Genomic DNA, 57671 nt, shown 5'->3' with positions numbered 1-57671 from the left:
GATGTTCGGACTGACCCCGGGTGACCTGCCGGCGGATTGGCAATCCTTTCTCGCCTACACTGAAGCCATGACCCACTCGGAGGTTTTGACCGTTGGCACCGCGGCGCGCGAGGTGGCCGGACAAATTCTCGGGGGCGTCGGACGACAGTGGTTGCGGCCGCCCAAATGGTACCAGGCGCTGACGGCCCGGATGCTGCCCGAGCGACTGGGCGCGGGTTTTGGGTTGGCTTGTGACGAAGCCGACGACAGGGCGGCGGACCGCGCGCTCAAGTGGATACGACGCATCTACCCCCGGCTGCCCGCCCGCCTGCGCTATGTCGGTCCGTATCAGGAAGCGCGAGCACGACTGCGCGGCATGCCTCAGCCCGGCTGGATGACGCGATGTCTCAACAGGGCCTGGATCGGACGATCTTCGATCGGATGACCCGTCGTGACAGGCGAAGCCGCCTCACGCCGACGCGATCTTGCGATACAGCGCGCTGTAACAGGCGGCGGAAATATTCCAGCTGAACGACCGCGACATGGCGGTGCGGCGCATGGAGTCGAGGCGCTCCTGGGCCATGAAGGTCGTGAAGGCCCGGCGAACGCCGCCGAGGAAGGATTCATAGGATGGCTGCGCGAACAGGAAGCCAGTCTCGCCGTCGGTGATGGTTTCCGCAAGGCCGCCGGTCTGGTGGCCGATCGGCAGCGAGCCGAAGCGCTGGGCATACATCTGGCTGAGCCCGCAGGGCTCGAAGCGCGACGGCATCAGGGTGAAATCGCTGCCGGCAAAGATGCGCCGCGCCTGCGCGTCGTTGAAGCCGATGGCGACGCCGATCGCATCTGGCCGCCTGCGATGGGCGTTGATCAGCGCCTGCTCGAGCGCCGGCTCGCCGGAGCCGGTGACGACGATCTGCCCGCCGGCATCGATGATCTCGTCGGCCGCCGACAGCACGAGGTCGATGCCCTTTTGATGCACCAGCCGGGCGACGATGCCGAACATCGGTCCGCGCGACACCGCGAGCCCGAACTGCTTGCGCACATAGTCCGCGTTGGCCCGCTTGCCAGCCCAGTCGCCGGCGCCGAATTGCTGGGCGAGCTGCGCGCAATAGCGGGGGTCCCAGCTCTCGTCGATCCCGTTCAGGATGCCGGTGAGCTCGGCTGCCTCGGCGCGGGCGCGCAACAGGCCCTCGAGGCCGCAGCCGAATTCCGGCGTCGTGATCTCGCGCGCATAGGTCGCGCTGACGGTGGTCAGGTGCGAGGCGTAGACGAGGCCGGCCTTCAGGAAGGACAATTGATCGTAGAACTCGACACCGTCGATGTGGAAGGAGCTCTCGGGTGCGCCGATCCGCCGCAGCGCGTCTTTGGGGAAGAGGCCCTGATAGGCGAGGTTGTGGATGGTCAGGATCGACGGTAGCTTCGAGCCGCGCCAGGCGAGGTAGGCCGGCACGAGCGAGGCCTGCCAATCATTGGCATGGATCAGGTCTGCTGCCCAATTCTTGTCCAGGTTGCCCGTCGCGAGCTCAGCGGCTGCCGACGCCAAGCGCGCGAAGCGGATGTCGTTGTCAGGCCAGTCGCGCCCACTTTCGTCGCCATAGGGATTGCCGGGGCGGTCGTAGAGCTGCGAGCAGAGCAGCACATAGACCGGCAGGCCGTCGCGCGTCGCGGCCCTGCCGAGTGTGCAGGCCGGCATCTCCGCGAGCGCCGGACAGCGGCCAACGATCTGAATATGCGTGAGTTGTTCGATGATGTCGCGATAACCGGGCAGCATGATCCGAATATCGGCGAAGGGGCGGAGCGCTCGCGGGAGGGCAGCAGAAACGGCGCCGAGTCCGCCGACGCGGACAAAATCGTCCATCTCTGTCGTGACGAATAAGACCCTCAAGAACAGCCGCCCTCTTCCGAGCCCGTTTGCTGCTATGCAAGATCGGGTCCAGTTGCCCTCGGGAATTCCAAGCCCGCCCCTGGAAGCTGCCGTTCGGGTAAAGACTTTCCTATCGGCCGCCGCCATCTAGGGTCGGCGCTTCAACAAGCAAGAACGCGCGGGGTTCCTCAGAGCACTCCGGGGATGCAAGTAGCAGACAAGCGTGAGGGGACGACGACAAAGGCTTTTTGCCGGCCTGCGGGGTGCTGGATTTTTCGACCACCAATGCCGGTCCCCGTTGCGCGCGGATGCTCGCCGACATGGGCGCCGAGGTCATCAAGATCGAGACCGAGGGCGGGGAGACGATGCGGACGCGCCCGCCGGTACGAGGGCGTGCCAGCGTCGGCGTATCGCACGGTCGCCGAGGTGCTGTGCGATCCGCAGCGCATCGCAAGGCGCTGTTGGATGTGGAAGACGAGGGCGGCTCCTTCCAGGTGCTCAATCTGCCGCACCGCATGTCGGAGGCCGACGCGACGCCTGGCATGACGATGGCTGCGCTGGGCGAGCACACGGACGCTTGGCTCGAGGGGGTCTCTCGCGCGAAGAGTTAATTCCGTCAGGCAAAACCTGAGCGAAGGCCGCGCTCGTGCGCTTCGGTCAAGTGAGATCTGCGTCGTGGCATCCTGCGCGCGTTCCTCTTGCCGAGCGCAGCGATTCTCGCCAATCTCGCCTGACGTCACGAGCGATCCGAAACATCGGGCGCAGTCCTCGGGAGGGAACAATGACGAACGCTGTTGCCGCGGTGCGCAGGCTCGCGCCGATTTTTCTTGTCACGGCATTCGCCATTGTTCCGCTGCTGCGGCCAGCGCACGCGCAAAAATCCGGCGGCAGCATCACGGTCGGCCAGGAGCTCGACATTCCCGGCTTCGACCCGCTCAAGGTCGGTGTCTACGACAGCTCGACCTTCACGGCTGCGGCGGCGATCTTCGACACGCTGACCACGCTCGACGACAAGGGCGAGGCCGCGCCCAAGCTGGCAGTGTCCTGGACCCATTCCGACGACTACAAGAGCTGGACCTTCAAACTGCGCCAGGGCGTGAAATTCCACGACGGCACGCCGTTCAATGCGCAGGCCTTCAAGGAAAACTTCGACCGGCAGAAGGATCCCGCCAACAAGTGCCGCTGCGCCTTCTACATCACCAACGTCAAGGAGGTGCTGGCGCCCGACGAATACACCATCGTCTACAATCTGACCGATCCTTCGGTGAATCTGCCGGCGACGATCACCATCCAGAGCCAGAACAACGTCGTGCATTCGCCGACCGCCTGGAAGACCAAGGGCGACGACTACAACCGCAATCCTGTCGGCACCGGTCCCTACATCCTGAAATCATGGACCGCGGGCGACCGCATGGTGCTGGAGAAGAACCCCGACTATTGGAACAAGGGCCATCCCTATCTCGATCGCATCATCCTGAAGCCGCTGCCGGATGCGCAGTCGCGGTTCGCCTCGCTGCAATCGGGCGAAGCCGACATCATCTGGGATGACGAGAACGACGCCGACAACATCATGAAGGCGCAGAAGGACCCCAAGTTGACCGTGCACACCTACAAGGGCTCGGGCGCGCAGGTCTACGCCTTCAACACCAAGGTCGCTCCCTTCGACGATGTCCGCGTGCGGCAGGCGCTGGTGATGGCGATCGACCGACCGAAGATGTCGCAGGCGATCAGCAATGGCCTGAGCCGGCCCGCGACCAACCCCTATGGCGACGGCTCCTGGGTCAAGTGCAAGGACGACGGTGCGCTGCCGTTCGACGTCGAGAAGGCCAAGGCGCTGCTCGAGGACTACGGCAAGCCCGTCGACTTCAAGGTGCTGGTCACGGCGACGCCGCGCGGCCGCGTGATCGGCCAGGTGCTCCAGCAGTTCTGGAAGCGGATCGGCGCCAACATGGAGATCGAGCAGGTCGACCAGGCCACGATCCCGCCGCGCGCCTTCATGCGTCAGTTCCAGGTGACACCCTGGCGCATCGTCGATCTCGCCGATCCCGATCCGCAGATGTACGCGAACTTCCGCAGCGGCAGCCCGCTCGCGCTCGCCAGCTTTGCCGATCCGGAGCTCGACCGGCTGCTCGACCATGCGCGTGTCACCGCCGATACCGACAAGCGCATCGAGGACTATTGCGCGATCAGCCGCCTGATCAACAAGGAGGCGATCTGGTTCTGGACCTTCCAGAACACCTACTACGCGCTCTCGAGCGCAAAGCTGAAAGGCTTTCCGAAAATCTATAATGGCGTGGTCGACGTTTCCGACACCTGGCTGGACTGAGCGCAGATGCTCGCCTTCGTCATTCGGCGGCTCATTCATATCCTGCCGGTGCTGGCTGCCGTCTCGCTGCTCACCTTCCTGATCGCGTCGCTTCTGCCCGGCGATCTCGCCTACGTCATCCTTGGTGACCAGGCGACGCCGGAGAAGGTCGCAGCACTTCGCCACGACATGGGGCTCGATCAGCCGCTATGGTGGCGATACCTGAGCTGGCTCGGCCACGTGCTCCAGGGCGATCTTGGCCGCTCCTTCCGCACCGGGCAGACGGTGCTCCAGGCGGTCGCCGAACGGGTGCCGGTCTCGATCGAGTTGATGCTGCTCGCCGAATTTCTGGGACTGTTGATCGGTGTACCGCTTGCCATTGTCTGCGCGGCGCGCGCCGGCGGCCCGTTCGATCGCTTCATGACCGGCGGCGCATTCGCGATGCTGTCGTTGCCGTCGTTCCTGTCGGCGATCCTCCTGATCTACCTATTCGCGGTGGAGCTGCACTGGCTGCCGGCGACCGGTTACGTGCCGTTCACTGAGGATCCGGTCGCCAATCTGCGCTTCTTCGTCCTGCCGGCGCTGACGCTGGCGCTCGCGGAATGGCCGGGCATCATGCGCGTGCTGCGCTCGGACATGATCGCCACCTTGCAGGAGGACTACATCGCGCTCGCCAAGGCCAAGGGCCTGACGCCGTCGCGCATCCTTTTCGTGCATGCGCTAAAGCCCTCGTCGCTGACGCTGGTGACCGTGACCGGCATCAATATCGGGCGGCTGATCGGCGGCACGCTGATCGTGGAATCGATCTTTGCGCTGCCGGGCCTCGGCCGGCTGTTGGTCGGCGCGATCTACACTCGGGACCTCATCATACTCCAGGGTGTGGTGCTGCTCGTCGCATCCGGCTTCGTCATCGTAAACTTCATCGTCGACATGCTCTATGCCGTCCTCGATCCCAGGATCCGCCATGGCCACGCTTGAGCTCTCGCTTCGGGAGGAGGCGGGGTCGGAGCCCAAGCGGCGCCGGCGGCGGCTCGGCCTGTTGTTCTGGCTGGCGATCGCCTGGCTTGCCCTGGTCTTTGCGCTTGCGATCCTGGCCCCGCTGCTGCCGCTGCAGAGCCCGACCGATATGGACATGCTGGAGCGCAGAGCCGCGTTCTCGGCCGAGCACTGGTTCGGCACCGATGGCCTGGGCCGTGATGAGCTTGCGCGTCTGGTCTTCGGCGCGCGCGTCTCGCTGACGGTCGGGTTGTTTGCGCCGATGATCGGCCTGAGCGTCGGCGGCGCGCTCGGCCTGCTTGCCGGTTACTTCCGCGGCCGCGTCGAGACGCTGGTGGTCGGCAGCATGGACGTCCTGCTCGCCTTTCCGCCGCTGGTCTTCGCGCTCGCAGTGACTGCCTATCTCGGCCAGTCGATTCCCAATCTCACCTTCATCCTGGGTGTGCTCGGAATCCCCGCCTTCATGCGGGTGGCGCGTGCGTCCACGCTGACGCTGGCGCGACGCGAATTCGTGATCGCGGCCGAGGCGCTCGGCGCCACGCATGCGCGCATCCTGCTGCGGGAGCTGTTGCCTAACGTCATCCTGCCGCTGCTCGCGTTCTTCCTGCTCGCAGTCGCCGTGACCATCGTGGTCGAGGGTGCGTTGTCGTTCCTGGGATTGGGCGTGCCGCCGCCGATGGCGAGCTGGGGCAGCATGATCGGGGAGGGGCGCGAGAGCCTCGACATCGCGCCACGGCTCGCCTTCCTGCCGGCGACCGCGCTGTTCCTCACCGTGCTGGCCTTCAATCTGGTTGGCGACACCTTGCGGGCACTCACCGACCCGCGTCAGGGGGCGCTGTGAGCGTGCCGCTATTGTCGATCGAGGACGTCGCGGTCGAGCTGCCGACGCCACGCGGCAATCTGCGTGCGGTGGATCATGTGGATCTTGCGCTGGAGGCGGGCCGCACGCTCGGCATCGTCGGCGAGTCCGGCTGCGGCAAGACCATGCTGTCGCGGGCCATCCTTCAGCTCCTGCCGAAGAAGGCGAAGCTCACCGGACGCGTGATGTTCGACGGCCAGGATCTGGTGCGGCTCGATGCGGAAAGCTTGCGGCGGCTGCGCGGGCGCGATCTTGCGGTCGTGTTTCAGGATCCGATGACCTCGCTCAATCCCGTGCTGACTATCGGCACGCAACTGATGGAGACGATCCAGGAGCACCTCGAGCTCGACACGCCGGCTGCGCGAAGGCGCAGCATCGAGCTGCTTGCGGCCGTCGGCATCCCGGCGCCGGAACAGCGGCTCGCGCAATATCCGCATCAATGCTCCGGTGGCATGCGCCAGCGCATCGCGATTGCCATCGCGCTGTCCTGCGAGCCAAAACTCCTGATCGCGGACGAGCCGACAACGGCGCTGGACGTGACCATCCAGGCGCAGATCCTCGATCTCCTGGCGCGCGAGCAGCACCGCCGCCACATGGCGATGATCCTGATCACCCATGATCTGGGCGTGGTCGCCGGCCGTGCTGACGAGGTTGCGGTGATGTATGCCGGCAGGGTGGTCGAACGCGCACCGACGCCTGCGCTCTTCAAGCGGATGCACATGCCCTACACCGAGGCGCTGCTGGCCGCGATCCCGAAGCTCGACACCGCGCCGCACACTCCGCTGCCGGCGATCTCCGGCCGTCCGCCAGATCCGACCCGGCCCTTGCAAGGCTGCTCCTTCGCGCCGCGCTGCCGCTATGCCGCCGGCCGCTGCCATCAGGCGAAGCCGGAACTGACAGGCGCCGAAATGCCCGAACATCTCTACGCCTGCTTCCATCCGCTCCAGATGGCCGAAGGTCTCGACGCATGATGCAGATCGCCGCCCGCGCGCAGTCCGACGAGCCGCTGCTGAGAGTGGACAATCTGGTCGTCGAATATGGCCTCGGCAACAAGATCGTGCACGCTGTCTCCGGCGTCAGCCTCGAGGTCGCGCGCGGCGAGACGCTGGGGCTGGTCGGCGAGTCCGGCTGCGGCAAGTCGACGCTGGGGCGCGCGGTGCTGCAACTGCGCCGCGCCGAGTCCGGTCGCGTGCTGTTCGACGGCGAGGACCTGACCGCCATGCAGGGCGAGCCGCTGCGCAGGATGCGGCGCCGCGTCCAGCTCATCTTCCAGGATCCGATCGCCTCACTCAATCCGCGCCGGCGCATTGGCGACATCGTCGCAGAGCCCCTGATCATCGCCGGCATCAAGGATGCGAAGCGGCGCAGGCAGCTCGTCCACGAGGTCCTGGGCGCGGTCGGCCTCGATCCCGATCTGGTGGTCGGCCGCCTGCCGCATGAATTCTCCGGCGGCCAGTGCCAGCGCATCTCGATTGCGCGCTCGCTGGTGCTCAATCCCGAATTCATCGTCTGCGACGAACCGGTCTCGGCGCTCGACGTCTCGATCCGCGCGCAGATCCTCAATCTGCTGGAGGAGATGAAGGCGCGATTCGGCCTCACGCTGCTGTTCATCGCGCACGATCTGGCGGTGGTCAAAGCCGTCAGCGACCGGGTCGCCGTGATGTATCTCGGACGCCTCTGCGAGGTCGGACCATCAGAGCAATTGTTCGCAAAGCCCGCGCATCCCTACACGGCACTGCTGCTCGAGGCCATTCCGGTCCCCGATCCCGACGTGCGGCCAGCGGAAAGTGTCGCCACGGGTGAGCCGCCATCGCCGATCGCGCCGCCGTCGGGCTGCCGCTTCCGCACCCGCTGTCCGCGCGCGGATCAGCGATGCGCAGCGGAGATGCCTGAGCTGCGCGAGGTCGCGCCGGGCCAGCTCGCGGCTTGCCATCATCCGCTGACGTGACCTAAGACAGCGTCGTTTGTTTTGCTCCGCCGGACGTGGCAAGGTTGCGCTTGAAAACGAGAATTGAGCGGGAGAGACGCCATGAAGAGCTTCAAGGTCGCCGATTTCAAAGCGCCGCTGAAGGAGTTCGACGAGCCGACGCCGCAGCCCTCGGGCACGCAGGTGCTGATCAAGGTGAAGGCGGCCGGCGTCTGCCATAGCGACCTGCACATCTGGGAAGGCGGCTATGATCTCGGCCATGGCCGCAAGCCGCTCTCGTTGAAGGACCGTGGCATCGCGCTGCCCTTGACGATGGGACATGAGACGGTCGGAGAGGTCCTGGCCTTTGGTCCCGACGTGAAACCGTCCGATCAGGGTGGCCTGAACAAGGGCGATGTTGGTCTCGTCTATCCCTGGATCGGCTGCGGAAAATGCGCGACTTGCCATTCCGGCGACGAGAACATGTGCCTGACGCCGCGCTCGCTCGGCGTCTATTGCGACGGCGGTTATGCCGATCACATGCTGGTGCCGCATCCGCGCTACCTTCTCAATCTCAGGGGGCTCGATCCCGCGACCACCGCGCCCTACGCCTGCTCGGGCGTCACCACCTACAGCGCGCTGAAAAAGGTCGAGCAGCATTTCGACACGCCGATCGTGATGTTCGGTGCCGGCGGCCTCGGCCTGATGGCGCTGTCGCTGCTCAAGGCCATGGGCGGCAAGGGCGCGATCATGGTCGATATCGATGCGAAGAAGCGCGAGGCGGCCGAGAAGGCCGGCGCGCTCGCCACCGTCGATCCCAAGGCGCCGGATGCGCTGGAACAGCTTGCCAGGAAGGCGGGCGGTCCGATCCGCGCGGTGATCGATCTCGTCGGCAACGCCGCGACCACGCAGCTCGGCTTCGACTGCCTGACCAAGGGCGGTAAGCTCGTCATCGTCGGCCTGTTCGGTGGCGGCGCCACCTGGGCGCTGCCGCTGATCCCGATCAAGGCAGTGACGATCCAGGGCAGCTATGTCGGCAATTTGCGCGAGACGCAGGAATTGCTCGACCTCGTTCGATCAAAGCAAGTGCCGCCGATCCCCGTGACGCCACTGCCGCTCAACAAGGCCAACGACGCGCTCGTGCAATTGCAGCAGGGTTCGGTGGTTGGACGCACGGTGTTGACACCGTAGCGAATGCTCATCCTTCGTCATTGCGAGCGAAGCGAAGCAATCCAGAAATCCATCCGCGGAGACAGCCTGGATTGCTTCGTCGCTCCGCTCCTCGCAATGACGAGTCTCTCTTCTTTTCGCTGAGGAATCCCATGTCTGCAAATAACGCGTTCCACATTGCCGTGCTCGCCGGTGACGGCATCGGTCCCGAAGTCATGGCGCCGGCGCTGGAGGTGCTGCGCAAGGTCGGCGAGAAGTCGGGCCTGAGCTTCCGCTTCACCGAGGCGCCGGCGGGTGCCAACAACTATCTCGCCACCGGCAAGTCGATGCCTGATACCACGATCAAGCTGTGCGAGGAGGCCGACGCGATCCTGCTCGGCGCGTGTGGGCTGCCGTCGGTGCGCTATCCCGACAATACCGAGATCATGCCTCAGGTCGAGCTGCGCTTTCACTTCGACCTCTATGCCGGCGTACGCCCGGCGCGCCTCATCCCGGGCGTGCCGAGCCCGATCGTCGGTGCCGATGCGCGCGGCATCGATCTCGTCGTGATCCGCGAGTCCACCGAGGGCCTGTTTGCGTCGATGGGAAAGGGCATCGTCACGCATGAGGATGCACGCGAGACGCTGGTCATTACGCGCAAGACGTCAGAGCGTCTGTTCGAATTCTCCTTCCGTCTGGCCGAGCGGCGCAAGTCGCGGGGTAAGCCGGGCGCGCTCACCTGCGTCGACAAGGCGAATGTGTTCAAGGCCTTTGCCTTCTTCCGCGACATGTTCGACGAGGCGGCGAAGCACCACCCCGCAGTGAAGGCGGATCGCCTCTATGTCGATGCCTGCTCGGCGATGCTCGTGAAGCGACCCTGGGATTTCGACGTCATGGTGATGGAGAACATGTTCGGCGACATCCTCTCCGACCTTACCGCTGGCCTGATCGGCGGCATGGGAATGGCGCCGTCGGCCGACATTGGCGATCGCTACGCCGTGTTCCAGCCGTGCCACGGCACAGCGCCTGACATCATGGGGCAGGGCAAGGCCAATCCCACCGGCATGATCCTGTCGGCCGCGATGATGCTCGACTGGCTTGCCGACAAGCACGGTGTGGAAAGCGCAGCGGAGGCCGGCGAGCAAATTGAGCGCGCCGTGGATCAGGTCTATGCCGGTGGTATCAAGCCGATGGAGTTCGGCGGCCGCAACGGCACCGCGGACATCGCGAAAGCGGTGCTCGCGGCACTCTAGAGCATGATCCGGAAAAGTGCGGAGCGGTTTTCCGAAAAGATCATGCTCAAAAAATAACCTAAAGCGCGATGGCGATTTAGCCCAATCTCATCGCGCTCTAGGCAATGTACCCATAAAATGTATAGTTGCGTCCCGTGGCGTCCGCTTGTTCGCCGACTGCGACGCAATGGCTTTGCTTTAAGTCCTTTAGCACTCTCTGGGAAGGAGGCTGACGCATGAAGAAAATGACTGTCGCGTGTGCTCTCGGAACAGCCCTGATGCTGTGTAACCTTGGGACGTCCAGCGCTGACGCCCGGACGCGAAAGACCCAGGTCGTTCGTGAGCCACAGCAGAGGCTTGTTGTCACGGCGCCCGTGCTCAGGCCGACTCCGTGGGATTATAATATTGTTCCACGATATCGTTATCGCCCTGAAGACGATCGGGTCGATCCATACGGCCCGCCCCTGGTGTCGTCGTGGATCCTCTATGAGGGGTGGCGGTGGCCATACTGGTGGTGAATAACGATCACGCCGACGAAGATGGCGTGCCGGGTGATGTGGTGATCGGCGGCTGACAAACGCGGCGCGCGCTTGCAACGCTCAGCATCGCGAAGCGCGGCCTTATCCCAGCGCGTCCAATTCGCTTCGATCAGGCTATGGCTCCGCGCTAATGGGTCCACGTCCTTATCGGAATGCTTCACATGAAAAAGGGGCCCACTAGGCCCCTTCGTCGGTCACCAGCGGCGCCAGTGACGGTGACCCCAGCCCCACGGGCGAGGTCCGAAGCGGCGTGGACCATAAAAGCCGTAGGCGCGGTAATAGTTCGGGCGCCACCAGCAACGGCCCCACGCGTTACACACCATGCGGACCTGATCGACATTGGCGGCCGGGCCGCTGGCGATACGATCGGCCTGCGGAATGCCATTCGGCATTGCCGCCAGAGCCTGCCCCGACGCGAGCGCAACACCGCCCATGGCCGCCAGTCCAAGCACAGCAAACCTGATTTTCATCACAATCTCCCTCGTTGGTGCCGAGAGAACCGTCGCGCGATCAGTTTGGTTGCAATCTGCGAACGGGCCCGCGAGGAATTTAATCTTCCTGAATATCGGTTCACGTCCGATGTGCGAGCGGTTCCAAATCGCGGCTAGACTTGGCGCTACGTCTCATAGGCTCGCGGTCATTCCCCGCGAATGCGAGGAATCCAGTATTCTAGAGGCGTCGAGATTCATCACATCTGCTGCGGCGTACTGGATCGCCCGATCGAGTCGGGCGATGACGCCGTGATTGTGACGCTCACTCGTATCCACGCCGTCATTGCTGTTGCGAGCACAGCGAAGCAATCCAGAATCTTCTCGCGGAGTCAGACCGGATGCTTCGCTGTGCCTGCAACGACGGAGGTCGTAGAGCGAGCGCGAGTCCAACTCGCTCCGGGCTGGCGGCGGCTCAATCCGGCCTGAGAGGCAGTCTCACCGCCCCCGGAACTGTGGCTTGCGCTTTGCCATGAAGGCCTGGCGGCCCTCGCGAAAGTCCTCGCTGTCCATGCAGGCGGTACCGATCGCCTTGATCGCGTCCATGTCGCGCTGGCTTTCGTCCTTCAGCACCTCCGCAATCGTGATCTTGGCGGCCCTGATTGCGAGCGGCGCATTCTCTGAAATCGTCTCGGCGATCGCCATCGTCTCGCCCCAGAGCTGATCGTCGGGGATGACGCGCTCGACGAGCCCGATCCGCAGCGCCTCCGCGGCATCGATCCGCATTCCCGTGTACATCAGCAATCGCGCCCAGGATGGTCCGACCAGCGAGACAAGGTGGCGCAAGCCGTCAAAGCCATAGGCGATGCCGAGCCTTGCCGCGGGGATTCCGAACTGGCTGCTGGCGGCGGCGATGCGGATATCGGCGAGCATTGCGACCTGCATGCCGCCGCCGAGGCAAAAGCCCTGGATGCAGGCGATCGTCGGCTTGGGGTAGCCGGCGAGCAGCGCCCGCTGCGCGGCGCTGCGTTTCGCATAGTCCTCGGAGGCTGCCGCGTCGTGGCGTTGCTTCTCGAACTCGCTGATGTCGGCTCCCGACACGAAAGCCCTGCCGCCGGCGCCGCGCAGGATCACCACGCGCACCGCGTCGTCGTCGCGCAAGCTCGTCAGCGCCTGGCCAAACCCCTCCCACATCTCCAGCGACATCGCATTGTGCTTGTCGGGATTGTTGAAGGTAATCACGCCGACGGCGTCGGTGATCGTCGTGAGGATCTTGCCGTCGGCGAATGAAATCTCGCCTGTCGTGGAAACGTCTGCCATTCGCGCACCCGCTTGTTTCGAGCGTTGCAATGTGCGGCCGCCGCTGCGGCGACGTCAACCAGGGCGGGCCCATTCCTGGGCAGGCCACGGTTGTCCTTTCGTAGATTGCGCGATGATCGACTATTGCCCCTGATTTGCCCGACGTGTCAAGGGTATTTCGTTAAATCCGCAATGCGTCGGCAGCCCTCTCGCTACTTTGCATGGGGTTGTTTTTCAGATTTTGATCGGCCGGCCATGCCGCGGCGCCTACTGCGCCATATGCGCGGTCAACGGATGGTTGGCCGCATTGCTGAAGAATGCGGCTTCCTCGGCGGTCGCCTCGAGCAGTTGCTCGTCCTGGTTATAGACGTCGCTGCGGAACTGGATGGTTTGGTCCTTGGTCATCCACGCCGTCAGGTAGATCCAGGCCACCGGGACCTTCCTGGCCATCGGGACTTCCAGATGCTGTCCGGTGGCAATTTCCGCGTCGATCGCGGCGCGGTTCCACTTCGGCTGGTCCTTGAGCAACCAGGCCGCCAGATCGCGCACATTGTCGACGCGCGAGCAGCCATGGGAATCGAAGCGGTAGTCGTCGCTGAACAGATTGCGCTGGTTGGTGTCGTGCATGTAGACCGAATAGGAGTTCGGCATGTCGATCTTGACCGCGCCAAGCGCATTGAACGTGCCGTTCTGCTGGCGCACGGTGAAGTTCGGCGCGTGGGTGCCCGACCAGTCGACCGAATTCGGATCGATCGGATTGTCGTGCCCGTCGAGCACCTCCATATGCATGCGCGACAGATAGGTCGGATCCTTGCGCATATGCGCGGAGATTTCGGTCTTGGCGATCGAGGACGGCACGGTCCAGGTCGGATTGAGCACGACGCCGGTGATCTCGGCCGTCAGCGTCGGCGACGGCTTTTCGGTCTTGCCGACGATCACGCGATAGCGCCGCACCACGACGTCGTTCTCGACTGCCTCGGCAAAGGCTGCGGGGATGTTGACCACGACATAGCGCTGCCCGAAGCCGAAGTTCGTGTTCTGGAGCCGCTCCAGCGAGGCCTCGAGTTGCCGGATGCGCTTTTGCACTGGGACGTTCATCGCGGCGATCGTGCGCGGCGTCACCGTGCCGGTCGGGGCCAGGCCATGCCGTGCCTGGAAGCGCTTCACGGCTTCGGCCAGCGTCTCGTCGAAGGCGCCGCTTGCCTTGTCGGCGGCGAGGTCGCCGGAGGCGATCAGCCTCTTGCGCAGCAACTCGTCATTGGGCCCCTGTGTGCCGAGGGCGAATTTCGCGTCCGCAGGAAGCGTCGGCCAGCCGCCGCGCACGGCGAGGTCGGAGTAGCTCAGCGCGGCGTCCTTGATCCGCTGGACCGAGCCTTCGTCGAAGGTCGGCTCATGCGACAGCGCAAGCGCGGCGGCCGATCGTGACTCGGGCGTCGAGGCAGGTGTCGTAGCAGCCTTCGGCGCGGCCGTGTGCGCCGGATTTGCCATAGAGGGCGTCGTTCCGGCCGGCGCTGCGGCAGCGGGCTTGGCGACGCCGGCCTGACCGGTGGTTTCGGTTTGCGCAAGAGCCGAGGCGCTCGCGAAGAGGCCAACCGCAACGATCATGGCTTGGCGCTTCAACATGTGTCTGATCTTCCCTTGGAAAGACGAGGCCTGAACGGGCGCTCGCATGATGGTCTTCTTGCAGCAGTGCCGCGGGCGCGGCTTTTGGCAATTCGTGAGGCGGCCGCAGGTTAGGGCATGGGGATTGCGGTCCGATTAAACGCAGGCGTCCCGGCCTATCCGCCCTCGATTTGGTCGCTCGAAGGCTCGGATCGGTTCGTGAAAATCGCGCCGGAAACAGACGAAAAGCTTGGGGATCGTGCGGGGGAGGCCCAAAAAAGCAAAAGCCGCGCGTCCGGCGCGCGGCGAAGTCTTGTCCAATCCAGCCGCGCCCCCGCGACGCGGCGGATTGAACATCAAATCCGATGGACGGCCGACTGCCCAGCCGTCGATCGCTCAGCCCTCGTTCGCAGCAATCGATTCCATCAGCGAAACGAGCTGACGCTGCACCGTCTGGTCCTTGATCTTGCTGTAGGCGCGCAGCAACCGGAGGCTGAAGGCGCTGTCGAGGAACAGAAGGCTCTCGACTTCGCGCGCCTTGTTGTCGCCGTCGTAGAAGAAGGTCACGGGCACATCGAGCGCCGAAGCGATCTGCTGCAGACGGGCCGCGCCGACACGATTGACGCCCTTTTCGTACTTCTGGACCTGCTGGAAGCTCACGCCGAGCTTCTCGCCAAGCTCAGCCTGCGAGATTTTCATCTCGACGCGCCGCAACCTGATCCGCTTGCCAAGCTCAATGTCCGGCTTGCCGGCACTGCGCTGCTTCATTCTCTTCGCCGCTGTTTTCATACTTTTTCTCACCGTTCTTCGGTTGAAAATCCCCCGAAGAGTTGGGTCAGGGGTTCGCCCATGTACACTTCCTTGAATTCGCGCGGATGCACGAATTCATCCTTGAACCACGGGAAGCGAGCCGGATTGAAGGCTTCGATGAGCCAGTCAATCATGTGCCGCACCCTTGGAATCCGGCCGCTACCGGGATGGTAGGACAACCAGATATCCAATGGTCGGTTCAACGCGACCTCCAGTGGTATCAACTTCCCGCCAAGCGCGATGGCATAGCTCGGAAATACGCCGATTCCGGCGCCGTTTGCGACAGCCCAGTAGTTGGCGCTTGAGACGTTGGTCTTCATGACCAGAAGGTCACGCTCAGCAACGCCCGGGAAGAAGCTCTCGAATGTTTCCTTGGCGGCGATCTGGTCGGCGAATTGCAGTACCAGGCGGTGCTTGATCAATTCGTGAGCCGTGCGTGGCGCGCCATGTTTCTGAATGTATCTTTCGGCCGCCCAGAACATCAGATGCATGCGGCCGAGCCGCACCAGCTTGATGTCGAGCGCCGAGGGGCGCGACAGATGGATGGCCACGTCCGCCTCGTGTCGGGAGACATCGGCCGAGCGCATCGCGCAGTGCAGGTCGACAAGGATGTTCGGATAGCTCTGCTGGAATTCGACCAGCCGCGGCGCCAGCCAGAAGGTGCCGAGTCCCTCGGTGACGGCGACCCGCACCTCGCCGGACGTGCCGGCGAGTGTGTCGCTGGCGCGCAGCACGTCGAAGGTCGCAGCCTCCATCCGCTCCACGGCCGAGACCACCAATGCGCCTTCATCGGTCAAATGGGTGCCGTGGACGTCGCGGGTGAACAGGGTGGCGCCGATCTGGCGCTCGAAATCGTCGATCTTCCGACGGACGGCATTAATGGAGAGCGAAAGGCGCTCTGCCGCCGAGCGGAAGCTGCCACAGCGCACGACCTCAAGGAATATCCTGGCCGCGTCCCAATCCGAGAGGCCGCCGAGGAGTGCTTTCTGGCGTTCTTCCAGAGGAACGCCCCTTTCCGCCAAGAGGTGCATACAAGTCCTTTCAGCTGGCTAAACTGGCAGAATCTTGGACAAACCACAACCACGGCGGGTTGCGGGGGTGGCGAGTTTTGAGCGCCATACTTACCGCGTCGTGGGAGGTATTTGAGTGCGCCAGGGACTGGGAATCGGGCGGTCGATCGTCCGGATGAGGGGTGTCGCGTGCGTTTAATTGCGAGCCTTGAGAACACTGTGTGGTTGGGCCCCCGAAATCGGAGGCTATGGGTCGCAAGTCCGGCTTCGCGCCCGCCTCCCTATGGTCTCCTGCGCCGCAAGCACTGCCGGGAAGTCCAATTACGCTGGTGCGCCGTGTTCTGGCGGTCACGCAACGCTTTTCTTGCAGCGGAACTGCGATATTCGAGCCTGGATGCGCTGAAATCGTATTCGAAGGCTTGGATCCGTCGTGCTATCTTCGCCCGCACGTAGGAGGCGCGGGGATCGTTGCCATTCATTCTCACAGGTTGAACTAACGAAAGAACTCCGGTGTCGCATTCAGATGAACAATTGCAGTCGGTGCTCGAAACGCTCGAGGAGTGCCGTCGGGTTCTCAGTGAGAACCACGTGCGCGAGTCGGTCGAGTTGCTCTCGATTGCCATCCTCGATTTGCGGATGAAACTCAAAGGCGTCGACAATGCCGAGCTTCGGGCGTTGTGCGACGAAATGCTGCGGGGCGCTGCCAGCGAATCCGCCTCCCGTTCCAAGCAGACGCAGGACCAGCCCCGGCGTCCGCTGCTCCGCGTGGTGAAATAACCGCGCCGCCATCTCTCGCATCCGCGAGATTTGTGCGTGTCCCGATGCCGCATCTGTGATCACAGGCGGCATCGGGAGGAGCCTTGGTTTCCAGCGCCTCTGTTGCGCATTACCCTGCATCGGTTACACCAGGGGCCGTTGGGCCCAAACTCCGGCGCGCTCCCCTTGCGCGCGGTGCGGGCCTGGAGATGGCCACGACTGCATCATGCAAAACGTTTCGATCACGGCGGCGCTGCTTGCCGGCCTCGTCAGCTTCCTCTCGCCCTGCGTCCTGCCCCTGGTCCCGCCCTATCTGATCTATCTGACCGGCGCCACGATCGAGCACGTCGAAAGTGACGAGCAGCCGTCCGCCTCCAGGCGCGCGGTCATGATGTCGGCGCTGCTGTTCGTGCTTGGCTTCTCGACCATCTTCATTGCGCTGGGCGCCAGCGCCTCGCTGATCGGCAGCGTGATCCGAGCCTGGTCGGCAGAGCTCTCGATCCTCGCTGGTGTCGTCATCATCGTGATGGGCCTGCACTTCCTCGGTTTGACGCGCATCAGCCTGCTGATGCGCGAGGGGCGGCTGCCGATCCCCAAGCCGGTCGGTCTGTGGGGCGCCTATATCATGGGGCTTGCCTTCGCCTTCGGCTGGACGCCGTGCATCGGGCCGATCCTCGCGGCCATCCTCTCGATCGCCGCGGCGGAGGCGACGGTGACCAAGGGGGCCGGCCTGCTCGCGGTCTATTCCGCGGGGCTCGGCATTCCCTTCCTGATTGCAGCGCTCCTGATCGAGCAGTTCTCGGCGCTGTTCGCGCGCATGAAGGGCCATCTCGTCAATGTCGAGCGGGCCATGGGCGTGCTCATGGTGATCACCGGCATTTTCTTTCTCACGGGCGCAATCAGCAACATGAGCATCTGGCTGCTGGAGACTTTTCCGGTGCTCCAGACGATCGGGTAGGGCCGGTCAGGGCCCCAGGCCGGGCAACAAAATATCGAAAACAACCCCATGCAAAGTAGGCTCATTCGCTACCGCGGCTCGTCCAGCGCGCAGCTGATCGTGTAGACGACGCCGCGCGGCAGAAAATCCACCGTCGCTTCGCCGCCGAGCTGATCGCGCGCGCTGCGCTCGATCAGGCGGGAGCCGAAGCCGCGTTGCACAGGCGCGCTCACCGGCGGGCCGCCCCGCTCGGTCCAGATCAGCCGCAGCCGCGGCTTGGCTATCACTCCGGTGACCTCCCAGTCCAGCGTCACCGTGCCTGTCTCGTTGGACAGCGCGCCATATTTGGCCGCATTGGTCGCCATCTCGTGGATGATCATCGACAGCACGACGGCGAGGCGCGGCGACAGCGGCACCGCTGGTCCGTTCATCCGGATGCGGTCCGGATTGTTCAGCAGGAACGGGTCCAGCGCGCGGGCAACGACGTCCTTCAGGCCTGAGCCCTGCCACTTCTCCTGGCTGAGGAGATTGTGCGCTTCCGCGAGCGCGCCGAGGCGCCCCTCGAACTTGGTACGCTCGTCGCGGCTTGCGCTGCGGAACGACTGCACTGCGATCGCCTGCATCAAGGCGAGGGTATTCTTGACGCGATGGTTGAGCTCTTCGATGAGCAGATTGTGCAGCATTTCGCCGCGCGCGATGGTGGCGGCCATCCGCAAGGCGAAGGCAAGCCCGATCAGGAGCAGCGCACCGCCGATCAGGCTCGTAATCGCGATGTTGCGCCAGAGCGGCGCGACCAGCGAGCCCTCGGCGACGCCCGCGGCAACCGTCCAGCCTGTCAGCCGCGATCGCGTATACGCAGCGCTGAGCGGAACGTTGTCGAGCGAGACCGCCGACAAGGACGCCTCGCCCTTGCGGAACATCTCGTCATAGAGCGATGACGTGGCGCGCTTGCCGAACGTGTCGCCCGGGTTGGGCGCGCGTGCGAACACGATGCCCTTGCTGTCCAGCAGCGATACCGTCCAGTGCTCACCGGGCCGTTGCTTCTCGACCAGCGTCTGGAAGATGTCGAGCGGCGGGCTGAAGGTGAGGGCGTACATCACTTCGCCATCGCGCAACACGGGGACCTCGACGGTGACGACCTGGCGCTGCTTGATCGCGCCGAGGAACAGGTCGGAATATTGCGGCGACCTGGTCGCGAAGACCTTCTCCACGATTTCGGTGTTGTTGCGCAATGGAAGGCCCGCGGTGTCCTCTGTCGCCGAGGAGAACAACAGCCGTCCCTTGCGATCCGAGACCAGCACGACGCCATCCTTGCCGTACTGGTCGAGAAAGCCCGAGGCGATGCGGCGAAAGTTCTGGAAGTCGCCGCTGCGCAGCGCGTCGGTGAGCGCGAGGACCTGCAAGCCCCCGGTCATCCGCTGGACCTCGGCATCGAGCACCAGGCGTATGCTGCGCACCGTTTCCAGCACGCGGCGGTTCGCGTCGCCGCGGTCCTGGGTGTAATTGTAGAAGACGATGCCGACGGCGAAGACGATCAAGGGCAGCATCGTCCCCATGACGAGGAGAGCGAGCCGTACGGGCAGTGTGAACTTTGACAACGCGGGCGCCCTGGTTCCGGCGCGACGCCGCCGGATCATGCAGGAGCATACGGGCAGCCTCCGCGTTGCGCCACGGGTTTTCCAGTTTGCCGAGAAATCCGGGTCGAGCGATTTTGCGCTGCATTCCGCGTCCGGATCGGCGGTTGAGTTTCGCGCTGCTGACGTCCACGACGGACGTTCATTGCGAGCAACGACCACCAGCGGAACTTTGAAAGGAACGATCTGCCATTTTTTCCTGTTGTCGAACTGCCGAAGCCAACAGGTTCGGCAATTGGAGGAGAGGAACAATGAGACTGAGAATCGCAACCGCAGCGGTGATGATCGCCGCCTTCGTCGCGCCGGCGTTGGCGGCCGACGAGTTCTACGTCGTCCAGGACGTCAAGACGAAGAAATGCACCGTCGTCGACAAGAGGCCGACGGAATCGTCGATGACCGTCGTCGGCCCGGCCGGCACCATCTACAAATCGCGCACCGAGGCCGAGGCTGGGATGAAGACCGTCAAGGTCTGCACGTCGAATTGAGGGAGGTCACGATGCCACCAGTCTTCATTCTCTGGGCCGTGCCCGCTGTTCTCGTGATCGGTGGCGGCATTTATCTGATTGGTCACATGCACTGAGGCCGACACGTCAGGGCCGCGGCGAGGATTTCGCCGTGGCCCTCTCGTGTGATTGCGCAATTCTACAGATTTGTTCTCGGTGATTGCGGCGCGGCAGACGACGGTGCGTCGGATTTTGCACTGCATTCTGCATCGCTCGCGTGCCCCCGTGCCACTATTCAGCTTGCCAAGGGCGTATTAGCCTCCGCTGGATTCCAGCCGCGCCGATCTCGGCCAGCGCATCAAGCACGGCCAACGGGCCCCGACCGGGCTTGGGGTGATCGCCGATGAAGCATTGGATCCACTGGCTGCCGGGGCTCGACACGCTTCGTCGATATGAGGCTGCGTGGCTACCGCATGATGTCTTCGCCGGGATCGTCCTGGCGACAATGCTGGTCCCGGTCGGAATTGCCTACGCGGCGGCATCAGGCTTGCCTGGCATCTATGGTCTGTACGCAACGATCGTGCCGCTGCTGGTCTACGCGTTGTTCGGCCCAAGCCGTATCCTCGTCCTCGGTCCGGACTCTGCTCTGGCAGGGGTCATCCTCGGCGTTGTCGCTCCGTTGTCCGGCGGTGATCCGCTGCGGGCGGCGACGCTCGCCGGCATGATGGCGATCGTTTCGGGGGTGGTCTGCATTCTGGCGGGTGTCGCGCGCCTGGGCTTCGTGACCGAGCTTCTCTCCAAGCCGATACGCTACGGCTACATGAACGGAATCGCGTTGACCGTATTGATCAGCCAGCTGCCGAAGCTCATGGGCTTCTCGATTGAGAGCGAAGGACCGCTCCGCAGTTTGTTGGCGATCGGCAACGCAATCCATGAGGGACGGACAAACTGGGTCGCGTTCGGAATAGGGCTCGGCACGTTGATCGTGATCCTCCTTCTCAAGAACAACAAGCGTCTTCCAGGCATTCTGATCGCGGTCCTTGGCGCGACGGTTGTCGTCGGCGCGCTGGGTCTCGCAGCGCCTTATGACGTGAAAGTCCTGGGTCCGCTTCCTCAGGGGCTGCCGGGTTTCGTCGTTCCCTGGATCAGCTACGGCGACATCGCCCCTGTGCTGGTCGGCGGCTGCGCAATCGCGCTGATATCATTTGCGGACACCAGTGTGCTTTCACGGGCCTATGCCGCACGATTGGGGACGTGGGTCGATCCCAACCAGGAATTGGTGGGCCTTGGCGTTGCCAATTTGACGACCGGCTTTTTTCAGGGCTTCTCGATCAGCAGCAGCAGTTCGCGTACACCCGTTGCGGAAGCCGCCGGCGCGCGCACCCAACTCACCAGCGTCGTTGGCGCGCTTGCCATCGTCGTGCTCTTGCTGGCGGCGCCAAATCTCCTTCAGCATTTGCCGAGCGCAGCATTGGCCGCCGTAGTCATCACCTCGGCGATCGGCTTGATCGAGATCACTGACCTGAAACGAATCTATCGCATTCAGCGGTGGGAGTTCTGGTTGGCGATCGTTTGCTTTGTCGGTGTTGCCGTGCTCGGGGTGATTCCAGGAATAGGGCTGGCAATCGCAATCGCCATCGCCGAGTTTCTCTGGGACGGTTGGCGCCCGCATTCCGCCGTATTGGGGCGCGCCGACGGGGTCAAAGGTTATCACGACATCAAGAGATATCCGGGCGCACGCCGAATCCCCGGGCTGGTCCTGTTTCGATGGGATGCGCCGCTATTCTTTGCCAACGCCGAATTCTTCAAGGAACGCATTCGGGATGCCGTCGCAACATCGCCGACGCCCGTACGCTGGCTGGTGGTTGCAGCAGAGCCGGTCACGAGCGTCGACGTCACAGCCTGCGACGTGGTCGCTGAACTCGACGAAACGCTGCACGCGCAGGGGATTGAGCTTTGCTTTGCCGAGCTCAAGGACCCCGTAAAGGACAAGCTGAAGCGATTTGGCTTGTTCGCGCAGCTTGGCGAGAAATACTTCTTTCCAACGATCGGAGTCGCAGTGTCTCGTTATCTCGAGATCAATGATGTGGCGTGGGACGACTGGGAGGACCAGGCCGAGGTTGGCACGGACGGGCCTCCGCGTTGAAGCGCCGAGGCCCGCCCCGTGGTGCGCTTATAGATTGCTCTCGGTGATCGCGGCATAGACCATGCTGCGCAGCTCGCGCCGGATCGGATAGGCGCTCGAGGGCAGCACCTGCGTCATGAAGATCGTGATCAGCTCCTCGGCCGGATCGATCCAGAACGAGGTCGTCGCAGCGCCGCCCCAATTATATTCGCCGGGGCTTCCGGCGATCAGCGTCTCTGCCGGCCGCATGGTCACGGCGAAGCCGAGGCCGAAACCGATGCCATTGTAGGTCGCCTCGCTGAACAGCGAGCGGGACACGTCGGGCAGAGTGCGGCCATCGGGAATGTGGTTGGTCGTCATCAACGCCAGCGTCTTCGGCCCGATCAGCCTGACGCCACCGAGTTCGCCGCCATTGATCAGCGCACGGCAGAAGGTGAGATAGTCGGCAGCCGTCGAGCACAGACCGCCGCCGCCGGAGATGAAATCTGGCGGCGACAGGAACGAACTCGTCATCGGGTCGTCCTGGAGCGTCAAACCCTGGCGGCGCTGGCCGGCATGGAAGGTCATGCCGCCCTGCGGATCAGCGGAGTAGCAGGCCGCGAAGCGATGCGCCTTGGAGGCCGGCACGTGGAAATCGGTGTCGGTCATGCCGAGCGGATCGAGGATGCGCTGCTTCAAGAACTGCTCGAAAGGCACGCCCGAGATCTTGCCGATGAGATAGCCGATCACGTCGGTGGAGACGGAGTAGTTCCAGGCGTCTCCGGGCGAGAACTCCAGCGGCATCTTGGTCAGCCCGTCGATCATGGTCTGCAGCGTGCCGGCCTTCTCGACCTCGCCGATCTTCTGCTCGCGATAGGCGGCATCGACATTGGAGCGCTGCTGGAAGCCGTAGGTCAGTCCCGAGGTATGCCGCAGGAGGTCGACAATCTGCATTGGCCGTGACGGCGGCCGCGTCAGAAACGCAGGGTTGGTGCCGGCAACGAAGACGCCGAGGTCCTTCCACTCCGGAATGTATTTGGCGACGGGCTCATCGATCGCGACGAGGCCTTCCTCGACCAGCATCATGAAGGCGACGCTGGTGAGCGGCTTGGTCATGGAATAGATGCGGTAGATGGTGTCGTCCTTGACCGGCACTTCGCGCTCGACGTCGGCAAGTCCAAGCATCGAACGGTGGGCGATCTTGCCGCGGCGGTAGACCAGCAGCTGCGTTCCGGGGAAACGGCCGGCATCGACATACCGGTTCTTCAGATGCGCATCGACGCGGTCGAGCGCGGCCTTGGACATGCCGACGGATTCAGGTGAGGCGGGGGTGGGGGCGAGCATCGGGAACGTTCCTCCGGAGTGTTCTTGTGAGGAGGTGATAGCCGAAATGAGGACCCCATTCCAAGCCGGTCGCGCTTAACGCCGGCTGCCCGGCTGGTGTAGGCTCCGCAGCGAAACGCCGTCAGGCCAAACAACAGAAAATCGGACAGCGGGAAAGAGAAATGACCCAGTTCAACGAGACCGAACTTACCGAGGCCGTCGCCAAGAGCTTCGACAATACGCCCAATCCGCGTGCAAGGTTCCTGCTCCAGGAATTGGTGAAGTCGCTGCACGATTACGTGAGCAAGACCGGCCTCACCTTCGAGGAATGGGACTATGCGATCGATTTCCTGACCCGCACCGGCCAGAAGTGCACCGACACCCGCCAGGAGTTCATCCTGCTTTCCGACGTGCTCGGCGTCTCCATGCTGGTCGATGCGGTGAACCACCGCGACCGCGACGGCGCCACCGAAACGACGGTGCTCGGTCCCTTCTATGTCGGCGAGCACAAGGTGACCGCGCATGGCACCGACATCTCGCCGCGCAATCTGACTGGCGAGAAGATGTTCGTGCAGAGCCGCGTCACGGATCTCGGCGGCAAGCCACTTGCGAACGTTCCCGTCGACGTCTGGCACGCCGATGACGACGGCTTGTACGATTCCCAGAAGCCGAACTACGACGAGATCGGCGCCTCGGCGCGGGCGCGTTTCGTCACCGATTCCGATGGCTGCTTCTTCTTCCGCACCATTCTGCCCTGCAGCTATCCGATCCCGACCGACGGCCCGGTCGGCGAGATGATCGTGCAGACCAACCGCCACCCGATGCGCCCTGCGCACGTGCACTTCCTTGTGAACGCCAAGGGCCATGAGCCCCTGATCACCCACGTCTTCATCGGCGGCGACAAATATCTCGATTCCGACGTGGTGTTCGGGGTCAAGGACGAGCTGATCGCCAAGGTCGAGAAACGCACCGATCCGGCGATGCCAGACGGCGGCAAGGCGGCCGGGCCGTGGCATCTGATGACCTATGAATTTCACCTCAAGCCGGGCAGCGGCTTGGCTCCCAAGCCGCTCGGGGTGAAGGCCGCGGAGCACGCCTGACGTCAAAATTTGGGCACTCGCTCATTTGTTGTGCGTCGCACAAGAAGTGAGCGAATCGTCATTCAAGAAATGGGCGCGCCGCGACTTTTTGATGCAATTATAGGCGCGCCCAATTATTGAGCAGATGAACTAATATATTGTTTTTACTTATATTTCAAAGCGCGAGAGAGCTGGCACAGGCCTTGAATGGTAGGCTCTGACGCCACCGACGCCGTCACTCGACATCAACATCAGCATCACGAACTCGCCGCCAGGGTGAAGCCTCGGAGCGCGCCTCCATGCGTGGGGGGCCGAGCCTGCAACGACGCAGCGGTGAGCCTAGAAGGGATTATCAATGACGACGAATCCGACGTGGATTTCAGACTGGCGCCCCGAAGATGAGGCGTTCTGGAATGCGACTGGCAAGACTATCGCGCGACGCAACCTGATCTGGTCGATCGTGGCCGAGCATATCGGCTTCTCGGTCTGGCTGATCTGGAGCATCGTCACCACCAAGCTGCCGCAGGCGGGCTTTCACTATACGACCGACCAGCTCTTCCAGCTTGTCGCCGTGCCGGGCCTGATCGGCGCCTTGATGCGCTTCCCCTACACCTTCGCCGTCACGACGTTCGGCGGCCGCAACTGGACCATCTTCAGCGCGGCGATCCTGTTCATCCCGACGATGTCGCTTGCCTATTTCGTGAGCCAGCCCGACACGCCGTTCTGGCTGATGCTGCTCGTTGCGTCGACCGCGGGCCTCGGTGGCGGCAATTTCGCCTCCAGTATGACCAACATCTCTTTCTTCTTCCCTGACCGGATGAAGGGATCCGCGCTGGGCCTCAATGCTGCCGGCGGCAATATCGGCGTCTCCAGCGTGCAGCTCCTGACCCCGATCCTGATGACGCTCGGCGTCATCAACCTGTTCCAGGCGACGCCCGTCGACGGCATCTTCCTGCAGAACGCCGGGCTGATGTGGGTGCTGCCGATCGCAATCGCCGTGTTCGGCGCCGTGTTCTTCATGAACAACCTGACCTCGGCCAAGTCGTCGGTGAAGAACCAGCTCGCGATCGTCAAGCGCAAGCACACCTGGATCATGGCCTATCTCTATATCGGGACCTTCGGCTCCTTCATCGGGTACTCGGCGGCGTTTCCGCTGCTGATCAAGACCCAGTTCCCGCAAGTCACGATCGCGATTGCGTTCCTGGGGCCGCTGGTCGGCTCGCTGTCGCGCCCGTTCGGCGGCTGGCTTGCCGACAAGGTCGGCGGCTCCATCATCACCTTCTGGAATTTCATCGCGATGGCGGCGGCGACGATCGGCGTGCTTTATTTCGTCGGCCAGAAAGATTTCCTCGGCTTCCTTTCGATGTTCCTGGTCCTGTTCGTCACGACGGGCATCGGCAACGGGTCGACCTACCGGATGATCCCCTCGATCTTCCGCGAGGAGAACCTGTTCAAGGTGCGCGGCAAGGGTGATGCGGCGCGCGCGCTCGCGCTGAAGACGGCGAGTATCGAGAGCGGTGCGGCAGTCGGTTTCATCGGCGCAGTCGGCGCGGTCGGCGGCTATCTGATCCCGAGCGGGTTCGGCAAGTCGATCGCGATGACCGGCGGACCGCAGCTCGCGCTCGCGATCTATCTCGCTTTCTACGCCTCCTGCCTCGGGCTGACCTGGTGGTTCTATCTGCGTCGCGGTCCGCAAGCCGAAGGCGCGCCGAGCCTCGCCGAAGCAAGAGTCTAGAGCATGATCCGGAAAAGTGTGCAGCGGTTTTCCCTCGCGACAAACGCTGAACGCGTTTGCCGCGGAGATCATGCTCCAACAATAGAGACTTGGTACGAATCTCGCTTCTCTCCGTACGCGGGAAGAAGTTTTGCCGGGCCTGAGGCCGCAGAATAGGAGACCAAAGTGAGTGAGCCGCTCGTCATCGTCGGTAACGGTATGGCCGCCGCGCGTCTGGTCGACGAACTCGCCAAGACTTCGCTCGGCCGTTACGCAGTCGCTGTGATCGGCGAAGAGCCGCGGCTCGCTTACAACCGCGTGCTGCTCTCATCCGTGCTTGCAGGCGAGACCGGCTCGCACGAGATCGAGCTCAGGCCCGCTGACTGGTGGCGCCAGCGCGGCGTCACCGTGCGCTACGGCTATCGCGTCACCGAGATCGACATCGGCCGGCGCGAGCTGAAGATCGCCGGTGAGGAGAGCATGGAATATTCCAAGCTCGTCCTCGCCACCGGCTCGACGCCGCTGCGGCTGAACGTGCCGGGCGCGGATCTCGCGGGCGTCCATACTTTTCGCGACAGCCGCGACGTCGATCTGCTTCTGACGCTCGCAGCAGCCAAGAAGCGCGTCGTCGTGGTCGGCGGCGGCCTGCTGGGGCTGGAGGCCGCCTACGGTCTTGCGAAGGCCGGTGCGCCGGTGACGCTGCTGCATCTGATGGATCGCCTGATGGAGCGCCAGCTCGATCTGCCGGCGGCTGAACTGCTCAAGGCGCTGGTCGAGCGCAAGGGCATCCATGTCGTTCTGAACGCGAGCACCAAGTGCATTCATGGCAACGGCCACGTCGAGGCGGTCGAGCTTGCCGATGGCAGCCGCATCGACGCCGATGCCGTGATCTTTGCGGCTGGCATCCGGCCGAACGTCGCGCTAGCGAAGGAGGCGGGGCTTGCCGTCAACCGCGGCATCGTCGTGAACGATTGCCTCCAGACCAGCGAGTCCGACATCTTCGCGCTCGGCGAATGCGCCGAGCATCGCGGCACCGCTTACGGGCTCGTCGAGCCGGCCTATGAGCAGGCACGCGTGCTGGCGCGGCATCTTGCCGGGAAGAGTGCCGCCTATCAGGGCAGCGTGGTCTCGACCAATCTGAAGGTGTCCGGCGTCAGCGTGTTCTCGGCGGGCGATTTCGTCGGCGGCGAGGGCAGCGAGAGCATCGTGCTCTCCGATCGCAGGCGCGGCACCTACAAGAAGCTGGTGATCGCTGACGGCAGGCTCACTGGCGCTGTGCTGATCGGCGATACCGTGGACGCGCTCTGGTATCTCGAACTGATCCGCAATCGCGAGACGGTCGCTGCGATCCGCACTGACATGATGTTCGGCCGCGCACTCGCGCTTCCGCCCAAAGCCGCCTGATGGATGCCGCCTGAATGACTGCGATCGATCCGACGCTCCGCACTGTCAGAACGACCTGCCCCTATTGCGGCGTCGGTTGCGGCGTGCTGGCTACGCCCGACGGCAACGGCGGAGCGGCGATCGCCGGCGACCCCGAGCATCCCGCTAATTTCGGCCGGCTGTGCTCCAAAGGCTCGGCGCTGGGCGAGACTGTCGGACTCGAAGGCCGTTTGCTCTATCCGATGATCCGCTGCAAAGGTGTGCTGGAACGTGTCGCCTGGAGCGACGCGCTCGACCATGTCGCCCATCGCATGCAGCACATCGTGGCGCGCGACGGCGCGGATGCGGTCGCTTTCTATCTCTCCGGTCAGTTGCTGACGGAGGACTACTATGTCGCCAACAAGCTGATGAAAGGCTTTGTCGGCACGGCGAATGTCGACACCAACTCGCGGCTCTGCATGTCGTCCTCGGTCGCCGGCCACCGCCGCGCCTTCGGTGCCGACACCGTGCCAGGCTGCTACGAGGATCTCGACCAGGCCGACCTGCTCGTGCTGGTTGGCTCCAATGCGGCGTGGTGCCATCCGATCCTGTTCCAGCGCATGCGCAGGAACAGGGAGGAGCGCGGCGCCCGCATCATCGTCATCGATCCGCGCCGCACCGATACGGCTGATGACATCGATCTGTTCCTGGGCGTCAAGCCTGGCACCGACACCGCGCTGTTCTCTGGCCTGTTCGTGCATCTTGCCGACAATGGCGCTCTCGACAAGGACTATATCGCGAACAACACGTCGGGCTTCGACGATGCGCTCGCGCGTGCGCGCAGCATCGCCGGCAGCATCACGGCTACGGCGCTCGCGACCGGCCTGTCCGAGCAGGACGTCGCTGCGTTCTTTGCGATGTTCCGCGCGACGGAGCGCGTCGTCACGTTGTACTCGCAAGGCGTCAATCAGTCGGCGCAGGGCACCGACAAGGTCAACGCTATACTGAACTGCCATCTCGCCACGGGCCGCATCGGCAAGCCAGGGGCCTCACCGTTCTCGCTCACGGGACAACCCAATGCGATGGGGGGCCGCGAGGTCGGCGGGCTCGCCAACCAGCTCGCCGCGCACATGATGTTCACGCCGCCCGAGATCGACCGCGTGCGGCGGTTCTGGAAGGCACCGCGCATCGCGACCCATGAGGGGCTCAAGGCGGTGCAGCTGTTCGAGGCGATCAATCGCGGTGAGGTCAAGGCGCTGTGGGTGATGGGCACCAATCCGGCGGTGTCGCTGCCGGATGCCGATCTGGTGCGCGAGGCACTGAAGAAGCTCGAGCTGTTCGTGGTCTCGGAGAACGTGCTCTCCAACGACACGGTCGGGGCGGGACCGCATGTGCTGTTGCCCGCGCTCGCATGGGGCGAGAAGTCGGGCACGGTGACCAATTCCGAGCGCCGTATCTCGCGGCAGCGTTCGTTCCTGCCGGCGCCGGGCGAGGCGCGGCCGGACTGGTGGATTCTGAGCGAGGTCGCAAAGCGCCTCGGCTTCGGCGAGGGCTTCAACTACAAATCGGCCGCCGCGATTTTCCGCGAGCATGCCGCGCTCTCGGCCTTCGAGAACGACGGCAGCCGGGATTTCGACATCGGTGCGCTGCAATCGGTGTCCGATGAGGCCTATGATGCGCTGGTGCCGCTGCAATGGCCGGCGCGCGAGGGGCAGGAGGGACCAGGCGCGCGCTTCTTTGCGGGCGGCGGCTTCTTCACCAATGACCGCAAGGGCCGTTTCGTTGCGCCGGAGGTGCCGGCGCTGCGCAGCGAGACCAATGCGGCGCGACCGCTGCGGCTCAACACCGGACGCATCCGCGACCAGTGGCACACCATGACCCGTACCGGCCTCAGCCAGCGGCTCGGGGCGCATCTGCCGGAGCCGTTCGTCGAGATTCACCCGGATGATGCCGGTAAATACGGCGTCGCCGACGACAGCTTTGCCCGCGTCACCACCGATTACGGCCAGTGCATCCTGAAAGTAGTGGTCAGCGAGCGCCAGCAGCGCGGCACGCTATTCGCGCCGATCCACTGGAGCGCGATGAACGCCTCGCACGGCCGCATCGGCGCGTTGGTGCAGTCGTTCAACGATCCGTTCTCGGGGCAGCCGGAAACCAAGGCGACCCCGGCTGCGATCGCCCCGTACGAATATGTTTTCCGTGGCTTTGTGCTGTCGCGAAAAGAACTCGCGCTGCCGCCGCATCTGTGGTGGGCGCGCGTCGCGATCAGCGGCGGCTACGGCTATCTCTTCGCCGACAACGCGGATCTGTCGCGCTGGCCGGCCTGGCTGCACGGAATCGCGAGCGAGGACGTTGCCGAGTACCGCGATTTCGGCGGCGGCGTCTATCGCGCGGCGTCCTTCGTCGGCGATCGCATCGAGGCCTGCCTGTTCATCGGCCCTGCCCATGATGCTGGCGACTGGGAGGTGGTGAAGAGCCTGTTCGCAGCAAATAGCGTCAGCGACGAACAGCGCCGCCTGTTGCTCTCCGGCAGGTCGACCGAAGGCGTCGCCTCGACCGGTCCCGTGGTCTGCGCCTGCTTCGGCGTCGGCCGAGCCACCATCTGCGACACCATCACCGCCGGCGCGCGCAGCGCGGCCGAGATCGGCGCAAAACTCAAGGCGGGCACCAATTGCGGCTCCTGCATTCCCGAGCTGAAGCGGCTGATTGCGGAGACGGGTGGGGCTGCGAAGGAAGCAAAGTTCGCGGGTGCTGCGAGCTAGCGCTACATGCTCCGGCGTCATCGCCCGGATCGCCGCATCGCGACATCAGGATGCTGCAACTCAGTGCCATTGCTGCCAGGACAAGCGCAGCAATCGACGGCCCCGACCTTGTGCCCTATGTTGCCACACGCTCCGCAAGCCCCAACAAAATGCCGCAACACGTGGAGAAAAACATGAACAAAAAACCTTTCGGCTACACCGGCGCCAGCGTTTCCGTGATCGGGCAGGGCACTTGGTATCTCGACCATGGCGACCGCAAGCGCGCGATTGCAGCGCTTCAGCGCGGGCTTGATCTCGGGATGACGCATATCGACACAGCCGAGATGTATGGCGATGCCGAACTCGTCATTGCCGATGCGATCGCCGGCCGCCGCGACGAGGTGTTCCTGGTCTCGAAAGTGCTGCCGAGCAATGCTTCGCGCCGCGGCACCATCACTGCCTGCGAGCGCTCGCTCAAGCGGCTGAAGACGGACCGGCTCGATTGCTATCTTTTGCACTGGCGCGGGTCCCATCCGCTCGAAGACACCGTGGCTGCGTTCGACGAACTGGTGAAGGCCGGCAAGATCAAATCCTGGGGCCTGTCCAACTTCGACGCCGACGATCTCGACGACATCCTCGACGTTGCCGGCGCAGGCAAGATCGCCTGCAATCAGGTCCTGTACCATCTCGAGGAGCGCGCGATCGAGCACGCGGTGATCCCATGGTGCGAGCGGCACGGTGTCGCGGTGGTGGCCTATTCGCCGTTCGGCCATGACGATTTTCCCGCAGCGACGAGCAAGGGCGGCGCCGTGCTCGCGCGCATCGCAGAAGCGCATAGCGCGACGCCGCGTCAGGTGGCCCTGAGCTTCCTCACCCGTGCAACTACGGTGTTCGCGATCCCGAAAGCGTCATCCGCCGAGCATGCTGGCGAAAATGCGGCAAGCGGCGATCTCGTGCTGACCAGGGACGACATCGCCGCGCTGGATGCGGCGTTTCCGCGCGGGAGCAAGCCGCGCAGCCTACCGATGCTGTAATGCAAAAAAGCGCTCCCTATTAACGGAGCGTTTACACGCGTGCCCATCAGCGCATATCGGCTTCCTGTTTTCGGGCGTTGTGAACGAGGCACATTGGCGTTTTTATAGGCTCACGAGATTCGCATTTTCCCGAGTTCCAGCCGTGACCCCGCCGCCCGCCGTAGCCGCAAGGCTCGACAGTATTTCCGTGCCTATGCCCGAGAAGAAGCAGGCCGCACGCCGCGCACCCGCGCGCGTCGACCATCCCTTCAAGGGCATTGCGCTGGTCCTGTTGTCGACCGTGTTCCTCGGCTGCTCCGATGTCACAGCGAAGTATCTTTCGACGAGCCTGCCGTCGATCGAGATCACCTGGATCCGCTTCCTGACCTTCGCGCTGATGTTCACGCCGGTGATGCTGCCGGCTTCGCCGCTCTATGCGATGCGTACCGAGCGGCTTGGTCTTCAGTTGATGCGCGGCGCGGCGTTGCTCGGCTCCTCGCTGTTCTTCATCACCGGCCTGCGTTTCCTCCCGATCGCCGAAGCTTCCGCCACAGGCTTCGTCTCGCCACTGTTCGTCACTGCGCTCTCGATCATCTTCCTGAGTGAGAAGGTCGGCCTGCGCCGCTGGCTCGCAACTGCGCTCGGTCTCGTCGGTGTCGCGATCATCCTCCGGCCGGGCTCGAGCGCGTTTCACGTTGCCGCGTTCTTCCCCATCGTCTCCGCGTTCTGCTGGGCCGCCGCGCTGATTCTGACGCGCATGATCAGCGGGCGGGAAGCCGTCCTCACCACGATGGCCTATTCCGCGCTCACGGGCGTCGCCCTCCTTAGTGCGATGGTGCCGTTCGTCTGGGTCACGCCGTCCTGGAGCGCCATCGGTCTTGGTATCTTCATCGGCATTGCTTCGACGGTCGGGCAGTGGATCATCGTGCTCGCCTATCGCTACGGCGATGCTTCGGTGCTGGCGCCGTTCTCCTACACGCAATTGCTGTGGGTCAGCATTCTGGGCTTCTTCATCTTCGGCGAGTTGCCCGACGTCTGGACGATCACGGGCGCCGCCTTCATCGTCGCGAGCGGACTCTATATCGCCCATCGCGAGCGTGTCCGCCGCGCCCAGCTTTTGGTGCGCGAAGAGCGGTCCCCGAACGCCTGACGCAATACCTCAGGCCTGGCTCCATGCTATCAACGGCTCCAACAAGAACGGGAGGAGCCGGATGCGGGCCGCAATTTTCAGGAACGGTGAGATTGTCGTCGACAGGATGGCGGAGCCGAAGCCGGGCCCTGGCCAGGTGCTGGTCAAGACGCTCGCCTGCGGCATCTGTGGTTCCGACTTGCATGCGCGGCAGCACGCCCATCGCATGGTTGAGATGGCCAGGAAGGTCGGGCGCACGCCGATGGACCTGTCGCGCGACGTCGTTTTCGGCCACGAGTTCTGCTGCGAGATCGTCGATTACGGTCCGAGTACCGAACGCAAGCTGAAGCCCGGCGCTCGCGTCTGCTCACTGCCGGCCCTGCTGACGCCGACGGGCATCCAGGGCATCGGCTATTCCAACGACAATATCGGCGGTTATGCCGAGGCGATGCTGCTCAGCGAAGCGCTGCTGCTCGAAGTGCCGAACGGCCTCGCCGCGGAGCACGCCGCGCTGACCGAGCCGCTCGCGGTCGGCGTCCATGCCGTCGCCAAGGCCAACGTGCGCGGCGGCGAGGTGCCGCTGGTCATCGGTTGCGGGCCAGTCGGGCTTGCGGTCATCGCGGCGCTGAAGATCAAGGGGCTGCACCCGATCGTCGCCGCCGATTATTCGCCGGCGCGGCGCGCACTTGCGGCAAAACTCGGCGCCGACATCGTCGTCGACCCCAGAGCGTCGCAGCCCTATGCGGCTTGGGCCGAGCACGCGCAGATGTCGGAGCAGGAGAAAGCCGCGCGGCCGCCGTTCCAGGCAATGCTGCCGGCGCTGAAGCCTGCACTGATCTTCGAATGCGTCGGCGTGCCGGGCCTGCTCCAGCAGGTGTTCGAAGGAGCCCCGCGCGATGCGCGCATCGTCGTGGTCGGCGTCTGCATGGAGAGCGACAAGAGCGAGCCGATGCTCGGCATCATGAAGGAGCTCAATGTCCAGTACGTCCTCGGCTACACGCCGGAGGAGTTCGCCTATTCGCTGCGGCTGATCGCGGAGGGGGAGGTGGACGCGGCGGCAATGGTGACGGCGACCGTCGGCATCGACGGCGTGGCAAAGGCGTTTGCCGACCTCGCCAATCCCGAGGCGCACACCAAGATCATCGTGGAGCCGTGGAGATAGAGGCAAGCTGACGTGCGGGACCATCGGGCTTCGCAGACCCAATGGCCTCGCCGTTGATCACGGCGCGGCGGTCGACGATCGCCTGATGGAATTGTGCCAGCACCAAGCCGAAGGCGGCGAGGTCGCCGTCCTCGATGGCGCCGTCCTCGTGGCAGACCAGCGTCTCGCGCAGGATGTCGTCGGCCGCGCGTTGCATGGCTGCGAGTTCATCGAGCGACGATGCGTCGCGCACGCTCACGATCGCGCCGAGCAGGCGGTCGCGGTGCAGCGTATTCAGCTTGCGCTCGTCCCGTCTCAGATAGTGACGCAGCCAGGCGGCCACCGAGCCGAGGCCGGAGAGGATCAGCACCGCGCCCCAGATGTAGTCGCTGTACTTGTCCATGAAGCTGCGCTCGTTGCTGTCGATATAGGCGGCAGCGCCGGGATGGGCCGGCAGCGCGGCGTCCTTGTCGGTGTCCGGCTTCTGGATGTGGCTGGCAGCCGGTAATTCCTTCGCAAGCGACGGCCGGATCGTGAACAGCTCGCGAGTGAAGGCTGCGACCGTGTCCTCAGACAGCGAGCTCGGCGCGACGATCAGGTGGTTGACGGCAATGGTGTCGATCTTGTCATCAGGTCGCTGCGGCGAGGAGCCGAACGCACCAGCGGGGATCTCCTCGGATTCATAGAGCGGATGCCGCTCGGCGATGGCGTCGGAGACGTCGACGCCAAGGAATTTTGGCTCGCCGCGCGCCCGCGCCGTTGCGGAGATCGTATCCGCGATCACCTTGGCATCGAGCGCACCGACCATCATGAAGGCGTCGAGCGTGGTGTCCTGCGTCATTTCGGAGATGTGGTCGGTGCCGAACTGCACCAACGTCACTTTCTGCGGATTGACGCCGGACTCCGCAAGGATGACGCGCAGCAGGATCACGTTGGCATCGCCGAGGCCGACAACACCGATGCGTCGTCCGCTGAGGCCCGCGATCTCCGTCACCTTGGACTTCGCCGCGCCCTTGCGGCCCGTCGGCGCCCACAACACCACGAAGTTCCGGCGCAGGATCGCCACCGAATTGGTGTCGGGCGGCATGTCGAGGTCGCCGCGCGCCACCGCAAGATCGGTCTTGCCGCCGCCGAGCAGATTGAGGCTTTGCAACGTGCCGTCGGTCTCGATCGGCGTGAGCCGCACCGCGCCGCCCTTCGCATCGAAGGTCCTGGCGAGGGCCTGTATCACCGTCTGGTCGTCGCTGCCGGGCGGGCCGACGGCGATGCGCAAGCTCGCCGGCTGCCAAGCCCAATAGGCAACAGCGAGAACCACCGTCACCGCCGAAAGGATGCTCGCAAGCAGCAGCCACGGGCCGGAGCGACTGCGGCGGCGAAGCAGCGTCTCGCTGGTCACGCTCAAATCGCTCGGCACGGGCATCTCGTGGTCCTCATCCCGAAGGCCGCTTCCCGGTCACCGCGGCCGGCGCCGTCAATATTTCGCGGGCACGTACATCTCCTCCGGAATCGGCCCGCGGTGATAATCGGGGTTGCGGACGCGCGGCGGCAGCGCCACCGGCATGCGCGCGACCTCCTGGTAGGGAATCTGGCTGAGCAGATGCGAGATACAATTGAGCCGTGCGCGTTTCTTGTCCACGGCATCGACGATCCACCACGGCGAATCCGGAAGATGAGTGCGCTCCAGCATCGTCTCCTTGGCCTTGGTGTAATGCTCCCAGCGGCTGCGCGCCTCGACATCCATGGGGCTCAATTTCCACTGCTTGAGCGGATCCTGGATGCGCATTGTGAAGCGGAACTGCTGCTCGTCATCCGTAATGGAGAACCAGTATTTGAGCAGGATGATGCCGGAGCGGATCAGCAGCCGCTCGAATTCGGGCACCGACTCGAAGAACTCCTCGTACTGTTCCTCGGTGCAGAAGCCCATCACGCGCTCCACGCCCGCGCGGTTGTACCAGCTGCGGTCGAACAGCACGATCTCGCCGCCGGCGGGCAGGTGCGTCACATAGCGTTGGAAATACCATTGCGTGCGTTCACGCTCGCTCGGCGCCGGCAGGGCTGCGACCCGGCAGACGCGGGGATTGAGGCGCTGGGTGATGCGCTTGATGACGCCGCCCTTGCCGGCGGAGTCGCGACCCTCGAACAGAATGACGACCTTCTTCTTCTCACTCTGCACCCAGTCCTGCAGCTTGATGAGCTCGCCCTGGAGGCGAAGCAGCTCTCTGAAATAAACCCTGCGGTCCATTGTGGGACCAGGGGTTTCGGTCTCGCTCAGGAGCTCGTCGAGACGGCTGTCGTCAAGCTCGAGCTCAAGCTCCTCGTCGAGGTCGTCGGCCATTTCCTGAATAATGCGGTCGCGCTTGGCGGCTTCAGAGGTGCGGTCGGCTGCGGTCATGGATCCTTCTCTCGGCTAGGGTGCCCGGGGAGGACCATCGGCGGGCTTTGTTGCGCCAATGTGACACTGGAGGCGTGCACGGGAGTTTGCCTCCGGGCGGATTGGGTCAGCGAGCCTGCCGTCACACGGGCAGCGCGATCGAATATTTTACCTGACTGAGCGCGAAGCTCGATTCGATCGAAGCGATGCCGTCGAGGCGGGTGAGCTTGTTCTTCAGGAAGGCCTCGTAGGATGAGAGATCGGCGGCGACGACGCGCAAGAGATAGTCGCGATTACCAGTCATCAGATAGCACTCCAAAACCTCCTCCCATTTCGAGATCGCGCGCGCAAAGCGGTTGAGGTCCTCTTCCTTCTGCCGTGCCAGCTTGATCGAGATGAAGACGCTGACGTGCAGCCCCAGCGCTTTCTGGTCGACGGTCGCGATATAGCGCGTGATGACACCGCGCTCCTCCAGGAGCTTGACCCGGCGATGGCAGGGCGAGACCGACAGCCCGACCTTGTCGGCGAGTTCCTGCATGGTCAGCCGGCTGTCGGTCTGGAGCAAGGAGAGAATCTTTCGGTCAATGGCATCGAGCTCGGGCATTGGGATGAAACCTGTATGGGATGGCTATCTGTTGGTAAAATATCCCAATTTTTGCAGGTATGGCGCGAAAAATTGAGAATTTTGCCTGCGCCCGCAGGCGTATCATGGGCGATTATCTTCCGGAGCATCGCCATGCCCGTCGATTCCGCCCGCCTCGACACGTTGTCCGCGCTCGCTGCCAAGGTGTTGTGGCTGTCGTCCTGGACCATCCATCACGCCAACCACATCCGCACCAACGCGGATGGTCTGAAGGTCGGCGGCCACCAGGCCTCGTCGGCCTCGCTCGCGACCATCATGTCGGCGCTGTATTTCCACGTGCTGCGGCCGGAGGATCGCGTCGCGGTGAAGCCGCATGCGAGCCCGGTGTTCCATGCGATCCAGTATCTGTTCGGCCGGCAGACCCGCGAGAAGCTGGAGAATTTCCGCGGCTTCAAGGGCGCGCAGTCCTATCCCTCGCGCACCAAGGACATCGACGACGTCGATTTCTCGACCGGCTCGGTCGGCCTCGGCGTCGCGCAAACGCTGTTCTCGTCACTGGTGCAAGACTACGTCAAGGCGCATGGCTGGATGAAGGACCGGCGCGAGGGGCGGATGATCGCGCTCGTTGGCGACGCCGAGATGGACGAGGGCAACATCTTCGAGGCGCTGGCCGAGGGATGGAAGCACGGCCTGCGCAACACCTGGTGGGTGGTCGATTACAACAGGCAGTCGCTCGACGCCGTCGTGCGCGAGGGGCTCTGGGAAAAGTTCGAGACCATGTTCCGCAATTTCGGCTGGGACGTGGTCATCGTGAAATACGGCCGGCTGATGCGCGAGGCTTTTGCCGAGCCCGGTGGTGAAGCGCTCAAAGCGTGGATCGACAACTGCCCGAACGCGCTCTATGCGGCGCTGTGCTTCCAGGGCGGCGCGGCATTCCGCAAGCACCTGCATGACGAGATCGGCGATCAGGGGCCGATTACGAAACTGATCGACCGCCGTAGCGATGACGAATTGCTGGCGCTGATGTCGAACCTTGGTGGCCACGACATGGCGAGCATGCTGGAGGCGTTTGAAGCGATCGATCACGATCGCCCGGTCTGCTTCATTGCCTATACCATCAAGGGCGTCGGCCTGCCGTTCCAGGGCCACAAGGACAACCATGCCGGCCTGATGACGGTCGCGCAGATGGAGAAGTTTCGCAGCACCCAGAACATCCGCCCCGGACATGAGTGGGACAGGTTCGAAGGCATGGCGCAGGATGCTGCCGGGCTCGAATCCTTCCTCGCGCGCGTGCCCTTCAACCTGGACGGCCGCCGGCTGACCGCACCCGTCGTCGAGGTACCCCCTCAACTCACCTTCAAGCCGTCGGCGCAGATGTCGACCCAGCAGGGTTTTGGGCTGGTACTGAACGAGATCGCGCGCAGCGACAGTGAGCTTGCAAAGCGCATCGTCACGACGTCGCCCGACGTTACCGTCTCGACTAATCTTGGTCCCTGGGTGAACCGGCGCGGCCTGTTTGCGCGCGCCGAGAAGGCGGATTTATTCCGCAGCGAGAAAATTCCATCGACTTTCAACTGGGACGCTTCCCCCAAGGGGCAGCATCTCGAGCTCGGCATCGCCGAGATGAACCTGTTCATCATGATGTCGGCCCTGGGGCTCTCGCACCAGATCAATGGCGAGCGGCTGCTGCCGGTCGGCACGCTCTACGATCCCTTCATCGAGCGCGGCCTCGATGCGCTGAACTACGCCTGCTATCAGGATGCGCGCTTCATGGTGGCGGCGACGCCTTCCGGCATCACGCTCGCGCCCGAAGGCGGTGCGCACCAGTCGATCGCAACGCCGCTGATTGGCATGGCGCAGGACGGGCTCGCCTCATTCGAGCCAGCCTTCGTCGATGAGCTCGCCGTGATCATGGGCTGGGGTTTTGACCACATGCAGCGCGAGGCGGGCGAGGGGGGCTCGGTCTACTTGCGCCTGTCGACGCGCACCATCGAGCAGGCGCAGCGGATCATGACGGGTGACCTCGCGCAGGGCATCACCGACGGCGCCTATTGGCTGCGCAAGCCGGGCCCCAATGCCGAAGGGCATCGACGAGGGCGCAACGCTCGTCGCCGGCGGCCCCGGCCTGCCCGAGGGCGTCAACAAAGGCTTCTACGTTCGCCCGACCATCTTCGCCGACGTCACCAGCGATATGACGATCGCGAAGGAGGAGATTTTTGGACCGGTGCTGACCATCATCGGCGCCAAGGACGAAGCCGATGCGGTGCAGATCGCCAACGACACGCCCTATGGTCTTGCGGGCTATGTCTCGGCCGACACGGTCGAGAACGCGAAGAAGGTCGCGCGCCAGATCCGCGCCGGCAACGTCAACCTCCAGGGCGTGCCCAACGATCGCTCCGCGCCGTTCGGCGGCTACAAGCAGTCCGGCAATGGCCGCGAGTGGGGCAAGTACGGTCTCGAGGATTTTCTCGAGGTGAAGGCGGTCGCCGGCTTCAACGCGGCGTAGGCACTTCACACCACAGTTGCAGCGTCGGAGCGGGATGACCGCTCCGGCGTTTCGCATCAGCAGGCGGGCAACCTTCGGTGTTGGCCCTGATCAGGCGCCGAGCGCGGCCGAGATTTCGCCAAGCGTTGCCTTCTCGGCGTCGCTGACCAGGACGCCGCCGCCAAACAGGCTTCCACCCTCAGATGCAGCCTCGGCCGTTTTCTGGCTGATCTGGCGGAGCCAATCCTTGAACGCCACGGCGTCACCGGGCGCCTTGGCTGCGAGGATGGCCGAGACTTGCCGCAGCGAGTCGATGGCTTTGGTTTTAACCTCCGCCGGCTTGCTGTTCGCGAGTTCGGCTTTCAATCCATCGCGAGCCACGCTTCTGCCGTCGCCGGTCATGAAATCGGCAACCACCGCCTTGACCAACGCGTTGGCGCTGGGGTCTGTGGCCGCCTGGCTCAGCGCTGCACCACTCGCAAACGACTCCTTGAGCAGGCCCCACAAGCCGCTCGGTTCAGCCGCTGTGATGGCGATTCCTGCATTCATTGGACTTCTCAAGAGCAAGGCCCATTCGTCCTTCGTAAAACTTGTTTTGTCAGCCATAGGTCCACTCCCTGACACGATCCGCCGTGCGAAAACCGATGAGCGCGGCGACAGTCAGGGTCGCCGCGCTCGGAAATTTCAAACTCGGGCCAGCGAATCGAGCTTTGCCCTGAGATCGTCGATCGCCGGTTTCGCGATCGGCCCGACGCCGGGAGCCGCCATGACCTTGTCGCACATCTGGTTGATGGCCGGCATCGCAGCGGCGATTAGTTTGGCGAGCGCAGTTCGTCCTTCGGGCGTGAGCTTCGCCGCGCGTGTGCCGACGTCGTCGAGCTGCGATATTGCCGCGTTGATTTTTGGCAGAGCCGCCTGCGCCCCGGTGGCATCGGTGATGCTCGGAAGCGCCGACTTCAGGGAGTCGATCGTCGTGTTGACCTGGCTGGCCAAGTTCACACCGTCGACAGTCAAGTTCGGAGGTGCCATGCCCACGGTGGTGGCAGGCCGCGCGGGAGCGGTCTGCTCAGCGACCGTCTGCTGGCCAGGACGGTCGAATGCGTACCATGCAAGACCACCCAGGACGACCAGGGCGGCGAGCCAATAGGGCCATTGAGTGGTATTGGTGGCTGTTGCGTAAGCGGAACTCGCCCGTTCGGTTGCGCTCGCGACTCTACTTCCCGCGGCGGAGGCGGCGGTCATCCCGCTGCGTACCCCGGCCCCTGCCTGGTCGATGAGACCCGCAGCGCTGAGCTGGCTGGCAAGGCCTGCCGGGATGGCCGCGGAAATCTGCCCCTTCTGCGAGCGCAGCAGCGATGCCAAACCGTTTGCATCGAGACCAGTTTCGCGCTGGTGCTGCCCCAGCGCGCCCAGCACGATCGGGCCGAGGATGCTGAGCAGCGACGTTCCGCCGCCATCGCCCACGCCGGCAAACTTTCCAACGGCCTGGGCCATGGTCCCCATGGTTCCGGCGCCGAACAATCCGGACAGCATGCCCGCGCCGGTTTCAGCCAGTCGCTCAGGACCCGCGCTGCGCAAAATATCTGCAAGAGAGCCGGCTTGCTGTTGAGACAGCAGCTTCGATAATTGATTGCTTCCAGCAGGAGTTCCGACAAGGTCTGCCAGCCCGGCTAGCAGTGACGGGACAGCTCCGGCTGTTGCCTTCTCGGCTGTGGTTCGATCGATTCCAAGGAATGAAGCGATTTGCGACAGAACTTCAGGAGTCAGGAATTGCATCACAACGGACGTGAGATTGGCGGCCATGGCGTTCTCTCCGCATTGATTGTTGCAATGTTGCTTTGTTGGGGTAGCTCCTGATCTGCGGGTGGGACGACGGCCGTCGCACGATCTCGTAACGCCTTGTCTTGGGAAATTTCTTGGGAAACTTCGAGCTGATGGTTTGGTGTTGGAAATTAGCCGGCGGGTTCCTCCCTATCGACGGAATGTCCGGCGAAATCCTCCAACTGCCGCCCCACTTAGAACATGGGAACCGCACCCCAGTTGAATTCTGACAAAGCACCATCTAACGCTGAATTGCGAAGGAAGTTCCGTTCAACACGAAAGGTCAGCTTGGCTTCATTTTCCGGGCGAGCGGGTTCGGTGCGATCATCGTTCCATCTGTTGCGGGCGTTGCCATCGCGATTCTGATTGGTTGCCTATTTCCGATTGGCAGTCTGGTGGAACTGGCGCCATTGATCTGGTCGGGCCAGGCGCCGCCGATTTGGAATGACTTCAATCGTTGGCCCACTCCTTTGCGCGGCGATGTAGGGCAGGCGCTTTCGCTATCCCCCCAGCGCGCCCTGCGTGTTCACGTACAACGCGTAGATCGACTGGCTCGCCGCCATGAACAGGCGGTTGCGCTTCAGCCCGCCGAAGCAGAGATTGGCGCAGCGCTCGGGCAGCGCGATGCGGCCGATCATGACACCGTCGGGCGCGAACACGACGACGCCGTCGAGTTCGGGATCGCCCATGCCCCAGCCGCACCAGAGATTGCCGTCAATGTCGCAGCGCATGCCGTCCGGGGTGCCTGGCCCGGCATCGATGAAGACACGCTTGTTGGAGATCGTGGTGCCGTCGGGAGAGACGTCATAGGCGAGGATCTTTCGGTTCGGCACGCCGCGCGACTCCACGACGTACAAGATTTTCTCATCCGGCGAGAAGCACAGCCCGTTCGGGCCGAGCACGCCCTCGGCCACGATGGTCGCCTTGCCGGACGCCGGATCAAGCCGGTAGACGTTCGGGTCGATCTCCGACTCCGCCTTGTAGCCCTCGTAGTTGCCGAGCAGCCCGAACACGGGATCGGTGAACCAGATCGAGCCGTCGGACTTCACGACGACGTCGTTCGGCGAGTTCAGCCGCTTGCCGCCGAAAGAATCCATCAGCACCGTGACTGCACCGTCATACTCGGTGCGCACCACCCGGCGGCCGCCATGCTCGCAGGTGATCAGCCGGCCCTGGCGATCCCTGGTGTTGCCGTTGGCGAAGTTGGAGGGTTTTCGGAAAATGGAAACCGTGCCGGTTTCCTCTTCCCATTTGATGATGCGCTGGTTGGGGATGTCGCTGCACAGGAGGTATCGCCCGTCGCCGAACCACACCGGGCCCTCGGCCCAGCGCAGGCCGGTGGTGAGGCGTTCCACAGCCGAGAGCTTCAGCCAGTATTTCTCAAACCTTGGGTCTAGTGCACTTATCGCCGGATCGGGGTAATAGGTCGCCGGCCGCCATCCTTTCGAGGATTCTTGGGAATGTGACGATGCATCGGACATGTGCAGTTCTCGTTGTTGCGTCCCCTCAGGCCAAGTCTGCTATCATTAGAGCCCCACGACCGCAAACTGGTCGCTACCAACGAGGGAAGAAATGCCGCGTATTTTGATGACGGGAGCTTCGGGCGGAATCGGCAGCGCGATGCGCAAATTGCTGCCGCCGATCTATCCGGATCTCCTGCTCTCCGACATCAAGCCGCCTGCCGATCTCGGCGCCGACGAGAAATTCAAGGCGGCGGACCTGTCTGATCTCGCGCAATGCGAAGCGATCTGCGAGGGCGTCGACGGCATTCTGCATTTCGGCGGCTACTCGGTCGAGGGTTCCTGGGACGACATCCTCCAGGCCAATATCATCGGCGGCTACAATCTGTTCGAGGCGGCGCGCAAGAAGAACGTCAAGCGCGTGGTCTTCGCGTCCTCGAACCACGCCGTCGGCTTCTATCCGCGCCACCACAAGATCGGCGCCGACGTCACCCCGCGTCCCGACGGCCGATACGGCGTCAGCAAGGTGTTCGGCGAGGCGGTCGGCGCGCTCTATGCCGACAAGCATGGCCTGAAGGTCACCTGCCTCCGCATCGGCAATTTCGGCGAGAAGCCGCTCGACCAGCGCCGGCTCGCGATCTGGCTGAAGCCCGAGGATCTCGTGCAGCTCTGCCGCATTGGCCTCGAGCATCCCGACATCCATTTCGAGATCTTCTACGGCGCCTCGCTCAACGAGCGCGCCTGGTGGGATAACCATCGCGCCTACGACTTCGGCTACCGTCCCACCGGCCGCGCAGAAGACTTTTGGCAGCACGCCATGGCCGAGCAGGCCAAGCTGAAGCCCGATCCAGTCGGCGACTACTATCAGGGCGGCGCGTTCTGCAGCCTCGAGTTCGATGCCGACAAGAGCCGCATCATCGATTGGACCAAGCGCTAGGCGTGCATTTCGCAAAAATCGATCAGCCCGCGCGACGACACGCCCTGTCCGCTCTCGCCCTCGGGCGCGGGCAGGGGCAGATCGCCGTAGCGCGTCCGGGCGTCGGAACCGACGCCTTAAACAACGTGTTTGCCAACCCGGGCCGCGATTGGCCTCTGCACAAGATACATCACGATCAGGGAAATCACCGCCGTTGTAACAACGACGTATCCTAGCCGGTCGAAATGCCGGAGCGAACCATCGGCATCTTGTGCGATGAGTGCGGCGGCGAGCACGGAGCCGAGACCGCCGGAGAGCTGTTGCAGGGAGGCGCCGATCGCGCTGAAGGAGCCGCGTTGTGCCGGCTCGGGGATCGCGGAAATCAACGCTTGCGACGGGATCATGCGTGAAAAGATTCCAACGAACATCAGGACGTTGACCAGGATCGCGACCGTCAAACTCACCTGGCCGAGATGCGTGTAGATGAGCACCATGACGATGGACATGGCGCTGCCGAAGGCAAAGGTGGGAAACTTGCCAAAAGCATCGCTCGCGCGTCCGACCAGCGGTCCGATCAAGATGCTAAACAGACCGGAGACGAGATAGATCGTCGGCAAATGAACGATATCGATGCCGAGATTGTGTACGGTGTAGGCGCTCCCGAACGGCATCAGCATATAGCCGCCGGTCGCGAGCAGCGTCGTTACCGCGAATGCCATCCAATAGCGAGGCTGCGCGACCGTTGCGATCAGATGCTGGAACGGGTTTTTATCCTGCTTCAGCAAGAGATGGGCGTTCACCGGTTTCATCAATAACAGCACGGCGGCCATCCCGGCGATCGACACGCCGACCAATGCGCCGAACGCGACGTGCCAGCTCCAGTGGTTGGAGAGAAAAAGACCGGCTGGAATGCCCAGCACCTGGCTTGCAGCGAAGGCGGTTTGCACGAAGCCCATGACGCGGCCCCGCAATTGCAGTGCAAAGAGATCGGTCACGATGGCGAGCACAACGGAGCCGATCACGCCGCCGAACAACCCGGTAACGATCCGCCCAAGCAGCAGCACATGATAGTTGGGAGCGATCGCGCAAAGCGCGGTCCCTAGGGTAAACCCGAGATAAAAAAACAACAGCAGCCGCTTGCGATCGAACTGATCGGCAAAGCCGGCCGCCAGGATGCCGGAAATTCCCGCGCTGAATGCGTAGGCGGAGACGGCCACCCCGAACTGCGCGGCCGAAATATCGAGCGCCGGCATGATGATGGCGCCGAGTGGCGACATGATCATGAAATCGATGATGATGGTGAATTGGACAAGCGCCAGCAGCGCGACGAGAATTGACTGGTAGCGCGAAAAGCCGAGGGACACCTCTCGCCGCTCATCGATCGGCTCTGTCAGGGTTTGTTCGGTCATGACATTTTCATTCGGGAGGGAAAAGGATCAGCATGTGCGATGTGCCGCCGGACGCCCGTCCCTATCTATTTCTGGCTCTGCGTAATTTCGATGGCTTGACAAACAGTTTTGAAGCCTGTCTCGGAGCGGTGTCGTCGGGGCAAGCTGCGGTAGGTTCTATCCCACGTTCCATGCATGCCGGGCACTGATATCCAGCTTATTTAAGAGTGCGCAGCTTCGCGTTCAGCTTCCTCGTCCGCGATGCGGGCGAGATAATCCGACTTGCTGAACTGCATGTGATCGACGCAGAGCTGGGCCAGGGCCCAGCTGTCGCGGCCCTTCAACAGCTCGATCATCAATTCGTGCTGGCGCCGTGACAGCGCCAGCCCGTCGCGGTCGGCGAGATTCTTTGCGCGCATCGGCAAGGTCAGGTTCATGTAGTCCTGGAGCGAGCGCACGAGGTAGGGATTGCCGCAGGCCGCGAACAGCGCGACGTGGAAGGCATCGTTGGCTTCGTGGATGCCGCGCAGGTCCTGCATGTCCGCCTTAGCGCAATAGCGCCGCTGCAACTCGGCCAACTCGTCGATCAGGCTTTGCGGCGCGGGCAGGGGGATCATCAGCGCGGCCTGCCGCGTCAGCATCTCCCGCACTTCATAGATCTGCCGGACCTCGTCGGCCGAATAGAAGCGAACGGTGGCGCCGATGTTCTTCTCGCGCCGCACGATGCCGCGCCGCTCGGCCTCCACGAGCGCCTGGCGAACGAAATGCCGCGAGGTGCCGTAGCGCGACATCAGCGCATCCTCGGTCAGGCGCGCGGCCGGCGCGAAGCGGCCGAAAATGATGTCCTCCTCCAGCCGCGCGACCACGTCGTCCGGGTCCTCGCGCCGAAGCGCCGCCGGGCTTGCACTCAAAATCTCCGTCATCCCCTTGGCCTCCTGGGCCGGGCCCCTGGTTCGGTCGCTCCTGTGGAGCAGGGAGGGAGTGGATTGTCAATAATTTGCCGCGCCGGGCGGTGCTGGGGTTGGAAAAAGGTCTAATGGCGGCCTCTGTTATTGACAATCAGGAGCTAGCCTGTACGACAATGGCGAGGCGAACGGAGTGGCATCATGACGAGTGGCTTGCGCAAAGGGCTGACGAGCTATGGCGATGCCGGCTTCTCGCTGTTCCTGCGCAAGGCCTTCATCAAGGCCATGGGCTATTCGGACGACGCACTCGAGCGCCCGATCGTCGGCATCACCAACACCTACAGCGATTACAATCCCTGTCATGGCAATGTGCCGCAGATCATCGAGGCGGCGAAGCGCGGCGTGATGCTGTCGGGCGCGATGCCATTCGTGTTCCCGACCATCTCGATCGCCGAGAGCTTTGCGCATCCGACCTCGATGTACCTGCGCAATCTTATGGCGATGGATACCGAGGAGATGATCCGCGCCCAGCCGATGGACGCAGTGATCGTGATTGGCGGCTGCGACAAGACGCTGCCCGCGCAGGTGATGGCCGCGATCAGCGCTGACCTGCCGACCGTGGTCATCCCCGTGGGTCCGATGGTCGTCGGCCATCACAAGGGTGAGGTGCTGGGCGCCTGCACGGACTGCCGGCGGCTGTGGGCGAAATATCGCGCGGGCGATATCGATGACGTCGAGATCGAGGCGGTCAACGGCCGGCTCGCGCCATCGGTCGGCACCTGCATGGTGATGGGCACGGCCTCGACCATGGCCTGCATGATCGAGGCGCTTGGCCTTTCGCTGCCGATGAGCGCGACGATCCCGGCGCCGCACGCCGAGCGCTTCCGTCTGGCTGAAGCGAGCGGCAAGGTCGCCGCCGGGATGGCCAAGACCAAGGGGCCGAAGCCGAGCGAACTGCTGACGCCGGCCTCGTTCAGGAATGCGCAGGTCGTGCTGCAAGCGATCGGCGGCTCGACCAACGGCCTGATTCATCTCACCGCGATGGCGCACCGCTCGCCGCACCGGCTCGATCTCGATGCCTTCGACAAGCTCGGCCGCGAGGTGCCGGTGCTGGTCGACCTAAAACCCTCCGGCGAGCATTATATGGAGCATTTCCACCACGCGGGCGGCGTGCCGCAACTCCTGGCGCAGCTCGGCGATCTCATCGATCTCGACGCCAAGACGATATCCGGACAAACGCTCCGCGATATCGTTGCCAATGCGGAAGACGTGCCCGGACAAGATGCCATCCGCCCGCGCGACAATCCGATCAAGCCCGAGGGCGGGCTTGCCGTCCTGCACGGCAATCTCGCGCCGCGTGGCGCGGTCATCAAGCAATCCGCTGCGAGCCCCAAGCTGTTGCAGCACACCGGGCGTGCCGTGGTGTTCGAATCGGTCGAGGACATGACCCTGCGGGTCGACGATCCCGATCTCGACGTGACCGCCGATGACGTGCTGGTGCTGCGCAATGCCGGGCCGAAGGGAGCGCCCGGCATGCCCGAGGCCGGTTACTTGCCGATCCCGAAGAAGCTGGCGCGTGGTGGTACCAAGGACATGGTGCGCATCTCGGACGCGCGCATGAGCGGTACGGCCTTCGGCACAATCGTGCTCCACATCACGCCGGAATCCGCCGTCGGCGGTCCGTTGGCGCTGGTGAAGAACGGCGACATGATCCGGCTGGACGTTGCCAAGCGCAGCATCGAGCTTCTGGTTGATGACGCGGAGTTGGCGCGCCGCCGCATCGCCTTTAAGCTTCCGGCGACGTCCGGCGACGCCAGGCGCGGCTATGCCTGGTTGTTCAACGAAACCATTTTGCAGGCCGACGAGGGCTGCGACTTCGATTTCATGCAGAGGACTGGACCAAAGACCGAGAAGGGGTGAGCGACCACCCGCAAAACTCTTCAGCCGCAAAAGCGGCGAACGATAAAACAGGGGGAGACGATGATTGCACGATCCATGCTTGGGCTGGCGGCAACGGCCGCGATCCTGTTCGCAACTAGCGCATCGGCACAAGAGGTGAAGCATTATCGCTTCGCCTATGATCAGCCCAAGACCACGGGGTATGGAATCCTCGGTGACATCTTCAGCGAGAAGCTGAAGGCGCTGAGCAAGGGGACGATGCTCATCGAGCAGTATCCCGGTGCGCAACTCGGGCAAGAGCCGCAAGTCTTGCAACTTGTCAAGGCAGGCGACGTCGAATTCTGTATCTCCTCATCCGCGAACGCCGCGACGCTCTCGCCGCAGGCCGGCGTGATGTCGATGCACTACTTGTTCCGCTCGGAAGACCATCTCATCAAGGCAATGGCGGATCCCGCTGTCGCAGCAGCCGTCAAGGCGATGATTTCGGATACGGTTCAGGGCGCCCACGTCATCGCGCTCGCAACTCTTGGTTTGCGCAACATGTATTCCAAGCGGGAGATCAAAAAGGTCGACGACATGAAGGGCCTGAAGGTGCGGGTGCAGGCGACGCCGACCGAGGACACCATGTTTCCGGCCTATGGCGCGCAGATCGTGCATATGCCGTTCGGCAGCGTCTACACCTCCCTGCAAACCGGCGTAGTCGATGTCGCCGAGAACGGCGTCAACGTCTATCTCGCCAACAAGCACTACGAGGTGGCGCCGGTTCTGTCGATGACCGAGCATGAGGCCAACAACAGTTTGGTCTGGGTCAGCGACAAGCTTTGGAACAGCCTCACTCCCGAGCAGCAGGGTTGGGTCCAGGCCGCCGCCGACGAGGTCAACAAGACCCAGCCGGCCAAGGCGATCGAGCTTGAGCATCAATCGCAAGTCAAGCTGAAGTCGATCGGCGTCAAGATTGTGACCGACGTTGACAAGTCCGGCTTCATCACGATTGCTGATCCCTATCTCGACAAGCTCGCCAAGGATCTCGGCCCGCACGCCGAGAAGATAAAGAACCTGATCCGGTCGATTAACTAGGCGCCAGACGTCGTCATGCCCGGGCTTGTCCCGGGCATTCACGTTCTTCGTTCGAGCCAGCGCCAAGGGCGTGGATGGCCGGGACAAGCCCGGCCATGACGGAAAAGCCGGAGCCGGGAGTGCATCAAACATGGCCATCGCCGACAAGCTCGTCCTGGAGCGCCAGCGTCACCTGAAGTGGCGCAGCCTCGACTGGCTCGAGCTTGCGCTGATGATGCTTTGCGGCGTGCTGTGCTTCGGCTTCTCGCTGTCGGTGACCGCTGACATCGTCACCCGCACCATCGGTCATCCCTGGCTGTGGCTCCAGGAGGTCACCTCGACGCTGTTCATCTACGCGATATTCATCGGCACGGCAGCCGCGACGCGGCGCAACGATCATCTCTATCTCACGGCGATCTCCGAGGCGATGCACGGCACGCCGCGGCTGATCGTCGAGGTCGTCATTCGCATCGTCGTGCTCGGCGTCGCCGCCTGCCTGATCTGGTACGGCTATCTCAACTTTCTCCGCGGCTTCGGCAGTTTTCGCCTGCCGTCGGGCACACCGATCGCCTCCCTGTATGCCATCATCCCGGTGTCAGGCGTCCTGATCGGCCTGTTCACCATCGAGCAACTCGTCAACGGCCTGCGCAACGGGTTTGATCATCCCGAGCCGCTAGACGAAGATGCGGCGCCTCCCGCGACTGGCGAGACGAGGGTGCAGCCGTGAGCGCACCCGTCGTTCTGGCGTTGATGTCGTTCTGCTTCCTGTTCTTCGGCTATCTCGGCGTGCCCGTGCCGTTCTCGCTGATGGCCGGCGTCTTCATCGGCGCGATCCTGTCCGACGTCTCGCTCGCCGCCATCATCCAGAAGATCTTTGACGGCGTCGATTCCGAGGCGCTGCTGGCGATCCCGTTCTTCCTGCTGGTTGGCGAGCTCATGAGCTCGGCGAACGTGGTGGTAAGAATCGCGAATTTGTCGGTATCGCTGGTCGGACATATCAGGGGTGGTCTGTCCCAGGTCGTCGTCGTCTTCAGTATGTTCTTTTCGGAAATGTCAGGCTCGACAACGGCCGACGTCGCCGTGATGAGCCGCGCGCTGGGCGGCCCCATGAAGCGCGAAGGCTACGAGCCGGCATTCATCGCTGCGATCATTGCGTCGGCCTCGACGATTGCGGCGCTGGTGCCGCCGAGCATCACGGCGGTGGTCTATGGCGCCGTCGGCAACGTCTCGATCGCCGGCCTGTTCATGGCGGGCGTGGTGCCCGGCCTGATGATCGGACTCGGCCTGATGATCTACTGCTATTTCTTCGGCCCCTCGGGCCTGCGCAAGCCGCGCGCGCCGCTGCGGCAAGTGGTGTTCGCCGCAGGCGATGCGGCCTTGCCGCTGATGATCCCGGTGATCCTGCTCGGCGGCATCTTGACCGGCTGGTTCACGCCGACGGAAGCCGGCGTCGTCGCCGTGGCCTGGATCATCCTGGTCGTGATCCCCGCATTGAACCGGGGCCACTTCAAGAAGATTCCGTACGACTTCTGCCTCGCCGGGCTGATCTTCTCGCTGCCGCTGATCACGATCGGCGCGGCGAACGCGTTCGGCTGGATGCTCGCTTATTTGCGGGGCGCGAACTATATCGCGGAATGGATCACCTCCATCGCCGGCAACGATCCGCACCTGATCATGCTCTTGATGGTGCTGCTGTTCACCGTGGTCGGCGACTTCATCGAGCCGGTGCCGACCATCATCATCTTCATGCCGCTGGTCAACGCTCTGACGGAGGCGGGCGACATCAACGGCGTGCATATGGGCGTGGTGCTGATCGCAACGCTCGCCTTCGGCCTGATCACACCGCCCTATGGCCTCGTGCTGCTGATGGCATCGAAATTCGTCGGCATCAGCTTTGCCAAGGCGCTGCGCGCCGCATTGTCGATCTACGTCGTGTTCTTCGCCACGATTGCCTTTGCAATCTACTTTCCGAGCGTTGTGCTGTGGCTGCCGCGACACGTGCTTCCCGAGTCGGTCGGTTGCTTCAAATCTCCGGCGGGCACGGGGTATATCTGCCCTCAGTAGCGAAGTTCCTCGACGCGCCATCCCTCCTGTGAGGGCACGTAGCGAAACGGCGTGCCGTGGCGGTTCTGAAAAAAGCTGCCGCACAGCGATCGCGCGAGCGCCTGCATCACCGCATCATGGCAGACGAACAGGATATGCTCGTCGGGGTCCCGCTTCAGCCACGCCGACACGCAAGCCAGCGACCGTTCGGTGACGACGTCCCAGGCTTCGCCATCGGCCGGCAGAATGGAGATGAGGCCTTCTGCCGATCTGACACCGTGCTTCTCCATGGCCGCGCGGACGGAGAGTCCCTCGAAGCTGCCGAAATCGCACTCGATGATGCCGTCGTCGATCGTCAGCGGCGCCGAGATCGCGGCCGCGATGATCTCGGCCGTTTTCGCAGCACGCACCAAAGGGCTTGTGACGATGCGGCCGATGCCGGCGCCACGCAGCACTTCTGCCGCTGCATGAGCCTGTGTGATGCCATCCGTGTTCAGCGGATTGTCGGTCCGTCCCTGGAAACGACCCTCGCGGTTCCAGTCGGTCGCGCCATGACGGAGGCCGTAGAACGAGCGTGGTGGCGTGAGCACGTTCATTTCGACTTGCTCGTGAATTTCTTCACGGCCACGCGGAAATCCTCCGTATGCATGGCCATGATGATCTTGTGCTCCTCCGCATCGAGCTGCTGCCTCACCGGCGTCGTCGCGGCCTGATAGACCAGCGACTTTGTTCCCGCGATCGCTGCTGGCGGATTTTGCGCGAGGCGCTCTGCAAGCTGCCGTGTGGCGGCCTTGAGCTCGGCCGCGGGAACGACCTTGGCGACGAGTCCCCATTCTTGTGCCTGCTGCGCGGTAAAGCTGTCCTCTGCGAGGAAAATCTGCAGGGCGCGCCTTGTCCCGACGGTTCCGACGATCCCGACCGTGCTGCCGCCGTCTGGCGACACGCCGATCTTGGCATAGGCCGGCGTGAACTTGGCATCTTCCGCGGCGATGCAGAGGTCGGTGACGAAGGCGAGCCCCATGCCGGCGCCGGCGGCCGAGCCGTGGACGCTCGAGAGCGACAGTTTTGGCATGCGCCTGAGGGTCTCGATGAAGGCGTGATAATGCTTGAGGAGCTCCCCCACGACCGGCGTCACCGTGTTGGCTTCGGCCGCAGCGCCGATGGTCTGCAGATCGCCGCCGGCGCAAAAGGCGCGGCCTTCGCCCTCGATGACGACGACCCTGATCGCGTCGGAGGCATCGATCTCGGCAGCGAGCTCCTCGAGCCTCTGCGCGATCGCGAGATTGATTGAGTTGAATGCGGCGGGGCGGTTGAGCGTGATGGTGGCGACGCGGCCGTCGATGCGCAGCAGGGCGGCTTCGTCGGGACGAGAGGCGGTGGATGCGGACATGGCAAATCCTCGGCAAGAGGTATTTGCCGCAACTAAATCGCAGAAGGCGAGGGGAGACAATCCCTGCCGCCAGTCGCACTTGCGTTACCGGGAACGATAGGGTCAAATGGCGGTGCCATCGTTTAGGGACGGACACGAGCGCCGGCTCCTCGACCGACAAGGCCAGCAAGCCAAAATCAGTGAGAGAGAGGAGACGACATGGGTAACGCTCGTGTCCAGAAAGTTGGGCTGTTCCGATGACGGTCGGTTCGGTGATTATCGTCGGCGCGGGCCATGGTGGCTACCAGGTCGCCGCGTCGCTGCGTCAGTCCGGCTTTGCCGGTCGCGTCTGCCTGATCAATGACGAGGCACATCTACCCTATCAGCGGCCGCCTCTGTCAAAGGCCTATATCAAGGGCTCGGCCGGCCCTGAAAGCCTGATGTTCCGGCCGGAGAAGTTTTACCAGGATCAGAAGATCGAGTTGATTGCAGGCCGCGCGACCTCGATCGACCGCGCCGGGCGCAAGGTTCATCTCGCCTCCGGCGACACGCTCGATTACGGCCACCTCGTGCTGGCGACGGGCGCGCGCAACCGGCTGCTCGATCTGCCCAACGCCAACCTGCCCGACGTCAAATACCTGCGCATCCTCGATGAGAGCGGGGCGCTGCGAAAGATCATCCCGTCGAAGACACGGGTCGTGGTGATCGGCGCGGGCTTCATTGGACTCGAATTCGCGTCGACCGCCCGGATCAAGGGCCTCGAGGTCGACGTGCTCGAGCTCGCGCCGCGCGTGATGGCGCGCGCGGTGACGGCGGAGGTCTCGGAGTATTTCCAGGAGCGCCATCGCGAAGCCGGCATCCGCATTCATCTCGGCGTGCAGGCGACCAGCATCGAAGCCGACGGCGGCAAGGTCACCGGCGTCTCCTTGAGCGACGGCCGTCATCTGCCGGCGGACCTCGTCGTGGTCGGCGTCGGCGTGCTGCCGAATATCGAGCTTGCGGCGGAGGCGGGGCTGCCGGTCGCTTCCGGCATTATCGTCGACGAATATCTCCTGACGGCCGATCCGAACATCTCGGCGGTCGGCGATTGTGCGTTGTTCGCCAGCCCACGCTTCGGCGGCTCGCTGCGGCTGGAGTCGGTGCAGAACGCGACCGACCACGCGCGTTGCGTGGCGGCGCGGCTGACAGGCGACAGGAAGGTCTATGATGGCCAGCCCTGGTTCTGGAGCGACCAGGGCGATGACAAGCTGCAGATTGCGGGGCTGACCACGGGGTACGACCGCGTCGTGCTGCGTGGCGATCCCACGAAGAAAGTGTTCTCGGCTTTCTGCTACAAGGGCGACAAGCTGCTCGGCATCGAATCCATCAACCGCGCCGGCGATCACATGTTCGGCCGCCGCCTGCTCGGCATGGACCGCTCGCTCGCGCCCGAGAAGGCCGTGGACGAAAGGTTCGATCTGAAGAGCGCGCTGGCTTGATCAGGGTCCGTTGAGGACGGCGGAAACTTCTTCCGCCGTCGGCATCGAGGGGCCGGCGCCCATGCGCTGCACGGAGATCGAGGCGGCGGCATTGGCAAAGGCAAGCGCGTCGCGCAGGACTGCGCCGCCTGCAAGCAGCGCGGCAAGCGCGCCGACGAAGCAATCGCCGGCGCCGGTTGTGTCGACCGCCTTCACTGCGCGGCCCCGTACGATCAGCTCTTCGCTGCCGGCGAGCGCGACGACACCACGCTTGCCGAGCGTGATGCAGATGGTCTGATCCGAGCTCACTTGAAGCCGCCGCGCCGCATCTAGGATCCGCGCGACGTCATCGCTATCGGACAACGCCACGTCGGCGAGCAGGCCAAGCTCGGTCTCGTTCAGCACGAGGACGTCGACCAGCTCGAGCAGGTCGCGGCCGAATTTCTGTGCCGGTGCCGGGTTGAGCATCGTCCTCGCCTGCGCCGCACGGGCGCGCCGGAAAAAGGCGGCAATCGTGGGTAGCGGAATCTCGAACTGGCTGACCGCGACATCGCCCTTCACCAGCGGCGCGACACCGACGTCCTCGGCGCTGACCAGTGCGTTGGTACCGGGAATGACGACGATGGTATTGTCGGCCTCAGCGACGGTGATGATGGCGGTGCCGGTATGGGCCCCCGCCGTCTCCTGGACATAGCCGAGATCGATGCCTTGACCTTCGAGGAACGCCTTCAGCTCCGTGCCGAAGGAGTCCTTGCCGAGCCGGCCGATCAGTGTGGTCCGCGCGCCGAGCCTTGAGGCTGCGACCGCCTGGTTGGCACCCTTGCCTCCGGGGAAGTAAAGCACCTCTTTGCCGGCGACGGTCTCGCCGACCCTCGGATGGCGATCGGCGGTCGCCACCACATCCATGTTGATGCTGCCGGCGACGAAAACGCGCCCCATCTGAACCCCCTAGAGCATGATCCGGACTCGCAGGGCCGCATTAGCGAACTGTGCAGCGGCTTTCCGAAAAGATCATGCTGAACAAAAAAACTAGACCCTGACCTCGAATTCCTGCCTGACTTTGGCGATGTCGACAAGGGTCGGCAGTCCGGCCTCATTGCCGAGGCGCTGGATCTTGTGGGTCGAGGCGGCGCGGGCGAAGTCGAAATGCTCGCGCCAGGTTTTGCCGGGGTGGGCGAGGTAGGAATAGATGTAGGCGCCGTGGAACACGTCGCCGGCGCCGTTGGTGTCGATCACGCGCTCGCGCGGGATCGGCATCGCGGGCATGATGTCGACCGCTCCGGTCTCGTTGTACCAGAGCAGGCCTTTCTCACCCATGGTGACGCCGCCGATCTTGCAGCCGCGACTCTTGAGATAATCGAGCATCTTGTCCGGCGTCAGATCCATCTGCTCGCACAGTCGCTCCGCGACGATCGCAACATCGATGAATTCCAGGAGCTCATGCGTGTTGGTGCGCAGGCCGCCGCCGTCGAGCGAGGTCAAAATGCCGGCCTCACGGCACACCTTGGCGTAGTGGATCGCAGCATCCGGTTGGTGGCCATCGATATGCAGCGCTCGGCAGCTGCCGAGATTGAGGATCGGGAAGGGATGGATGTGGTGATCGTCGCGACAGCGAACGATCGCCCGCTTGCCGTCCTTGGGCATGATGAAGGACAGCGAGGACTGGTTGACCTTCCGGTTGTGCAGCGAGATCGCGTATTTGGCGCACATGTCCTGGAACATGCGGCCAAGCCAGTCGTTCGCGACGGTCGCGATCAGGTCGGGCACGATTCCCAGCTTGGCGCAGCAGAAAGCTGCCGTCACCGCATTGCCGCCGAAAGAGACCGCGTAGGCGTCCGCCACGTGCTTCTCGTCGCCGGTCGGCATGTGGTCGGTAATGAAGGTGACGTCGATATAGGTCTGTCCGATAAAGAGAGCCTGCATTGGTTGTCCGTGATGCGCTGGGTGGTCCCGGCCGGCGGCATTACATTAGCACCGCTTCCGCGGATGGAACGCGGAATTTATTCGCAAAGGCACCGCCCTCAGCGCTTGAGGTGAGCATAGGCCCGGAATACGACCATCACCGGGCAATGCCAAGCCCGGACAAATGCCGAATTTCGACCCGTGTTCCGGGTCGATCAAATAGGGGGGAACATGATCACCGGCCTCGATCACGTGGTCGCCCTGGTCAGCGATATCGCCGCCGCCAGGGCTGCCTATCAGACCCTGCTGGCACGGGCACCGGCCTGGCAGAACTCCGCAGACGGCACCGACCGCGTGCTGTTCACCCTCGACAACATGACGCTGGAATTGATGGCGCCGAGCGGTTTCGGCGTCACCGCCGATCGGATACGCGCGTTGCTGGATGACCGTGAGGGCATGCTCGCAAGCCTGTGCTTCCGCGTCGCAGACATTGGCAAGATGTACCGGCGGCTCGACCGGGTGGCGCTGAAGCCGGAGGCGGTCGCGGAGGTCGAGAGCCGCGACCACGGGAGCGGCGCGGTGCTGCACTGGAAGCGCACCCGCACACCCACCGAACTCACGCGCGGCGTGCGCATGTTCTTTCTCGAGCTCGCCGAGCAGCGCCCGATCTCTGGTGTGACCGACGTCGGCCCGATCGAAGGGCTCGACCACGTCGTGGTCGCGACCGAGGATTCCGAGCGTGCCGCGGCGCTCTATGGCGCCCGGCTCGGACTCGACCTGGCGCTCGACCGCTCGCATCACGACTGGGGCCAGCTGATGTTCTTCCGCTGCGGCGATCTCATCGTCGAGGTGGTGCGCCGGCCGGTCGCGGGCGGCGACCTGACCCACGACCGGCTCTGGGGCCTGAGCTGGCGCGTCGCCGACATCGAAGCGACCCGCGCCCGCCTGATCGCCGCGGGCGTCGACGTCAGCGAGGTGCGCAACGGCCGAAAGCCGGGCACGCGGGTGATGACGGTGCGCTCAGGCACCTGCGGCATCCAGACGATCCTCCTCGAGCGAGCACCGAAGCCGGCAGCGTGATCGCTCGCATTCTCAAACCTTCTCGCGCATGATAATGCAATCGGGACAAGCATTGGCGGGCAACCGGTTTGGCGAAGGCAAAACGAACTCTCAAATGGCAGCGCGACCCGGAAGGGATGCGGCTTCGCATCCTTGAAGCCGCCAAGCAGGAGTTTTCGGCCCATGGCCTTGCGGGTGCCCGCGTCGACCGCATCGCGGCCAAAGCCGGCGCCAACAAGCGCATGCTGTACTACCACGTCGGCAAGAAGGACGAACTTTATCTCGCCGTGCTCGAGGGCGCTTATGAGAAGATACGCAACGAGGAGCGGGGGCTCGATCTCGAGCATCTGGATCCGCCCGAGGCCATCAAGCGGCTGATCGAGTTCACCTGGAATTACTTTCTCCAAAATCCCGAGTTCCTGTCGCTGCTCCAGACCGAGAACCTTGCGCGCGCAAAACATCTGAAGCGCTCGACCAAGGTCAAGTCGATGCATTCGCCCTTCGTCGAGATGATCCGTACCGTGGTCCGCCGCGGCGTCGAGAGCGGTGACTTCCAGGTCGCGGTCGATCCGGTGCAGCTCTACATTTCGATTGCGGCGCTCACCTTCTTCTATCTCTCCAACAGCGCGACGCTGAGCGTGATCTTCGGCCGCGACCTGCTGGCGAAAGACGCCAAGGAGGAGCGGCTTGCGCATATGGTCGGTCTCGTGCTGGCGGCGCTGACTGGGCGCTCGGCGGAATTGTTCGACATGGTCAAGGCGGCGAAGCCGCGCATCCGGCAGCATCAACCGGTCTAGCTGGCGCTGTTTCGCGGCCGACAAAAAAACATCTTCCGTAGCCCGGATGGAGCGTAGCGTAATCCGGGACATCAGCGGGCGCCAACCCCGGATTTCGCTTCGCTTCATCCGGGCTACGAGAGCCAGCCGCTCCGTTTCCCTCGCAGCACCCGACGCGACGGCAAACCAAAACCTCGAAAACAACCCCATGCAAAGTAGCCGGCAGCCGCCGGCCCAATGCCTCGCGCATTTCGCGAAGCTTTTGACATGGCGGGCAAATCAGCGGCGCGAGGCCATCACCGACGTACCGTTCGACCCATCCTGGGTACCGCTTCCATAACCCCAGCCGTTATCGCCCGCGAATGCGAATGCGGGCGATCCAGTATTCCAGAGGCAGTGCGAGGATACAGCGTACTGGATTCCCCGCTTTCGCGGGGAATGACAACTGAAAGTGCGGCGCGACTGTTCCGCGATCTGAACAAAGAAGCGGGAACAGCCACAAAACGCCGCAGAGGAAAGCGCTGGACAGTATTTATCCAACGAGTTAATTTCTCCCAAGAACGAAAAAGAAGACCGGGAGTGAGATGTGGCGGAGGCCAAACCGCAAAGCGCGCTTTCGAAGTTGCTGAACGCGGCCTGGGTGCGGCCGTTCCTGTTCCTGGTCTTCATTGTCGTTGCCTGGGATCTCGCGATCCGGCTGTTCAAGATTCCCGCCTACCAGATTCCGGCGCCGGCCGACGTCGTCGCAGTGCTGCGCACCGACTGGCCGGAACTGTTGCGGCAGTGCTGGCCGACGACCTATGCGACGGTTTGCGGTTTCCTCCTGT

Annotated in this window: 48 protein-coding genes and 3 pseudogenes (2 of these 51 only partly in view); 31 read left to right on the top strand and 20 right to left on the bottom strand. The window is 63.6% G+C overall.

From position 1 onward, the window contains the following. Positions 1-424 carry the 3' portion of an oxygenase MpaB family protein gene (locus Q3C01_RS06200; protein WP_458144447.1) on the top strand. Its footprint begins 515 nt before the window's first position, so 424 of the gene's 939 nt are visible here — the last part of the coding sequence; its start codon lies off the left edge, out of view; it ends in the stop codon at positions 422-424. A 24-nt stretch (positions 425-448) separates the two neighbouring features. Here Q3C01_RS06200 and glgA read toward each other — a convergent pair whose 3' ends face one another. Next, on the bottom strand, positions 449-1864 hold the full coding sequence (glgA, locus tag Q3C01_RS06195) for a glycogen synthase GlgA (RefSeq protein ID WP_458144446.1): 1416 nt from the start codon (positions 1862-1864) through the stop codon (positions 449-451). Positions 1865-2047: 183 nt separating this feature from the next. Between glgA and Q3C01_RS06190 the strand changes: the two are divergent. The 8 genes and pseudogenes from Q3C01_RS06190 to Q3C01_RS06155 form a co-directional block, all read left to right on the top strand. Continuing rightward, a pseudogene (locus Q3C01_RS06190) lies at positions 2048-2236 on the top strand (CoA transferase); the annotation flags it as partial. A gap of 388 nt (positions 2237-2624) precedes the next feature. Further along, on the top strand, positions 2625-4169 hold the full coding sequence (locus tag Q3C01_RS06185; RefSeq protein ID WP_458144445.1) for an ABC transporter substrate-binding protein: 1545 nt from the start codon (positions 2625-2627) through the stop codon (positions 4167-4169). A gap of 6 nt (positions 4170-4175) precedes the next feature. Beyond that, positions 4176-5126, top strand: coding sequence for an ABC transporter permease (locus tag Q3C01_RS06180; RefSeq protein ID WP_458144444.1), 951 nt, complete (start codon positions 4176-4178; stop codon positions 5124-5126). Beyond that, positions 5113-5985, top strand: a complete 873-nt coding sequence (locus Q3C01_RS06175; protein ID WP_458144443.1) for an ABC transporter permease — start codon at positions 5113-5115, stop codon at positions 5983-5985. Before Q3C01_RS06180 ends, Q3C01_RS06175 begins: the two co-directional genes overlap by 14 nt. Continuing rightward, positions 5982-6974, top strand: a complete 993-nt coding sequence (locus Q3C01_RS06170; RefSeq protein ID WP_458144442.1) for an ABC transporter ATP-binding protein — start codon at positions 5982-5984, stop codon at positions 6972-6974. The genes Q3C01_RS06175 and Q3C01_RS06170 overlap by 4 nt, the downstream gene beginning before the upstream one ends. Continuing rightward, a complete protein-coding gene (locus tag Q3C01_RS06165; protein WP_458144441.1) occupies positions 6971-7951 on the top strand; it encodes an ABC transporter ATP-binding protein in 981 nt (326 codons plus the stop codon). The genes Q3C01_RS06170 and Q3C01_RS06165 overlap by 4 nt, the downstream gene beginning before the upstream one ends. Before the next feature lie 81 nt (positions 7952-8032). Next, entirely contained in the window at positions 8033-9100 is a 1068-nt protein-coding gene (locus tag Q3C01_RS06160; RefSeq protein ID WP_458144440.1) for an alcohol dehydrogenase, read from the top strand. A gap of 131 nt (positions 9101-9231) precedes the next feature. Continuing rightward, positions 9232-10311, top strand: coding sequence for an isocitrate/isopropylmalate dehydrogenase family protein (locus Q3C01_RS06155; RefSeq protein WP_458144439.1), 1080 nt, complete (start codon positions 9232-9234; stop codon positions 10309-10311). Positions 10312-11023: 712 nt separating this feature from the next. Here Q3C01_RS06155 and Q3C01_RS06150 read toward each other — a convergent pair. The 5 genes from Q3C01_RS06150 to Q3C01_RS06130 all read right to left on the bottom strand — a co-directional run bounded on the left by Q3C01_RS06150 (position 11024) and on the right by Q3C01_RS06130 (position 15999). Further along, entirely contained in the window at positions 11024-11299 is a 276-nt protein-coding gene (locus tag Q3C01_RS06150; protein WP_458144438.1) for a hypothetical protein, read from the bottom strand. Between the two features lie 456 nt (positions 11300-11755). Further along, positions 11756-12577 carry an enoyl-CoA hydratase gene (locus tag Q3C01_RS06145; RefSeq protein ID WP_458144437.1) on the bottom strand — a complete coding sequence of 274 codons (822 nt, stop codon included), beginning with the start codon at positions 12575-12577 and terminating at the stop codon, positions 11756-11758. 246 nt (positions 12578-12823) lie between these two features. Continuing rightward, positions 12824-14179 (bottom strand): L,D-transpeptidase family protein, encoded by a 1356-nt coding sequence (locus tag Q3C01_RS06140; protein ID WP_458144436.1) that lies wholly within the window; start codon positions 14177-14179, stop codon positions 12824-12826. A gap of 375 nt (positions 14180-14554) precedes the next feature. Beyond that, positions 14555-14926 (bottom strand): helix-turn-helix domain-containing protein, encoded by a 372-nt coding sequence (locus Q3C01_RS06135; RefSeq protein ID WP_027558475.1) that lies wholly within the window; start codon positions 14924-14926, stop codon positions 14555-14557. Positions 14927-14955: 29 nt separating this feature from the next. Further along, entirely contained in the window at positions 14956-15999 is a 1044-nt protein-coding gene (locus Q3C01_RS06130) for a LysR family transcriptional regulator (RefSeq protein WP_458144435.1), read from the bottom strand. Between the two features lie 519 nt (positions 16000-16518). Between Q3C01_RS06130 and Q3C01_RS06125 the strand changes: the two genes are divergently transcribed. Both Q3C01_RS06125 and Q3C01_RS06120 read left to right on the top strand, forming a co-directional pair. After that, positions 16519-16755 carry a hypothetical protein gene (locus Q3C01_RS06125; protein WP_458144474.1) on the top strand — a complete coding sequence of 79 codons (237 nt, stop codon included), beginning with the start codon at positions 16519-16521 and terminating at the stop codon, positions 16753-16755. Between the two features lie 205 nt (positions 16756-16960). Next, positions 16961-17692 (top strand): cytochrome c biogenesis CcdA family protein, encoded by a 732-nt coding sequence (locus Q3C01_RS06120; RefSeq protein WP_458144434.1) that lies wholly within the window; start codon positions 16961-16963, stop codon positions 17690-17692. A 68-nt stretch (positions 17693-17760) separates the two neighbouring features. Here Q3C01_RS06120 and Q3C01_RS06115 read toward each other — a convergent pair whose 3' ends face one another. Then, positions 17761-19218, bottom strand: a complete 1458-nt coding sequence (locus tag Q3C01_RS06115; protein ID WP_458144473.1) for a sensor histidine kinase — start codon at positions 19216-19218, stop codon at positions 17761-17763. Between the two features lie 338 nt (positions 19219-19556). On the opposite strand from Q3C01_RS06115, the gene Q3C01_RS06110 reads away from it, so the two are divergent. Continuing rightward, entirely contained in the window at positions 19557-19790 is a 234-nt protein-coding gene (locus tag Q3C01_RS06110; protein ID WP_458144433.1) for a hypothetical protein, read from the top strand. Between the two features lie 361 nt (positions 19791-20151). After that, positions 20152-21894 (top strand): SulP family inorganic anion transporter, encoded by a 1743-nt coding sequence (locus Q3C01_RS06105; protein WP_458144432.1) that lies wholly within the window; start codon positions 20152-20154, stop codon positions 21892-21894. A 27-nt stretch (positions 21895-21921) separates the two neighbouring features. Here the strand turns inward: Q3C01_RS06105 and Q3C01_RS06100 are convergent, their stop codons facing one another. Next, a complete protein-coding gene (locus Q3C01_RS06100) occupies positions 21922-23196 on the bottom strand; it encodes a serine hydrolase domain-containing protein (RefSeq protein WP_458144431.1) in 1275 nt (424 codons plus the stop codon). Positions 23197-23357: 161 nt separating this feature from the next. On the opposite strand from Q3C01_RS06100, the gene Q3C01_RS06095 reads away from it, so the two are divergent. From Q3C01_RS06095 to Q3C01_RS06065, 7 genes are all read left to right on the top strand, one after another. Then, positions 23358-24275, top strand: coding sequence for a dioxygenase family protein (locus tag Q3C01_RS06095; protein WP_458144430.1), 918 nt, complete (start codon positions 23358-23360; stop codon positions 24273-24275). A gap of 334 nt (positions 24276-24609) precedes the next feature. Beyond that, the gene (locus Q3C01_RS06090; RefSeq protein ID WP_458144429.1) at positions 24610-25989 is read left to right on the top strand and encodes an MFS transporter; all 1380 of its coding nucleotides are present in this window, start codon (positions 24610-24612) and stop codon (positions 25987-25989) included. Between the two features lie 165 nt (positions 25990-26154). Beyond that, positions 26155-27372 carry an NAD(P)/FAD-dependent oxidoreductase gene (locus Q3C01_RS06085; RefSeq protein WP_458144428.1) on the top strand — a complete coding sequence of 406 codons (1218 nt, stop codon included), beginning with the start codon at positions 26155-26157 and terminating at the stop codon, positions 27370-27372. 14 nt (positions 27373-27386) lie between these two features. Then, positions 27387-30092 (top strand): molybdopterin-dependent oxidoreductase, encoded by a 2706-nt coding sequence (locus tag Q3C01_RS06080; RefSeq protein ID WP_458144427.1) that lies wholly within the window; start codon positions 27387-27389, stop codon positions 30090-30092. Between the two features lie 173 nt (positions 30093-30265). After that, entirely contained in the window at positions 30266-31105 is an 840-nt protein-coding gene (locus Q3C01_RS06075) for an aldo/keto reductase (RefSeq protein ID WP_458144426.1), read from the top strand. Positions 31106-31292: 187 nt separating this feature from the next. Beyond that, positions 31293-32234 (top strand): DMT family transporter, encoded by a 942-nt coding sequence (locus Q3C01_RS06070; RefSeq protein ID WP_458144472.1) that lies wholly within the window; start codon positions 31293-31295, stop codon positions 32232-32234. Positions 32235-32295: 61 nt separating this feature from the next. Continuing rightward, complete coding sequence (locus Q3C01_RS06065) at positions 32296-33375, top strand: zinc-binding dehydrogenase (protein WP_458144425.1); 1080 nt, start codon at positions 32296-32298, stop codon at positions 33373-33375. Here Q3C01_RS06065 and Q3C01_RS06060 read toward each other — a convergent pair. The 3 genes from Q3C01_RS06060 to Q3C01_RS06050 all read right to left on the bottom strand — a co-directional run bounded on the left by Q3C01_RS06060 (position 33353) and on the right by Q3C01_RS06050 (position 36329). Then, entirely contained in the window at positions 33353-34774 is a 1422-nt protein-coding gene (locus tag Q3C01_RS06060) for a TAXI family TRAP transporter solute-binding subunit (protein ID WP_458144424.1), read from the bottom strand. The two genes, Q3C01_RS06065 and Q3C01_RS06060, sit on opposite strands and share 23 nt — an antisense overlap. 51 nt (positions 34775-34825) lie before the next feature. After that, positions 34826-35746, bottom strand: a complete 921-nt coding sequence (gene ppk2 / locus Q3C01_RS06055) for a polyphosphate kinase 2 (protein WP_458144423.1) — start codon at positions 35744-35746, stop codon at positions 34826-34828. A 121-nt stretch (positions 35747-35867) separates the two neighbouring features. Beyond that, the gene (locus tag Q3C01_RS06050) at positions 35868-36329 is read right to left on the bottom strand and encodes an Lrp/AsnC family transcriptional regulator (protein WP_458144422.1); all 462 of its coding nucleotides are present in this window, start codon (positions 36327-36329) and stop codon (positions 35868-35870) included. A gap of 132 nt (positions 36330-36461) precedes the next feature. Here Q3C01_RS06050 and Q3C01_RS06045 point away from each other — a divergent pair. Together Q3C01_RS06045 and Q3C01_RS06040 are read left to right on the top strand one after the other, a co-directional pair. Then, positions 36462-38390, top strand: a pseudogene (locus Q3C01_RS06045) (transketolase); the annotation flags it as partial. After that, positions 38374-38814 (top strand): annotated as a pseudogene (locus Q3C01_RS06040) (aldehyde dehydrogenase family protein); the annotation flags it as partial. The pseudogenes Q3C01_RS06045 and Q3C01_RS06040, both read left to right, overlap by 17 nt. Positions 38815-38904: 90 nt before the next feature. On the opposite strand, the gene Q3C01_RS06035 reads toward Q3C01_RS06040, so the two are convergent. From Q3C01_RS06035 to Q3C01_RS06025, 3 genes are all read right to left on the bottom strand, one after another. Then, positions 38905-39342, bottom strand: coding sequence for a hypothetical protein (locus Q3C01_RS06035; protein ID WP_458144421.1), 438 nt, complete (start codon positions 39340-39342; stop codon positions 38905-38907). A gap of 135 nt (positions 39343-39477) precedes the next feature. Then, positions 39478-40596, bottom strand: coding sequence for a DUF937 domain-containing protein (locus tag Q3C01_RS06030; protein WP_458144420.1), 1119 nt, complete (start codon positions 40594-40596; stop codon positions 39478-39480). 518 nt (positions 40597-41114) lie between these two features. Then, complete coding sequence (locus Q3C01_RS06025) at positions 41115-42095, bottom strand: SMP-30/gluconolactonase/LRE family protein (protein ID WP_458144419.1); 981 nt, start codon at positions 42093-42095, stop codon at positions 41115-41117. Positions 42096-42186: 91 nt separating this feature from the next. Between Q3C01_RS06025 and Q3C01_RS06020 the strand changes: the two genes are divergently transcribed. Further along, positions 42187-43011: an NAD-dependent epimerase/dehydratase family protein gene (locus Q3C01_RS06020; protein ID WP_458144418.1), complete on the top strand. Its 825-nt coding sequence runs from the start codon at positions 42187-42189 to the stop codon at positions 43009-43011. Positions 43012-43127: 116 nt separating this feature from the next. On the opposite strand, the gene Q3C01_RS06015 is transcribed toward Q3C01_RS06020, so the two are convergent. Further along, positions 43128-44399, bottom strand: a complete 1272-nt coding sequence (locus Q3C01_RS06015; protein ID WP_458144417.1) for an MFS transporter — start codon at positions 44397-44399, stop codon at positions 43128-43130. Positions 44400-44599: 200 nt separating this feature from the next. Further along, positions 44600-45301 (bottom strand): GntR family transcriptional regulator, encoded by a 702-nt coding sequence (locus Q3C01_RS06010; RefSeq protein WP_458144416.1) that lies wholly within the window; start codon positions 45299-45301, stop codon positions 44600-44602. Positions 45302-45484: 183 nt separating this feature from the next. Here Q3C01_RS06010 and Q3C01_RS06005 point away from each other — a divergent pair, with 183 nt between their 5' ends. The 4 genes from Q3C01_RS06005 to Q3C01_RS05990 all read left to right on the top strand — a co-directional run bounded on the left by Q3C01_RS06005 (position 45485) and on the right by Q3C01_RS05990 (position 50302). Continuing rightward, complete coding sequence (locus Q3C01_RS06005; RefSeq protein ID WP_458144415.1) at positions 45485-47203, top strand: IlvD/Edd family dehydratase; 1719 nt, start codon at positions 45485-45487, stop codon at positions 47201-47203. A 60-nt stretch (positions 47204-47263) separates the two neighbouring features. Beyond that, a complete protein-coding gene (locus tag Q3C01_RS06000) occupies positions 47264-48259 on the top strand; it encodes a TRAP transporter substrate-binding protein (RefSeq protein ID WP_458144414.1) in 996 nt (331 codons plus the stop codon). Positions 48260-48389: 130 nt separating this feature from the next. Continuing rightward, a complete protein-coding gene (locus Q3C01_RS05995; RefSeq protein ID WP_458144413.1) occupies positions 48390-48965 on the top strand; it encodes a TRAP transporter small permease in 576 nt (191 codons plus the stop codon). After that, a complete protein-coding gene (locus Q3C01_RS05990; protein WP_458144412.1) occupies positions 48962-50302 on the top strand; it encodes a TRAP transporter large permease in 1341 nt (446 codons plus the stop codon). The genes Q3C01_RS05995 and Q3C01_RS05990 overlap by 4 nt, the downstream gene beginning before the upstream one ends. Here Q3C01_RS05990 and Q3C01_RS05985 read toward each other — a convergent pair. Both Q3C01_RS05985 and Q3C01_RS05980 read right to left on the bottom strand, forming a co-directional pair. Next, positions 50296-50877, bottom strand: coding sequence for a histidine phosphatase family protein (locus Q3C01_RS05985; protein WP_458144411.1), 582 nt, complete (start codon positions 50875-50877; stop codon positions 50296-50298). The genes Q3C01_RS05990 and Q3C01_RS05985 overlap by 7 nt on opposite strands. Then, positions 50874-51671: an enoyl-CoA hydratase/isomerase family protein gene (locus Q3C01_RS05980; protein ID WP_458144410.1), complete on the bottom strand. Its 798-nt coding sequence runs from the start codon at positions 51669-51671 to the stop codon at positions 50874-50876. The genes Q3C01_RS05985 and Q3C01_RS05980 overlap by 4 nt, the downstream gene beginning before the upstream one ends. Positions 51672-51907: 236 nt before the next feature. Here Q3C01_RS05980 and Q3C01_RS05975 point away from each other — a divergent pair, with 236 nt between their 5' ends. Next, entirely contained in the window at positions 51908-53128 is a 1221-nt protein-coding gene (locus tag Q3C01_RS05975; RefSeq protein ID WP_458144409.1) for an NAD(P)/FAD-dependent oxidoreductase, read from the top strand. Here Q3C01_RS05975 and rbsK read toward each other — a convergent pair whose 3' ends face one another. After that, positions 53129-54046: a ribokinase gene (gene rbsK, locus Q3C01_RS05970; RefSeq protein WP_458144408.1), complete on the bottom strand. Its 918-nt coding sequence runs from the start codon at positions 54044-54046 to the stop codon at positions 53129-53131. 90 nt (positions 54047-54136) lie between these two features. Further along, entirely contained in the window at positions 54137-55030 is an 894-nt protein-coding gene (locus tag Q3C01_RS05965) for a sugar kinase (protein WP_458144407.1), read from the bottom strand. A 210-nt stretch (positions 55031-55240) separates the two neighbouring features. On the opposite strand from Q3C01_RS05965, the gene Q3C01_RS05960 reads away from it, so the two are divergent. From Q3C01_RS05960 to Q3C01_RS05950, 3 genes are all read left to right on the top strand, one after another. Then, complete coding sequence (locus Q3C01_RS05960; RefSeq protein ID WP_458144406.1) at positions 55241-56089, top strand: VOC family protein; 849 nt, start codon at positions 55241-55243, stop codon at positions 56087-56089. 116 nt (positions 56090-56205) lie between these two features. Next, positions 56206-56865: a TetR/AcrR family transcriptional regulator gene (locus tag Q3C01_RS05955; protein WP_458144405.1), complete on the top strand. Its 660-nt coding sequence runs from the start codon at positions 56206-56208 to the stop codon at positions 56863-56865. A 565-nt stretch (positions 56866-57430) separates the two neighbouring features. Then, on the top strand, positions 57431-57671 hold the start of the coding sequence (locus Q3C01_RS05950) for an ABC transporter permease (RefSeq protein ID WP_458144404.1). 569 nt of this gene lie beyond the right edge of the window; 241 of the gene's 810 nt are visible here — the first part of the coding sequence; the start codon lies at positions 57431-57433; its stop codon lies off the right edge, out of view.

The organism is Bradyrhizobium sp. UFLA05-109 (assembly GCF_054185165.1).
Note: the sequence above shows the minus strand (reverse complement) of the source record. Positions and strands in the feature narration are given on the sequence as shown.

What these genes read in the sequence shown, in the direction of transcription:
- Q3C01_RS06005 (WP_458144415.1), top strand. Translation starts at nt 45,485, where the DNA reads ATGACGAGTGGCTTGCGCAAAGGGCTGACGAGCTATGGCGATGCCGGC.
- Q3C01_RS06065 (WP_458144425.1), top strand. Translation starts at nt 32,296, where the DNA reads ATGCGGGCCGCAATTTTCAGGAACGGTGAGATTGTCGTCGACAGGATG.
- Q3C01_RS06080 (WP_458144427.1), top strand. Translation starts at nt 27,387, where the DNA reads ATGACTGCGATCGATCCGACGCTCCGCACTGTCAGAACGACCTGCCCC.
- Q3C01_RS06010 (WP_458144416.1), bottom strand. Translation starts at nt 45,301, where the DNA reads ATGACGGAGATTTTGAGTGCAAGCCCGGCGGCGCTTCGGCGCGAGGAC.
- Q3C01_RS06090 (WP_458144429.1), top strand. Translation starts at nt 24,610, where the DNA reads ATGACGACGAATCCGACGTGGATTTCAGACTGGCGCCCCGAAGATGAG.
- Q3C01_RS06025 (WP_458144419.1), bottom strand. Translation starts at nt 42,095, where the DNA reads ATGTCCGATGCATCGTCACATTCCCAAGAATCCTCGAAAGGATGGCGG.
- Q3C01_RS06060 (WP_458144424.1), bottom strand. Translation starts at nt 34,774, where the DNA reads ATGCCCGTGCCGAGCGATTTGAGCGTGACCAGCGAGACGCTGCTTCGC.
- Q3C01_RS06160 (WP_458144440.1), top strand. Translation starts at nt 8,033, where the DNA reads ATGAAGAGCTTCAAGGTCGCCGATTTCAAAGCGCCGCTGAAGGAGTTC.
- Q3C01_RS06015 (WP_458144417.1), bottom strand. Translation starts at nt 44,399, where the DNA reads ATGACCGAACAAACCCTGACAGAGCCGATCGATGAGCGGCGAGAGGTG.
- Q3C01_RS06115 (WP_458144473.1), bottom strand. Translation starts at nt 19,218, where the DNA reads ATGCTGCCCTTGATCGTCTTCGCCGTCGGCATCGTCTTCTACAATTAC.
- Q3C01_RS05975 (WP_458144409.1), top strand. Translation starts at nt 51,908, where the DNA reads ATGACGGTCGGTTCGGTGATTATCGTCGGCGCGGGCCATGGTGGCTAC.
- Q3C01_RS06155 (WP_458144439.1), top strand. Translation starts at nt 9,232, where the DNA reads ATGTCTGCAAATAACGCGTTCCACATTGCCGTGCTCGCCGGTGACGGC.
- Q3C01_RS06035 (WP_458144421.1), bottom strand. Translation starts at nt 39,342, where the DNA reads ATGAATGCAGGAATCGCCATCACAGCGGCTGAACCGAGCGGCTTGTGG.
- Q3C01_RS06150 (WP_458144438.1), bottom strand. Translation starts at nt 11,299, where the DNA reads ATGAAAATCAGGTTTGCTGTGCTTGGACTGGCGGCCATGGGCGGTGTT.
- Q3C01_RS05980 (WP_458144410.1), bottom strand. Translation starts at nt 51,671, where the DNA reads ATGTCCGCATCCACCGCCTCTCGTCCCGACGAAGCCGCCCTGCTGCGC.
- Q3C01_RS06000 (WP_458144414.1), top strand. Translation starts at nt 47,264, where the DNA reads ATGATTGCACGATCCATGCTTGGGCTGGCGGCAACGGCCGCGATCCTG.
- Q3C01_RS06105 (WP_458144432.1), top strand. Translation starts at nt 20,152, where the DNA reads ATGAAGCATTGGATCCACTGGCTGCCGGGGCTCGACACGCTTCGTCGA.
- Q3C01_RS06165 (WP_458144441.1), top strand. Translation starts at nt 6,971, where the DNA reads ATGATGCAGATCGCCGCCCGCGCGCAGTCCGACGAGCCGCTGCTGAGA.
- Q3C01_RS06185 (WP_458144445.1), top strand. Translation starts at nt 2,625, where the DNA reads ATGACGAACGCTGTTGCCGCGGTGCGCAGGCTCGCGCCGATTTTTCTT.
- Q3C01_RS05965 (WP_458144407.1), bottom strand. Translation starts at nt 55,030, where the DNA reads ATGCAGGCTCTCTTTATCGGACAGACCTATATCGACGTCACCTTCATT.
- Q3C01_RS05995 (WP_458144413.1), top strand. Translation starts at nt 48,390, where the DNA reads ATGGCCATCGCCGACAAGCTCGTCCTGGAGCGCCAGCGTCACCTGAAG.
- Q3C01_RS06100 (WP_458144431.1), bottom strand. Translation starts at nt 23,196, where the DNA reads ATGCTCGCCCCCACCCCCGCCTCACCTGAATCCGTCGGCATGTCCAAG.
- Q3C01_RS06110 (WP_458144433.1), top strand. Translation starts at nt 19,557, where the DNA reads ATGAGACTGAGAATCGCAACCGCAGCGGTGATGATCGCCGCCTTCGTC.
- Q3C01_RS06145 (WP_458144437.1), bottom strand. Translation starts at nt 12,577, where the DNA reads ATGGCAGACGTTTCCACGACAGGCGAGATTTCATTCGCCGACGGCAAG.
- Q3C01_RS06120 (WP_458144434.1), top strand. Translation starts at nt 16,961, where the DNA reads ATGCAAAACGTTTCGATCACGGCGGCGCTGCTTGCCGGCCTCGTCAGC.
- Q3C01_RS06140 (WP_458144436.1), bottom strand. Translation starts at nt 14,179, where the DNA reads ATGTTGAAGCGCCAAGCCATGATCGTTGCGGTTGGCCTCTTCGCGAGC.
- Q3C01_RS05985 (WP_458144411.1), bottom strand. Translation starts at nt 50,877, where the DNA reads ATGAACGTGCTCACGCCACCACGCTCGTTCTACGGCCTCCGTCATGGC.
- Q3C01_RS06130 (WP_458144435.1), bottom strand. Translation starts at nt 15,999, where the DNA reads ATGCACCTCTTGGCGGAAAGGGGCGTTCCTCTGGAAGAACGCCAGAAA.
- Q3C01_RS06180 (WP_458144444.1), top strand. Translation starts at nt 4,176, where the DNA reads ATGCTCGCCTTCGTCATTCGGCGGCTCATTCATATCCTGCCGGTGCTG.
- Q3C01_RS06030 (WP_458144420.1), bottom strand. Translation starts at nt 40,596, where the DNA reads ATGGCCGCCAATCTCACGTCCGTTGTGATGCAATTCCTGACTCCTGAA.
- Q3C01_RS06135 (WP_027558475.1), bottom strand. Translation starts at nt 14,926, where the DNA reads ATGAAGCAGCGCAGTGCCGGCAAGCCGGACATTGAGCTTGGCAAGCGG.
- Q3C01_RS05955 (WP_458144405.1), top strand. Translation starts at nt 56,206, where the DNA reads ATGCGGCTTCGCATCCTTGAAGCCGCCAAGCAGGAGTTTTCGGCCCAT.
- ppk2 (WP_458144423.1), bottom strand. Translation starts at nt 35,746, where the DNA reads ATGACCGCAGCCGACCGCACCTCTGAAGCCGCCAAGCGCGACCGCATT.
- Q3C01_RS06175 (WP_458144443.1), top strand. Translation starts at nt 5,113, where the DNA reads ATGGCCACGCTTGAGCTCTCGCTTCGGGAGGAGGCGGGGTCGGAGCCC.
- Q3C01_RS06075 (WP_458144426.1), top strand. Translation starts at nt 30,266, where the DNA reads ATGAACAAAAAACCTTTCGGCTACACCGGCGCCAGCGTTTCCGTGATC.
- Q3C01_RS06020 (WP_458144418.1), top strand. Translation starts at nt 42,187, where the DNA reads ATGCCGCGTATTTTGATGACGGGAGCTTCGGGCGGAATCGGCAGCGCG.
- Q3C01_RS05960 (WP_458144406.1), top strand. Translation starts at nt 55,241, where the DNA reads ATGATCACCGGCCTCGATCACGTGGTCGCCCTGGTCAGCGATATCGCC.
- Q3C01_RS06095 (WP_458144430.1), top strand. Translation starts at nt 23,358, where the DNA reads ATGACCCAGTTCAACGAGACCGAACTTACCGAGGCCGTCGCCAAGAGC.
- rbsK (WP_458144408.1), bottom strand. Translation starts at nt 54,046, where the DNA reads ATGGGGCGCGTTTTCGTCGCCGGCAGCATCAACATGGATGTGGTGGCG.
- Q3C01_RS06050 (WP_458144422.1), bottom strand. Translation starts at nt 36,329, where the DNA reads ATGCCCGAGCTCGATGCCATTGACCGAAAGATTCTCTCCTTGCTCCAG.